Origin of the sequence: Streptomyces sp. NPDC088097 (assembly GCF_044741845.1) — a bacterium.
Lineage (GTDB): Bacteria > Actinomycetota > Actinomycetes > Streptomycetales > Streptomycetaceae > Streptomyces.
In genome coordinates this window covers 514,321-568,803 of the sequence record NZ_JBIUTJ010000001.1, presented here as the reverse complement: position 1 = coordinate 568,803, position 54,483 = coordinate 514,321, and the positions used below count along the sequence as shown (strand labels likewise).

The 54,483-nt window shown below is 71.5% G+C and carries 58 protein-coding genes (2 of these 58 cut by a window edge); 34 read left to right on the top strand and 24 right to left on the bottom strand.

All coding sequences use genetic code 11. The features are described 5' to 3' along the window. A protein-coding gene (locus ACIOD1_RS02550) for a macro domain-containing protein (RefSeq protein ID WP_365617933.1) crosses the window boundary here: on the top strand, positions 1-356 show its 3' portion. Its footprint begins 121 nt before the window's first position; 356 of the gene's 477 nt are visible here — the last part of the coding sequence; its start codon lies off the left edge, out of view; it ends in the stop codon at positions 354-356. 41 nt (positions 357-397) lie between these two features. After that, positions 398-973 carry a GNAT family N-acetyltransferase gene (locus ACIOD1_RS02545; RefSeq protein ID WP_401899726.1) on the top strand — a complete coding sequence of 192 codons (576 nt, stop codon included), beginning with the start codon at positions 398-400 and terminating at the stop codon, positions 971-973. Positions 974-1,013: 40 nt separating this feature from the next. On the opposite strand, the gene ACIOD1_RS02540 is transcribed toward ACIOD1_RS02545, so the two are convergent. Continuing rightward, entirely contained in the window at positions 1,014-1,367 is a 354-nt protein-coding gene (locus ACIOD1_RS02540) for a DUF6083 domain-containing protein (RefSeq protein WP_401899724.1), read from the bottom strand. Positions 1,368-1,587: 220 nt separating this feature from the next. On the opposite strand from ACIOD1_RS02540, the gene ACIOD1_RS02535 reads away from it, so the two are divergent. The 4 genes from ACIOD1_RS02535 to ACIOD1_RS02520 all read left to right on the top strand — a co-directional run bounded on the left by ACIOD1_RS02535 (position 1,588) and on the right by ACIOD1_RS02520 (position 4,720). Further along, positions 1,588-1,989, top strand: coding sequence for a hypothetical protein (locus ACIOD1_RS02535; protein ID WP_365617927.1), 402 nt, complete (start codon positions 1,588-1,590; stop codon positions 1,987-1,989). Between the two features lie 89 nt (positions 1,990-2,078). Then, positions 2,079-2,645 carry a TetR/AcrR family transcriptional regulator gene (locus tag ACIOD1_RS02530; protein ID WP_365617926.1) on the top strand — a complete coding sequence of 189 codons (567 nt, stop codon included), beginning with the start codon at positions 2,079-2,081 and terminating at the stop codon, positions 2,643-2,645. A gap of 122 nt (positions 2,646-2,767) precedes the next feature. Continuing rightward, the gene (locus ACIOD1_RS02525) at positions 2,768-3,268 is read left to right on the top strand and encodes an SRPBCC family protein (protein ID WP_401899720.1); all 501 of its coding nucleotides are present in this window, start codon (positions 2,768-2,770) and stop codon (positions 3,266-3,268) included. Between the two features lie 72 nt (positions 3,269-3,340). Then, a complete protein-coding gene (locus tag ACIOD1_RS02520; protein ID WP_365617922.1) occupies positions 3,341-4,720 on the top strand; it encodes a carotenoid oxygenase family protein in 1,380 nt (459 codons plus the stop codon). 61 nt (positions 4,721-4,781) lie between these two features. On the opposite strand, the gene ACIOD1_RS02515 is transcribed toward ACIOD1_RS02520, so the two are convergent. The 5 genes from ACIOD1_RS02515 to ACIOD1_RS02495 form a co-directional block, all read right to left on the bottom strand. Then, positions 4,782-5,234, bottom strand: coding sequence for a nitroreductase/quinone reductase family protein (locus tag ACIOD1_RS02515; RefSeq protein ID WP_365617920.1), 453 nt, complete (start codon positions 5,232-5,234; stop codon positions 4,782-4,784). Positions 5,235-5,459: 225 nt separating this feature from the next. Beyond that, positions 5,460-5,645, bottom strand: a complete 186-nt coding sequence (locus ACIOD1_RS02510) for a hypothetical protein (RefSeq protein ID WP_365617918.1) — start codon at positions 5,643-5,645, stop codon at positions 5,460-5,462. A 101-nt stretch (positions 5,646-5,746) separates the two neighbouring features. After that, positions 5,747-6,763, bottom strand: coding sequence for a YdcF family protein (locus ACIOD1_RS02505; protein WP_401899717.1), 1,017 nt, complete (start codon positions 6,761-6,763; stop codon positions 5,747-5,749). Positions 6,764-6,780: 17 nt separating this feature from the next. Further along, complete coding sequence (locus tag ACIOD1_RS02500; protein ID WP_401899714.1) at positions 6,781-8,361, bottom strand: amidohydrolase family protein; 1,581 nt, start codon at positions 8,359-8,361, stop codon at positions 6,781-6,783. A 10-nt stretch (positions 8,362-8,371) separates the two neighbouring features. Further along, the gene (locus ACIOD1_RS02495; protein ID WP_365617912.1) at positions 8,372-9,652 is read right to left on the bottom strand and encodes an alanine racemase; all 1,281 of its coding nucleotides are present in this window, start codon (positions 9,650-9,652) and stop codon (positions 8,372-8,374) included. A gap of 133 nt (positions 9,653-9,785) precedes the next feature. Here ACIOD1_RS02495 and ACIOD1_RS02490 point away from each other — a divergent pair, with 133 nt between their 5' ends. Next, positions 9,786-10,586 (top strand): IclR family transcriptional regulator, encoded by an 801-nt coding sequence (locus tag ACIOD1_RS02490; RefSeq protein ID WP_365617910.1) that lies wholly within the window; start codon positions 9,786-9,788, stop codon positions 10,584-10,586. Positions 10,587-10,594: 8 nt separating this feature from the next. Further along, the gene (locus ACIOD1_RS02485; RefSeq protein WP_365618062.1) at positions 10,595-11,008 is read left to right on the top strand and encodes a RidA family protein; all 414 of its coding nucleotides are present in this window, start codon (positions 10,595-10,597) and stop codon (positions 11,006-11,008) included. Between the two features lie 102 nt (positions 11,009-11,110). Here ACIOD1_RS02485 and ACIOD1_RS02480 read toward each other — a convergent pair whose 3' ends face one another. Together ACIOD1_RS02480 and ACIOD1_RS02475 are read right to left on the bottom strand one after the other, a co-directional pair. Continuing rightward, complete coding sequence (locus ACIOD1_RS02480; RefSeq protein WP_401899710.1) at positions 11,111-12,445, bottom strand: M14 family metallopeptidase; 1,335 nt, start codon at positions 12,443-12,445, stop codon at positions 11,111-11,113. A 125-nt stretch (positions 12,446-12,570) separates the two neighbouring features. Continuing rightward, positions 12,571-14,265: a carbohydrate binding domain-containing protein gene (locus ACIOD1_RS02475; RefSeq protein ID WP_365617906.1), complete on the bottom strand. Its 1,695-nt coding sequence runs from the start codon at positions 14,263-14,265 to the stop codon at positions 12,571-12,573. 473 nt (positions 14,266-14,738) lie between these two features. Here ACIOD1_RS02475 and ACIOD1_RS02470 point away from each other — a divergent pair, with 473 nt between their 5' ends. The 13 genes from ACIOD1_RS02470 (at position 14,739) to ACIOD1_RS02410 (ending at position 24,628) form a co-directional block, all read left to right on the top strand. Beyond that, on the top strand, positions 14,739-15,680 hold the full coding sequence (locus ACIOD1_RS02470; RefSeq protein WP_365617904.1) for a hypothetical protein: 942 nt from the start codon (positions 14,739-14,741) through the stop codon (positions 15,678-15,680). Between the two features lie 43 nt (positions 15,681-15,723). Then, positions 15,724-16,425 (top strand): Flp pilus assembly protein CpaB, encoded by a 702-nt coding sequence (cpaB, locus tag ACIOD1_RS02465; protein ID WP_401899708.1) that lies wholly within the window; start codon positions 15,724-15,726, stop codon positions 16,423-16,425. Positions 16,426-16,432: 7 nt separating this feature from the next. Continuing rightward, complete coding sequence (locus ACIOD1_RS02460) at positions 16,433-17,725, top strand: CpaE family protein (RefSeq protein WP_401899705.1); 1,293 nt, start codon at positions 16,433-16,435, stop codon at positions 17,723-17,725. A 3-nt stretch (positions 17,726-17,728) separates the two neighbouring features. After that, positions 17,729-18,109, top strand: a complete 381-nt coding sequence (locus ACIOD1_RS02455; protein ID WP_365617899.1) for a TadE/TadG family type IV pilus assembly protein — start codon at positions 17,729-17,731, stop codon at positions 18,107-18,109. Positions 18,110-18,113: 4 nt separating this feature from the next. Next, entirely contained in the window at positions 18,114-18,482 is a 369-nt protein-coding gene (locus ACIOD1_RS02450; protein WP_365617897.1) for a TadE family protein, read from the top strand. Continuing rightward, complete coding sequence (locus ACIOD1_RS02445; protein ID WP_365617896.1) at positions 18,479-19,861, top strand: CpaF family protein; 1,383 nt, start codon at positions 18,479-18,481, stop codon at positions 19,859-19,861. The genes ACIOD1_RS02450 and ACIOD1_RS02445 overlap by 4 nt, the downstream gene beginning before the upstream one ends. Beyond that, a complete protein-coding gene (locus tag ACIOD1_RS02440; RefSeq protein ID WP_365617894.1) occupies positions 19,858-20,796 on the top strand; it encodes a type II secretion system F family protein in 939 nt (312 codons plus the stop codon). Before ACIOD1_RS02445 ends, ACIOD1_RS02440 begins: the two co-directional genes overlap by 4 nt. 25 nt (positions 20,797-20,821) lie before the next feature. Next, the gene (locus ACIOD1_RS02435; protein WP_401900442.1) at positions 20,822-21,712 is read left to right on the top strand and encodes a DUF5936 domain-containing protein; all 891 of its coding nucleotides are present in this window, start codon (positions 20,822-20,824) and stop codon (positions 21,710-21,712) included. 6 nt (positions 21,713-21,718) lie between these two features. Beyond that, complete coding sequence (locus ACIOD1_RS02430; RefSeq protein ID WP_401899701.1) at positions 21,719-22,402, top strand: response regulator; 684 nt, start codon at positions 21,719-21,721, stop codon at positions 22,400-22,402. A 110-nt stretch (positions 22,403-22,512) separates the two neighbouring features. Further along, positions 22,513-22,713 (top strand): hypothetical protein, encoded by a 201-nt coding sequence (locus ACIOD1_RS02425; RefSeq protein WP_401899699.1) that lies wholly within the window; start codon positions 22,513-22,515, stop codon positions 22,711-22,713. After that, the gene (locus tag ACIOD1_RS02420) at positions 22,710-23,366 is read left to right on the top strand and encodes a pilus assembly protein TadG-related protein (RefSeq protein WP_401899697.1); all 657 of its coding nucleotides are present in this window, start codon (positions 22,710-22,712) and stop codon (positions 23,364-23,366) included. Before ACIOD1_RS02425 ends, ACIOD1_RS02420 begins: the two co-directional genes overlap by 4 nt. Before the next feature lie 31 nt (positions 23,367-23,397). Next, positions 23,398-23,985 (top strand): hypothetical protein, encoded by a 588-nt coding sequence (locus ACIOD1_RS02415; RefSeq protein WP_401899695.1) that lies wholly within the window; start codon positions 23,398-23,400, stop codon positions 23,983-23,985. Between the two features lie 4 nt (positions 23,986-23,989). Continuing rightward, a complete protein-coding gene (locus ACIOD1_RS02410; RefSeq protein ID WP_401899693.1) occupies positions 23,990-24,628 on the top strand; it encodes an OmpA family protein in 639 nt (212 codons plus the stop codon). Positions 24,629-24,676: 48 nt separating this feature from the next. Here ACIOD1_RS02410 and ACIOD1_RS02405 read toward each other — a convergent pair whose 3' ends face one another. Next, positions 24,677-25,210 carry a TetR/AcrR family transcriptional regulator gene (locus tag ACIOD1_RS02405; protein WP_401899691.1) on the bottom strand — a complete coding sequence of 178 codons (534 nt, stop codon included), beginning with the start codon at positions 25,208-25,210 and terminating at the stop codon, positions 24,677-24,679. A 109-nt stretch (positions 25,211-25,319) separates the two neighbouring features. Here ACIOD1_RS02405 and ACIOD1_RS02400 point away from each other — a divergent pair, with 109 nt between their 5' ends. Continuing rightward, on the top strand, positions 25,320-25,733 hold the full coding sequence (locus ACIOD1_RS02400; RefSeq protein ID WP_401899688.1) for a DUF1348 family protein: 414 nt from the start codon (positions 25,320-25,322) through the stop codon (positions 25,731-25,733). A 216-nt stretch (positions 25,734-25,949) separates the two neighbouring features. On the opposite strand, the gene ACIOD1_RS02395 is transcribed toward ACIOD1_RS02400, so the two are convergent. Next, the gene (locus ACIOD1_RS02395) at positions 25,950-26,540 is read right to left on the bottom strand and encodes a TetR/AcrR family transcriptional regulator (RefSeq protein ID WP_401899685.1); all 591 of its coding nucleotides are present in this window, start codon (positions 26,538-26,540) and stop codon (positions 25,950-25,952) included. A 132-nt stretch (positions 26,541-26,672) separates the two neighbouring features. Here ACIOD1_RS02395 and ACIOD1_RS02390 point away from each other — a divergent pair, with 132 nt between their 5' ends. Continuing rightward, a complete protein-coding gene (locus ACIOD1_RS02390; RefSeq protein WP_365617877.1) occupies positions 26,673-28,271 on the top strand; it encodes an MDR family MFS transporter in 1,599 nt (532 codons plus the stop codon). A gap of 124 nt (positions 28,272-28,395) precedes the next feature. On the opposite strand, the gene ACIOD1_RS02385 is transcribed toward ACIOD1_RS02390, so the two are convergent. Beyond that, a complete protein-coding gene (locus ACIOD1_RS02385; RefSeq protein WP_401899682.1) occupies positions 28,396-29,412 on the bottom strand; it encodes an Ig-like domain-containing protein in 1,017 nt (338 codons plus the stop codon). 221 nt (positions 29,413-29,633) lie between these two features. Here ACIOD1_RS02385 and ACIOD1_RS02380 point away from each other — a divergent pair, with 221 nt between their 5' ends. Then, on the top strand, positions 29,634-30,452 hold the full coding sequence (locus ACIOD1_RS02380; protein WP_401899680.1) for a polysaccharide deacetylase family protein: 819 nt from the start codon (positions 29,634-29,636) through the stop codon (positions 30,450-30,452). Positions 30,453-30,646: 194 nt separating this feature from the next. Then, positions 30,647-30,973 carry a nuclear transport factor 2 family protein gene (locus ACIOD1_RS02375; RefSeq protein WP_365617872.1) on the top strand — a complete coding sequence of 109 codons (327 nt, stop codon included), beginning with the start codon at positions 30,647-30,649 and terminating at the stop codon, positions 30,971-30,973. 71 nt (positions 30,974-31,044) lie between these two features. On the opposite strand, the gene ACIOD1_RS02370 is transcribed toward ACIOD1_RS02375, so the two are convergent. Then, positions 31,045-32,178, bottom strand: a complete 1,134-nt coding sequence (locus ACIOD1_RS02370; protein ID WP_401899678.1) for a serine hydrolase domain-containing protein — start codon at positions 32,176-32,178, stop codon at positions 31,045-31,047. Between the two features lie 214 nt (positions 32,179-32,392). On the opposite strand from ACIOD1_RS02370, the gene ACIOD1_RS02365 reads away from it, so the two are divergent. Beyond that, positions 32,393-33,037 (top strand): hypothetical protein, encoded by a 645-nt coding sequence (locus ACIOD1_RS02365; protein ID WP_365617869.1) that lies wholly within the window; start codon positions 32,393-32,395, stop codon positions 33,035-33,037. Between the two features lie 250 nt (positions 33,038-33,287). Here ACIOD1_RS02365 and ACIOD1_RS02360 read toward each other — a convergent pair whose 3' ends face one another. The 3 genes from ACIOD1_RS02360 to ACIOD1_RS02350 all read right to left on the bottom strand — a co-directional run bounded on the left by ACIOD1_RS02360 (position 33,288) and on the right by ACIOD1_RS02350 (position 36,171). Further along, the gene (locus tag ACIOD1_RS02360) at positions 33,288-34,562 is read right to left on the bottom strand and encodes an extracellular solute-binding protein (RefSeq protein WP_365618058.1); all 1,275 of its coding nucleotides are present in this window, start codon (positions 34,560-34,562) and stop codon (positions 33,288-33,290) included. A gap of 355 nt (positions 34,563-34,917) precedes the next feature. Beyond that, positions 34,918-35,571, bottom strand: coding sequence for an SMI1/KNR4 family protein (locus ACIOD1_RS02355; protein WP_365617868.1), 654 nt, complete (start codon positions 35,569-35,571; stop codon positions 34,918-34,920). Between the two features lie 117 nt (positions 35,572-35,688). Further along, on the bottom strand, positions 35,689-36,171 hold the full coding sequence (locus tag ACIOD1_RS02350; RefSeq protein WP_365617867.1) for a DUF192 domain-containing protein: 483 nt from the start codon (positions 36,169-36,171) through the stop codon (positions 35,689-35,691). A gap of 67 nt (positions 36,172-36,238) precedes the next feature. Between ACIOD1_RS02350 and ACIOD1_RS02345 the strand changes: the two genes are divergently transcribed. After that, positions 36,239-36,964 carry a prepilin peptidase gene (locus ACIOD1_RS02345; RefSeq protein WP_401899676.1) on the top strand — a complete coding sequence of 242 codons (726 nt, stop codon included), beginning with the start codon at positions 36,239-36,241 and terminating at the stop codon, positions 36,962-36,964. Positions 36,965-37,105: 141 nt separating this feature from the next. Here ACIOD1_RS02345 and mgrA read toward each other — a convergent pair whose 3' ends face one another. Further along, positions 37,106-38,143, bottom strand: coding sequence for an L-glyceraldehyde 3-phosphate reductase (gene mgrA / locus ACIOD1_RS02340; protein ID WP_365617863.1), 1,038 nt, complete (start codon positions 38,141-38,143; stop codon positions 37,106-37,108). A gap of 127 nt (positions 38,144-38,270) precedes the next feature. Here mgrA and ACIOD1_RS02335 point away from each other — a divergent pair, with 127 nt between their 5' ends. From ACIOD1_RS02335 to ACIOD1_RS02315, 5 genes are all read left to right on the top strand, one after another. Beyond that, complete coding sequence (locus ACIOD1_RS02335; RefSeq protein WP_365617861.1) at positions 38,271-39,032, top strand: isoprenyl transferase; 762 nt, start codon at positions 38,271-38,273, stop codon at positions 39,030-39,032. Between the two features lie 326 nt (positions 39,033-39,358). Continuing rightward, positions 39,359-40,675: a PhoH family protein gene (locus ACIOD1_RS02330; RefSeq protein WP_365617859.1), complete on the top strand. Its 1,317-nt coding sequence runs from the start codon at positions 39,359-39,361 to the stop codon at positions 40,673-40,675. Positions 40,676-41,107: 432 nt separating this feature from the next. Then, complete coding sequence (locus tag ACIOD1_RS02325; RefSeq protein WP_365617857.1) at positions 41,108-41,830, top strand: transglycosylase SLT domain-containing protein; 723 nt, start codon at positions 41,108-41,110, stop codon at positions 41,828-41,830. 142 nt (positions 41,831-41,972) lie between these two features. Then, positions 41,973-43,385 (top strand): AI-2E family transporter, encoded by a 1,413-nt coding sequence (locus ACIOD1_RS02320; protein ID WP_401899673.1) that lies wholly within the window; start codon positions 41,973-41,975, stop codon positions 43,383-43,385. After that, positions 43,369-44,052 carry a hypothetical protein gene (locus tag ACIOD1_RS02315; RefSeq protein WP_365617853.1) on the top strand — a complete coding sequence of 228 codons (684 nt, stop codon included), beginning with the start codon at positions 43,369-43,371 and terminating at the stop codon, positions 44,050-44,052. The genes ACIOD1_RS02320 and ACIOD1_RS02315 overlap by 17 nt, the downstream gene beginning before the upstream one ends. Positions 44,053-44,126: 74 nt before the next feature. On the opposite strand, the gene ACIOD1_RS02310 is transcribed toward ACIOD1_RS02315, so the two are convergent. Beyond that, a complete protein-coding gene (locus ACIOD1_RS02310; protein ID WP_365617851.1) occupies positions 44,127-44,663 on the bottom strand; it encodes an alkyl hydroperoxide reductase in 537 nt (178 codons plus the stop codon). Between the two features lie 3 nt (positions 44,664-44,666). Next, the gene (locus ACIOD1_RS02305; RefSeq protein WP_365617849.1) at positions 44,667-45,221 is read right to left on the bottom strand and encodes a peroxiredoxin; all 555 of its coding nucleotides are present in this window, start codon (positions 45,219-45,221) and stop codon (positions 44,667-44,669) included. Between the two features lie 146 nt (positions 45,222-45,367). Between ACIOD1_RS02305 and ACIOD1_RS02300 the strand changes: the two genes are divergently transcribed. Beyond that, positions 45,368-46,315: a hydrogen peroxide-inducible genes activator gene (locus ACIOD1_RS02300; protein ID WP_365617847.1), complete on the top strand. Its 948-nt coding sequence runs from the start codon at positions 45,368-45,370 to the stop codon at positions 46,313-46,315. A 55-nt stretch (positions 46,316-46,370) separates the two neighbouring features. On the opposite strand, the gene ACIOD1_RS02295 is transcribed toward ACIOD1_RS02300, so the two are convergent. From ACIOD1_RS02295 to ACIOD1_RS02275, 5 genes are all read right to left on the bottom strand, one after another. After that, on the bottom strand, positions 46,371-48,728 hold the full coding sequence (locus ACIOD1_RS02295; protein ID WP_365617846.1) for an FtsX-like permease family protein: 2,358 nt from the start codon (positions 48,726-48,728) through the stop codon (positions 46,371-46,373). After that, complete coding sequence (locus ACIOD1_RS02290; protein ID WP_365617844.1) at positions 48,725-49,411, bottom strand: ABC transporter ATP-binding protein; 687 nt, start codon at positions 49,409-49,411, stop codon at positions 48,725-48,727. Before ACIOD1_RS02290 ends, ACIOD1_RS02295 begins: the two co-directional genes overlap by 4 nt. After that, positions 49,408-49,932: a PadR family transcriptional regulator gene (locus tag ACIOD1_RS02285; RefSeq protein WP_365617842.1), complete on the bottom strand. Its 525-nt coding sequence runs from the start codon at positions 49,930-49,932 to the stop codon at positions 49,408-49,410. The genes ACIOD1_RS02290 and ACIOD1_RS02285 overlap by 4 nt, the downstream gene beginning before the upstream one ends. Before the next feature lie 173 nt (positions 49,933-50,105). Continuing rightward, positions 50,106-50,363, bottom strand: coding sequence for a hypothetical protein (locus ACIOD1_RS02280; RefSeq protein WP_365617840.1), 258 nt, complete (start codon positions 50,361-50,363; stop codon positions 50,106-50,108). Then, entirely contained in the window at positions 50,360-51,271 is a 912-nt protein-coding gene (locus tag ACIOD1_RS02275) for an SPFH domain-containing protein (protein WP_401899667.1), read from the bottom strand. Before ACIOD1_RS02275 ends, ACIOD1_RS02280 begins: the two co-directional genes overlap by 4 nt. A 243-nt stretch (positions 51,272-51,514) precedes the next feature. Between ACIOD1_RS02275 and ACIOD1_RS02270 the strand changes: the two genes are divergently transcribed. Continuing rightward, a complete protein-coding gene (locus ACIOD1_RS02270) occupies positions 51,515-53,773 on the top strand; it encodes a transglycosylase domain-containing protein (protein ID WP_365617836.1) in 2,259 nt (752 codons plus the stop codon). Positions 53,774-53,885: 112 nt separating this feature from the next. Here ACIOD1_RS02270 and ACIOD1_RS02265 read toward each other — a convergent pair whose 3' ends face one another. After that, positions 53,886-54,483, bottom strand: partial view of a SpoIIE family protein phosphatase gene (locus ACIOD1_RS02265; protein ID WP_401899664.1) — the 3' portion only. Its footprint extends 1,643 nt past the window's final position; only the last 598 of its 2,241 coding nucleotides appear in the window; its start codon lies beyond the right edge, outside the window; the stop codon is at positions 53,886-53,888.

Here is a 54,483-nt window from a genome sequence, read left to right as displayed (position 1 = left end):
CGCGGCGGTGGCCCGAGCCCGAGGCGGCGTTCCGGGCCTGGCACCGGGGGCGCAGTGGGAACGACTTCGGGCTCGGGGCCGTCCAAGTGGTGCGGGTCAAACCCGACGTGTGGGTGGCCAACATGGTCGGTCAGCGCGGGATCCGCACCGGCAGCGGTGGTCCGCCGATCCGGTACGACGCCGTCGAGCGGTGCCTGGACGCCCTCGCCGTCCACGCCCTCGAACTGGGCGCGGGGGTTCACATGCCCCGCATCGGGTGCGGGCTCGCCGGGGGGAAGTGGTCGCGCATCGAGCCGCTGATCACCACGGCCCTGTGTGCGCGGGACGTGGACGTGACCGTCTACGACCACGACTGAGCCTCCGGGGGAGGCGCGGGCCCCCGTGGCAGCATCGCCCCATGCGCTACCGATACGCGAACGAGGCAGACGTCCCCGCCCTGGCCGCGCTGTTCGCCGCCAACCACCGTGACGCCCTGACCGAGGAGCAGCGCGCCGCCCACGGATTCGTCCAGGGCGGCTTCGGTGAGGCCGCGCTGCGGGACATGGCCCGCGCCGGGGAACTGCTGGTGGCCGACGCCGACGGCGACGCCGGGCCGGGGCGGGTCGCCGGGCTGCTCGCGTTGTCGGTGGCGCGGGACATGGGCGACCCGCCGCCCCCGGTGCTGGGCCTGCTCCGGGCGCAGGACGTGCTGCTGTGGCGGGGCCGCCCGCTGGGCGGGGCGCCGTGGCTGCTGTACGGGCCCGTGGTGGTGGACGGGGCGTTCCGCGGCCACGGTGTCGCCCGGGGCCTGTTCGCGCGGGCTGTCGAGGAGGCGGCCGGCCGGGCGGAGCTGCTGGTGGCGTTCATCGAGGACGGCAACCTGCCCTCCTGGCGGGTGCACGTCGAGGCCTTCGGCATGCTCCCGCTGGGCACGTACGAGGTTGCCGGACGCACCTACACCGCCGTGGCGGCCGAGGTGCCCGCCGGCGCGTAGCCGGCGGGGGCCTGTCCCCGAGCCGGTCCGCGGCCGAGGTTCAGGCGTCGGCGCCCCCCGCGCACACGTAGAAGTGGCTGATCCGGCAGGTGTCCGTCGGGGAGGCCGAGCCGAGGTTGACGGCGGTGCCGTCCGGGGCGATGCGCCACCGCTGCCCCGCCGGGACGGTGTGGACGGCGCCGGGCTCCATCAGGATCCACTTGCCGCGGACCGTCCGGTGCCAGTGGGCTGCCTCGCCGCAGCTCCGACAGGCGGCGGTCGGGCCGGGCTGTTCCGGGACCGCGGGTCGGCGCTGTCGGCCCATCGTGGTGACCAGGGCGTCCGCCAGGACCTTCGCGAGCAGGAACGGGCCGCCGTCCTGGCCGCCGTCCCGCTCCTGGGTGTTTGTACTCAACTGTCCCCCCTCGTCGCCTTGTTGGTAGCCGACATTGAGGGGGCTGGTCCACTCGCGGGAGGGGAAATGACCCGAACGAGTGGTGATCGGGGGACGCGCCGCACCCTGTGATCCCGCCGTATCGATTCGCCGCCACGCTCCCTCCTAGGGTCGGCCGCGCACCACCATCGTGATCGTCCCGGCCCCGCCTCGGCTCGCCTCCGGAAGGGATCCACCCCCCATGAAGCTCCGCAACACCCTGGCCGCCACGCTCGGCGCCCTGACCCTGGTCCTCTCGATGTCCGGCTCGGCCCAGGCCGCCCAAGGCGACTTCTCGTACAAGTACGTGGACGGCTACGGCCAGGAGCGGCGGGTCGTCCTGCACGACCCGCACAGCGGCAAGTGCGTCAACCTGCACGCCATCGGAGACGACGACGTCCCGCCCGGTTACGCCCCCCACAACCAGACCGACGCCAACGCGACGGTCTACCTCGGCGCGAACTGCGAGGGTCCCGAGTTCCGCCTGAAGGCCCACGGGCGGCAGGCGAGCGACCGGCTCGAACTGCGGTCGGTGCGCTTCGACGTCAAGGACGCGAAGGACGTGAAGGACGCGAAGGACTCCAGGGGCGACAGGGCGGTCTGACCGGCCGCCTGGTCGCAGCCGCTCACCGCTCGCCTCTCTTGTCCCCCGCAGGGGTTGACGGAGAAAAGTGTGAGTGGTTGAGTACTCACATGCAATCGGAACGGCAACGCCGACTCTCCACGGCGGACGAACGTCGCGACACGGTGCTGAGCACCGCGATCGGGGCGTTCGCCGCGCGGGGGTACTTCGGCACCACCACCACGGAGGTCGCCAAGGCCGCCGGGATCTCGCAGGCCTACGTCTACCGGCTCTTCGCCGACAAGGAAGCCCTGTTCGTCGCCGTGGTCGAACGGTGCTTCGTCCAGGTGCGGGCCAGTCTGGAAGTCGGGGCCGCCCAGGCGGTCGGCAGCTCCCCGGAGGCCGTGCTCTCCGCGATGGGGGACGCGTACGCCCGCCTGATCAGCGACAACGACCTCCTGCTGGTGCAGCTGCACGCCCAGGCGGCCGCCGTCTCCGAGCCTGCCGTCCGCGAGGCGGTGCGCAACGGGTACGCCCGCACGGTCGAATACGTCCGGGGGGCCTCGGGGGGTGACGACCGCCAGGTGCAGGAGTTCTTCGCGGTCGGGATGCTCTGCCACCTGCTGGTCTCCATGGACGCGGAGGCGGTCGACGCCCCCTGGACGCGCACCCTCACGGCGGGCATCCGCCACTACTGACGTCGGGCCCGAGGGGGCGGCGGCTCACCGGAAGGTGAGCTGCCGTTTCTTCGGACCAAAGAGTGAGTGGTTAACCACTCAGGTGCATCGCAGTCGTTCTCACGAACCGAAGGAGCCCCACCATGGACGCCAACGCCAACGCCAACGCCAACATCAACGCCGGCACAGACCCCACCACCCCCACCGTTCCCGTCGACGAGAGCGCCCCCGTCGTGGTCCGTCTCTCCACCACGATCGCCGCCCCGCTCGACCGGATCTGGCGGCTGCACACCGACATCGACGGCTGGGCCGACTGGAACCCGGACGTCACCCGCGCCGCGCTCGACGGTCCGCTCGCCCCCGGTGTCGCCTTCCACTGGCTGACGCACGGCCTCGACATCACCTCCACCGTGCTCCAGATCGTGCCCGGCGCCCGGATCGTCTGGGGCGGGCCCGCGCAGGGCATCGAGGGGGTCCACGTGTGGACCTTCGTCGAGGAGGCCGACGACACCGTGACCGTCCGCACCGAGGAGTCCTGGGCCGGTGCTCCGGTCGAGGCGGCGCCCGAGGAGCTGGGCGGGCTGCTGCGGCAGTCCCTGGAAGGCTGGCTCGGCCGGCTCAAGGAGCGTGCCGAGCGCGGCTAGCCGTCCCGCCCACCCCCGGGCGCCCACCCCTCAACGCCCCCCGACGCCCCCCCACGAGACGAGGACCTCGCGATGACCACCACCGTCAAGCCGCCCTACCTCACCGGCCACTACACCCCCGTCGCCGACGAGATCACCGCCACGGAGCTGGTCGTCGAGGGGTCCCTGCCCCCGGAGCTGACCGGCCGCCTCATCCGCAACAGCCACAACCCGAAGCCCGGCATCACCCCCACCCACTGGTTCAAGGGCAGCGGCATGGTCCACGGGATCCGGCTCCGCGAGGGGCGGGCCGAGTGGTACCGCAACCGGTGGGTGCACACACCCGCCCTCGACGGCGCCCCCTACATGACCGAGCGGGGCCCGGACCTCACCGCGAGCACCGCCGGCACCCACGTCATCGAGCACGCCGGACGACTTCTCGCGCTCAGCGAGGCCGCCCTGCCCTTCGAGCTGACGGCCGATCTGGACACCGTGGGGCCGTACGACTTCGGCGGCCGGCTCACCTCCGCGATGACCGCGCACCCCAAGGAGGACCCGGTCACCGGCGAGCTGCACTTCTTCGCCTCCTCCCCCTACCCGCCCTACCTGATCCACCACGTCGCCTCCCCGGACGGCAAGGTCCTGGACAGCCGGGAGGTGCCCGGGGCGACGGCCGCCCTCAAGCACGACTTCGCGCTCACCGCGCACCACGTGGTCTTCCTGGAGGGCTCCGTCACCTTCGACCCCGCCGAGCACTCCGGGATCCCCTACGGCTGGAGCGACGCACAGCCCTCGCGCATCGGCGTGATGCCGCGCGGCGCCGGCGGCGGTGCCCGGGTGCGATGGTTCGAGATCGGCCAGGGCTACGCGATGCACCTGGCCAACGCCTACGAGGACCCGTACGGGCGGATCGTCGTCGAGGGCCCGGCCGTCGGGCGGGAGGGCTGGCGGCGGTCCTGGAACTGGTGGGTCGGCGCCCCGGATCGCGGCGCCGAGCCCAACTCCGGCTCCCGGGCGCACCGCTGGACCGTCGACCTGACGGCGGGCACCGTCAAGGAGGAGCGGACGGACGATCTGACCGTGGAGTTCCCCACCATCAACGACGCCTTCACCGGCCGCGAGCACCGCTACCAGTACGCGCTGTCCTTCCCCGACGACCTCGGCATCGGTCAGCACGCCCTCGTCAAGTACGACCGCCGCACCGGCGCCCGGCAGTCGCGGCCCTTCGGCAACGGGCAGCTCCCGAGCGAGGCGGTGTTCGTGCCCGCCGCCCACACGGGCGCCGACGAGGCGGGGGAGGACGCCGGGTACCTGCTGACCGTCGTCGGAGACCTGAACGCCGACGCCTCCCGGCTGCTCGTCCTCGACGCCTCCGACCCGACCCTGTCGCCGGTCGCCACCGTCCACCTGCCCCGCCGGGTGCCCGCGATGATCCACGGCTCCTGGATCGCGGACGCCGACCTCGCCTCCTGAGGCCCGGCGGCGCCCAGTCCCGGCCGCTCGGCGCTCAACGCTCGGCGCTCAATGCCGGCGCTCAGCGCTCAACGATCACCAGCGGGATCTCCCGCGGCCACGCCACCGCCTGGTGGTCGTCGAAGAGCGGCCACAGCGCCGTCATCGCCTCCCAGTACGTCTCCCGCTCCGCCCGGTCCGCCGTCCGGGCGAGGCCCCCGCACACCTCCGTGCCCACCTGGAGCCTCACCTCCGGGTGGGCACGGAGGTTCTCGTACCAGCCGGGGTGGTGCGGGCCGCCGCCGGCGGCCGCGACCAGGAGCAGCCGGTCGGCGTCCCGGCCGTAGATCAGCGGGGTGCGCACGGTGTGGCCGCGGGCCCGGTCCAGCGTGGTCAGCAGGAGGGTCGGGACCCCGTGCCACAGGTGGCCGTCGGCGCCCCCGCTGGAGACGTACGTACGGACGTGGTCGAGCCGGGGCCCGGGGGGCGGGTCCGCGGGGCGGGCCCAGTCGACGGTGACGGCGACGCTGTTCATCTGACCTCCGTGTGGCGGCCCCCGGGCGGCTAACGAGCCCGACTCGATTCCGGATGCGGCACACCCGCGGCACATCCGCACCCGCACCCACATCCGCACCGGCCCCCGCACCGGCCTCCGCACCCGCGCCCCCGTACGGGAACGGGTCCCGCACGGGGAACGGGTCGCGGCCCGGGGCGGGTGCCCCGGGCCGCGACCCGCAGCAGCGTCATCATCGGCCGAGGGCTACGGCAGGTAGCGCTCGATGACCTGCGGGCCCTCCTTCTCGATCATCAGGCGCGCCTTCTCGACCCGCTCCGGAGTCGGGTCGTGTCCGGTCGCCATCACGAGGTCCTCGGGGTCGTAGGGCCGTTCCCCACCGGTGAAGAGCCGGTCCGACCTGGTGGGCTGCTGATCCGATTCACTGTCCATCGCGTACCCCTTCCACTGCCCCCTGGCCCCCATCCTGCGGCGGCCGGCCCATGAACGCACCTCCACGCTCCCCGCGGGGCACGGGCCGCGGACCGCGGGCCTCAGACGATCATCGCGGTCGCCGACGCCAGCGCGCCGAGGGCGACGAGCGCTCCGCAGATTCCCAGGTTCACGGTCCGGTGCTCCCAGAACACCGCGACGAACTCGCGCAGGGTCGCGGTCGGCAGGAAGTACCGGGCCGTGGGGGAGCCCACGACCTGCCCGTTGACCCCGGCCTTGCGGGCCATCATCGCGGCGCGGAACGCGTGGAAGTTGTTGGTGACCACGACGCAGCGGTAGCCGGGGTCGTCGGCCTCCATGATCTCCCGGCTGAACAGCATGTTCTCCTCGGTCGTGCGGGAGCGGTCCTCCAGCCGGACGTACGCGGGCGCCACGCCCTCACCGATCAGCCAGTCCGCCATCGCGCGGGCCTCGGAGACCTTTTCGTCCGAGCCCTTGCCGCCCGAGACGAGCAGCACCGGCGGCGGGCCGCCCCGGGCGATCTGGGCCTCGTGGATCTGCCGCCCCTTGCGCAGCCGGGATGCCAGCAGGGGCGGCACCCGGTCCCCGCCGATCAGGCCCGAGCCGAGCATGACCACGTGGTCGACCTCGCCGCGCACCTTGATCCGGCCGTAGAGGAAGGCGTAGCCGAGGAAGGAGAGGAAGACGAAGGTGACGTAGGCGGCCACCAGGGCGAGGGTGGCGACGGCCCCGGTGAGGAGAACGGAGTCGGTGCGGCCCACGACGAACAGCAGCGCGATCATCGCGAAGACGCCGAGACCCGCGAGCAGCGACAGCAGGTTGGGCAGCCGGGTGCCCTCCTTGCGGACCATCGTCACGCCGTTGGCGACGAGGAAGGCGCCGCCGCCGACCAGGCCGAGGGTGGGGGCCGAGAGGACCAGCAGCAGGGCGACGGGGGCCAACCAGCCCGGCAGCATCGCGAGGTGGAGGAGCACGGCGAAGGAGAACGTGACGCCGGTCAGCCCGAGCAGCACCGCGTTGCTGAAGCGGCGACGGTCCCTGCGGGCGCTTATGCAGAAGGCGAGGAACAGGAGTGCGGCGGGGGCGAAGGCGACCATGGCGCCCATCGTAAGTGTCAGCCGCGAACAGCCGTGCGGCGTACCGAACGCCCCGCGAGGGCCTGGGTCCTGCGCCCGTCCCGCATGACGAATCGCCCGTCGACCAGCACGTGCGGGATTCCGGTGGGCAGGGCGCGGGGGCGCTCGAAGGTGGAGCCGGCGGCCACCGCCGTCGGGTCGAAGAGCACCAGGTCGGCCCGGTGGCCGACCCGGACCAGACCCCGGTCGGGCAGGCGCAGCCGGGCGGCCGGGCGCCCGGACAGGTGGGCCACGCACTCCTCCAGGGAGAGCACGCCCAGCTCGCGGACGTAGTGGCCGAGGTAGTGCGGGAAGGTGCCCCAGGCGCGCGGGTGCGGTTTGGCCCCGTGCAGGATGCCGTCCGAGCCGCCGGTGTGGATCCGGTGGCGCATGATCGTCCGTACGTTGTCCTCGTGGCCGACGTGCTGGAGGACCGTCGGCCCGAGCCGGTCCCCGAGGAGGAGCCGGCGGGCGGTGTCCCAGCCGTCGAGGCGGGTGCCCACGTGGGACCCGTAGGCGGGGTCGGTGGTGCCGGACACCTCGACGGTCGACCAGTCCACCGGGACGCCGTGGCAGCCGTCGGCCCCCTCCACCTCCAGGGCGTGGCGGATCCGCTCGGCGGTGGCGTCGTCGCGCAGCCGGGCCAGGACCGCCTCCGGGCCGCCCTCGTTCGCCCAGCTCGGGAGCAGGGCGACCAGGGTGGTGCAGCCGGGGGTGTACGGGTAGCTGTCCAGGGTGACGTCGGCCCCGTCGGCCAGCGCCGCGTCGAGGAGGTCGAGGAGTTCCCCGGCCCGGCCCTCGTTCTCGCCGAAGTTCATGGTGGCGTGGGCCAGGTGCAGGGCGCAGCCCGCCTCCCGGGTGAGGGCGAGCATCTCGGCGTAGGCGGCGAGCGCCCCGCGGCCGTAGCTGCGGTGGTGGGGGCAGTAGTAGCCGCCGTGGCGGGCCACGACCCGGCACAGTTCGGCGAGTTCGGAGCCGGAGGCGTACATGCCGGGCGTGTAGGTGAGGCCGGAGGACATGCCGACGGCGCCCTGGCGCAGGCCCTCGGCGACCAGCTCGCGCATCCGGTCCAGCTCGGCGTCGGTCGCGGGCCGGTCGTCCCAGCCGAGGGCGTACGCGCGGACCGTGCCCTGGGGGACGAGGTAGGCGGCGTTGACCGCGATGCCCTGCCCGCCGTGGGCGGTGTCGAGCCGGTCCAGGTAGCCGCCGACGGTGGTCCAGTCGAAGTCGACGTCGTCGCCCGGACCGTTCCAGCCGGCGATGGCGGCCCGGACCCCGGTCAGGGTCCGTTCGTCGGCGGGCGCGTAGGACAGGCCGTCCTGGCCCAGGACTTCGAGGGTGACGCCCTGGGCGGCCTTCGCCGCGTGGTCGGGGTCGCGCAGCAGGGCGAGATCGCTGTGGGCGTGCATGTCCACGAAGCCGGGGGCCAGGGCCAGGCCGTCCCCGTCGAGGGTGGTGCGGCCCCCGCCGGGGAGCCGGCCGATCTCGGCGATCCGGCCCTCGTGGACGCCGACGTCGGCGGTGTACGAGGGCCCGCCCGTGCCGTCGACCACGCGGGCGCCCCGGATGACGAGGTCCATGGCGGGCGGCCTAGAAGAAGGTGCGGACGTAGTCGGTGACGGTTCCGTCGGCCGCCACGACCGGGATCAGCGGCCACTTCTCGAAGATGGTGCAGGGGTGCGACATGCCGAGCGCCACCCAGTCGCCGACCTGGACGTCCTCGGCGGAGTCCGTCTCCAGCCAGGCGTGCTGGTCGGACAGCTTCACCACGCGCACCCCGTCGGCCGCCCGTTCCTCGCCGGTCAGGGCGTCGCGGATCAGCTCGGCCTCGGGGAGCCCGAGGTCGTAGGCGACGTCGCGCTTGCCGGCGTTGACGAAGGCCTGGGTGGCCGAGGGGCGGGAGACGACCTGGGTCCAGAGCCGGAAGGCGGGGCGCAGTCCGCCCTCCTCGGGGATCCGGTTGAAGGGGGTCAGGCGGCCGTACCAACCGTGGTCGTGGGAGACGTATGCGCCCGAGCGCAGCAGTTTCAGGACCGGCCGGGACAGCTCGGGGACCTCGGCGAAGACGTCCGCGACGGCGTCGAACCAGGCGGATCCGCCCGCGCTGACGACGATCTCGGCCAGGTCGGGGGCGAAGCGCCCGGCCTTGTCGAACTCGACGGCGAGGGAGGTCAGCCGGCGCAGGTAGGCGTGCACGGAGTCCGGGTCGGCGCCGGGGACCTCGGCCTCGTAGCCGGCGATGCCGACCAGGCGCAGGGTGTCGGTGGCGGCGACGGCGTCGGCGACGGCCCGGCAGTCGTCGTCGGTGCGGGCCCCGGTGCGGGCGCCCTCGCCGGCGCCGAGTTCCACGACCACGTCGAGGACGGCGCCCTGCCCTTGGAGGGCCCGGTCCATGAGGTGGACGCCGCGCACGGAGTCCACGTAGCAGACGAAGCGGAACTCCGGGTCGGCGGTGAGTTCGGCGGCGACCCAGCGCAGGGCGGCGGGGTCGACCAGCTCGTTGGCGAGGAAGATCCGCGAGATGCCGAAGGCGCGGTAGACGCGGGCCTGGTGGGGGACGGCGGCGGTGATGCCCCAGGCGCCGTGCTCCAGTTGGCGGCGGAACAGCTGCGGGGACATGCAGGTCTTGCCGTGGGGCGCGAAGGCGAGGGCGTGCCGGCTCGCGTAGGCGCCGAGGGCGGTGAGGTTGTGCTCCAGCGCTTCCGCGTCGAGGGTGAGGACCGGGGTGGTGAACCCGCCCGTGTAGAGGTCGCGGGCCTGGGCGGCGAGCGCGCCGACGGTGAGGCCCGCGGCTTCGGCGTCCGGGGGCAGTCCCTTGAACCGGTGGTCGACCGGTTCGTCGGCGAGGGCCTGGACGGGGTCGCTGGGCATGGACGGGCCTCCCGGGTCGACAGCGTTGCGTGTCCCGCAACGTGCGTTGCGCGTTGTGCTGCATGCTGTCTAACATCCCGGGTGACGGTGGGTCAACGTCCCCAGGGGCGGACGGACGGCGAGTGGAGGCGGCGTGAGCCAGTCGGTGGAGCGGGCCCTGAGCATCCTGCCCGCGCTCGCGAAGGGCCCGGCCGGTCTCGGCGAGGTCGCCGAGGTGCTCGGCGTCCACAAGAGCACGGCCCTGCGGCTGCTGCGCACCCTGCACGGGCGGGGGTTCGTCTACCGCCAGCCCGACGGCCGCTACCGGCTCGGCGCGACCCTGTTCGCCCTGGCCGCCGAGGCGATCGAGAACCTGGACGTGCGCGCCGTCGCCCACCCGCACCTGGTCGAGCTGAACCGGGTCACCGGACACACCGTGCACCTCGCCCTCCACCAGGACGACGAGGTGGTCTACGTGGACAAGGTCGACAGCCGCTACCCGGTGCGCATGTACTCCCGCATCGGCAAGCCCGTCCCGCTGACCGTCGCCGCCGTGGCCAAGCTCCTCCTCGCCGACCTCCCCGAGGCCGACCGGCGGGCCCTGGCCGAGCGCATCGACTACCCCCGCTACACCGCCCGCTCCACCCCGGACGCGGCCGCGTTCCTGCGCGAGCTGGACCTCGTACGGGAACAGGGCTGGGCGGCCGACCTGGGCGGCCACGAGGAGTCGATCAACTGCGTGGGCGCGCCCGTGCGGGGCCCCGACGGGCGGGTGGTGGCGGCGATGTCCGTCTCCGCGCCCGGTGTGGTGGTCGACGCGGGCGCGCTGCTGGACCTGCTGCCCCTGGTGCGCCGTACCGCCGAGGCCGTCGGCCGGGAGTACTCAGGCGCCCCGCCGGAAGACGTGCCGGAAGACGTGTCGAGATCCCCACAGGAAGAAGAGGACCCCTCGTGACCGAGAACGTGACCGAGAAGACCGCCATCACCCCCGCCACGCACACGACCCCGCCCGCGAAGTTCTCGCACGGCGTGCGCAAGGGCAACATCCTCCAGGTCGCCGGCCAGGTCGGCTTCCTCCCGCACGTGGAGGGACAGCCGCCGACCCCCGCCGGTCCCACCCTGCGCGAGCAGACCCTCCAGACGCTGGAGAACGTCCGCTCGGTGCTGGAGGCGGGCGACGCCTCCTGGGACGACGTGATGATGATCCGCGTCTACCTGACGGACACGGACCACTTCGCCGAGATGAACGGCATCTACAACACCTACTTCGAGGAGCAGGGCCTCAAGGAGGCCCCGGCCGCCCGCACCACGGTCTACGTGGGCCTCCCGGCCGGTCTCCTGATCGAGATCGACGCCCTGGCGGTCCTGTCCTCCTGACCCTCCGGGGCGAGGTGGGGGCTGGAAGACGGGCGCCCCCCCGGCGGTGGGGCGCCCCTCCTCACTCCGTGCGGAGCACGCGCGCTGCCGGCTCCGTGCGGATCACGCGCAGTACTGGGCTTCCTTGCCGATCGAGCGGTACATGCAGTCCGCGTTCTCCAGGAGTTGGAGCACCGCGTCCTTGTTGCGCGCCGTCTCGCGGTCGATGACCTCGTCGGGCGGGTAGAAGCCGCTGGATCCCGAGTCGGTCGGGTACATCTCGAAGGTGTAGGCGAAGATCTTCTGGTTGCCCCACAGCCAGTCGTCGATCGTGCCGTCCGTGATGTAGAGGTCGCTCGACTGCTCGGCCGTGTAGCCGTTGGAGGCCGCCATGCTCGTGCCGATCTTCTTGTAGGCGGCGAGGTCGTCGGCGGTCAGGCCCGGCGCGGTGTCGTTGTAGGTCCAGCCGAAGGGCCACATCACGAGTTCGCTGTACGTGTGGAAGTCGATGGCGGCCTTGATCTGCTGCTTGCCCCCCACCACGCGGCTGCGCACGAAGTCGGAGACGACCTTGACCTCGGGCGCGGAGGCCGCGGCGGGGCCGCGGTAGGTCTCGGAGCTCTTGCTGCTGCTGGAACCGCCGCAGCAGCCCCACTTGTAGTCCCAGTTGCGGTTCAGGTCGGTGCCCACGTACGAGGAGCCGCTGTTGGGCTGCCGGTTCTTGCGCCAGGACCGGTAGGAGCCGGCGGCGATGTCGTACTCGCCGCCGTCGGGGTTGAGGTCCGGGATGATCCAGATCTCGCGGCCGTTGACCATGTTGGTGACCCGGGAATCGCTGCCGTACTTGGAGCCGAACTCCTTGAGCAGGTAGAGGGACATCTCCACCGTGAGGTGCTCGCGGGCGTGCTGGTGCGCCGTGAACAGCACCTCGGGTTCGGCCTCGTCCGTGGCCACGTTGTCGCTGATCTTGATGGCGTAGAGGTCGCGGCCCTCGTACGACTTCCCGATGACCCGCTTGCTCATGATCCCGGGGTACTGGGCGATCCGCTGGTCGATCTCCGCGCTCTCCTCGGCGTAGTTGTGGTAGTTCGAGTCCTTCGAGGGGAAGTCCATCGGGTTCACCGCGACCCCCCGCTCGGAGCGGTCCGGCGGGCCGGGCAGTGCCGTCAGCCGGTAGCCGAGCGCGCGCAGGCTCTTCGCCTGCGCCGGGTCGGCGCTGACCACCACCGAGCGGGCGTCCACCTCGTCGATGGAGACACCGGTGCGCAGCAGCGCGGTGCGCTCCGCCGCGGTGGAGGGGCCCTGGACCTCGTACTGGGTGATCGCCTCGTCCTGGGTGGCGGTGGACGGGGTGGGCGGTGGGGCTGCCGTCGCGCTCATGCCGTAGGCGGGTGCGCCGAGCGCGAGCGCCAGCAGGGCCGCCGTGACGGCGGCCCTCCGGCGGTTGTGGAGCCGCATGCGTTCTCCTGGGTGGGGAGTGTGGGGGTAGCCGTGCGGACGCGCACAGCGTGCTCTCATGGCATGTCCGGGTCAAGAACCCCTCGGGTTCACCGGGTCGAACCAGCCACCCCCACACGTACCGCCTACGGCAGGCTGTGGACCTTCGGACCCACCGTGTTGGACCAGGTGCCACCCGCCTTGGCGTCCCAGTTCGTCGACCAGGTCATCGCGCCGCGCAGGCCCGGGTAGGTCTTCGACGGCTTGAAGGAACCGCAGCTCGTGCCCTTGGTCAGGCAGTCCAGGGCGTTGTTCACGATCGCCGGCGAGACGTAGCCGCTGCCCGCGCCACTGGTCGAGGCCGGGACGCCGATGCCCACCTGCGAGGCGTCGAGGCCGCCCTCCAGCTGGATGCAGGCCAGGGCGGTCAGGAAGTCCACCGAGCCCTGCGAGTAGACCTTGCCGTCGCAGCCGTTCATCGCGCCGCTGTTGTAGTACTGCATGTTGACGACGGTGAGGATGTCCTTGACCGCCAACGCCGTCTTGAAGTAGCCGCCCTGGGTGGACTGCATGTCGATGGTCTGCGGGGCCATGGTCAGGACCAGCGAGGGGCCCGCCTTCGCCGCCAGGGACCGCAGCGCCTGCGTCATGTAGGTCGGGTTGAGGCCGTTCTCCAGGTCGATGTCGATCCCGGTGAAGCCGTACTCCTGCATCAGCGCGTACGCCGAGTTCGCCAGGTTGTTCGCGGAGGTGGAGTCGTTGACCGAGATGGTCCCCTTCTCGCCGCCGATGGAGAGGATGACGGACTTGCCGGCCGCCTTCTTCGCCGCGACGTCCGCCTTGAACTGGGCCACGGTGTAGCCGCCCAGGCCCGCCGAGTCCAGGTTGAAGGTGATGCCGCCGGGCGTGGTCGTGGCGTCGGCGAAGGAGACGGCGATGATGTCGTACTGCGAGGAGACGTCGGAGATCTTCTGGACGGTCGCGCCGTTGTTGAAGTTCTGCCAGTAGCCGGTCAGGGCGTGCTTGGGCACGGCCGGGTTCGGGTTCTGGCCGCCGCCGGCGGTGGTGGTGCCGGTGACCGGGGCCGACTTGGGGCCCTCGCCCGCCGCGTTGTACGCGCTCACCTGGAAGGAGTACGAGGTGGAGGGCGTCAGCCCGGTGATCTGGGCGCCGGGCGCGGACACCGTCTGGACCCGGACCCCGCCCTGGTAGACGTGGTAGCCCGTGGCCCCGCTGACCGCGTTCCACGAAAGGCCGAGCCCGCTGGAGCTCTGGCCGGAAACGGAGGTCCCGGCGGGCGCCCCGGGGACCGTCGGGCCGGGGTCGGTGCCGCCGCCCCCGTCCGGGCCGAAGACGCTGAACTCGTCGACGAGGTAGGCGGGCTGGCCGTACCAGCCGTGCGTCCAGACGGTGACCTGGGTGGTGTTGGGGCCGGTGGTGAAGGTGGTCGACAGCTTCTGCCAGCCGCCGCCCGAGCCGGGGGTCCAGGTGGAGACGTCCTGGGTGCCGGTGCCGGTCGCGCCGAGGTAGACGTAGCTGCCCTGGACCTGGGTGCTGAGGGTGTACGTGGAATTCGGCTTGACCGTGACGGTCTGGCCGCACTGCGCGTTGTCCGAGCCCGCCGGGGTGGCCTTCAGGGCGCCCGCGCCGGCGAACACCGGGGAGGAGACGCCGGCGCCGGACCCGGCGGAACAGGACCAGTTGGAGAGGCCGGACTCGAAGCCGCCATTGCGGACGACGTTGATGTCCGCGGCCTGGGCGGTGCCCGCCGCCAGGGCGGTCAGTCCGCCGGCGGTCAGGGTGGCGGCGCCGAGCAGGGCGAGGGAACGTATGCGGTTCACGTGGGCTCCGTGGGGGGAGGGGAAGGGTGAACGGGCGGTGGGGCGTGGGGATCCCGAGGGGGAGGCGTCTCGGGGGTCTCGACGTGACTCGGGGATCTCGGGAGGATCTCGGGGCGCGGCGGATCGCGACGGGGCGCGTCGGATCGCGACGGGGCGGGCGGGGCGTGTCGGGCTCTCGTCGGGGTGCAACTTCCGGTGCGGCCAAGTTGGTCCAGACCAATCCCCGTGTCAAGGGTCTTTGCGATGTGGCTTGAAATGAGCGCACGGACGATCCCTGTTGTCCGGGTTTTTCGCCACCTGTGACACGTGCTTCCGGCACGGGAATCAGCAAGGCCCTGCCCTGCCAGGGGCGACGCGGATATGGTGCTGGAGCAAGGGGGAGGCACGTCGATCGTTTGCGGTCGCGCAGCACACGCACCTGTGTGGCGACCAGGAGAACGGGTACGGCGTACGGGGTGAACAGGGGGATGCGCATGCCGACCGCCATCGCTGTCACCAGCGCCGATCTGGTGCTGCCGTCCCCGGACCGGCACACTCCGTCGGCCGTCTTACTGCGCCCGCCCGGTGAGGCCGACCTCGACGCCGCGCTCGCCGAGACCGCCGACCTGCTGGAGCGCCACGGCCACCTCGTGGTCGTCGTACCGCCCTGGCTGCCCCGGTCCACCGCCCGCCGGCTGCACACCGTACGGGCCATCCTGGAGACCGACCGGATCGCGCTCCTCGACGTCGACCTCCCGCCGCTGGCCACCGCCGTGCTGGTCCGTCAGCTGCGCCAGCTCAGCGTCTGCGACTTCAGCCCCGGGGTGATCGCCTCGGCAGCCCGGCTGCTCTCCCACTACGTCTACGCGGGCGCCCTGCTCGGTACGGTCGCAAAGTTGGACCGGGTCCCGGTCGGGCTCAAGGCGCACGCGCGCTCCTGGTCGCCGGGAGCGCAGTTCGCCGTCCTCGCACACCCGACGCCGCACCTGGCGAAGCTGGGGAGCGGCAGGGCGGCGAAGGGGGGCGGCGGTGGGGGCGCGGGCGCCGGAACGGGCGAGGTGCCGGCCGGGCCCGGGTTCGCCACGCACCTCACCTTCGCCCGCGGGCAGCTCGCCTCCGACTGGGTGACCACCGACCTGGCGCCCGCCTGGCAGGTGCAGGGGGTCATGGAGAACCCGCTGCCCGCCGACTCGGCCGGCTGGTGGGCCACCCCGAAGCTGGTCGAGTTCGCCGCCGCCATCCCGGACGTCTCCGTCCTCTATCAACTCGTCGCCTCCGTACGCCGCGAGGAGTGCCGCTGGTGCGGCTTCGAGCTGATCGGTGACCGCTGCGGCTTCTGCGCGGCGCCGCTGGCCGCACCGCCGCCCGAGGCTCCGGCCCGCGCGGGCGCCGCCGTCGGCGGCCACGCAGGCGCCCACGCACGTCCCAGACCATGATCACCCCCCGGCCCGAACGAAGAACGGCGAGGTAGTACGGCCCATGAACTCACGCCAGCGCCGCGGCGTCATCCTGCTCCTGCTGTCGGTCCTGTGCGCCCTCGCGGCCTTCGTCGGGGTCCTGGTGGTGATCGGCGACGTCAACTCCAAGGTCGGCTCGGAGGTCGTCGCGTACCGCGTGAAGGGGGACATCGCCCCCTACAGTCCGCTCGCACCGGCCCAGTTCGAGCAGGTCAAGGTCCCCAAGCGGTGGCTCTCGGAGACCGCCGTGAGCGATCTCGGCACCCTCCAGGGCAAGATCGCGCTGACCACCCTCAAGCGCGGCTCCCTGTTGCAGAGCGACATGTTCGTCGACAAGCCCCAACTCCAGGCGGGCGAGCAGGAGATCGCGATCATGATCGACGCCGCCACCGGGGTGGCGGGCAAGATCACCTCGGGTGCGAAGGTCAACATCATCGCCACCTTCAAGGGTGCCAAGGAGACCGACCCGTCCCGCTCCGTGATCATCGTCTCCAACGCCCGCGTCCTCGGTGTCGGCAAGCTGACCTCCCTGGACAAGGACACCAACAAGCAGGGCCCCGCCGAAGTCGTCCCGATCACCTTCGCCCTGAACACCAAGGACACCCAGCGCGTCGCCTACGCCGAGTCCTTCGCCGAGCACGTCCGCCTCGCCCTGGTGGCCCCCGGCACCGACTCCGCACCCAGCCCTGGCGACCGCACGTACACCCTCGACGGGGACAAGTGAGGCACCGATGGTCACCCGAATCCTCCCCGCGGCCGGTGACGCGGACGCCGCGCGCGCCTTCGTGGCGCTGCTCAGCCAGCTCCCCGACGCCGAGCCGGCCGGTCCCGTGCCCGACTCCACCACGCTGCTCAACACCCTGGGCCGGCTCGCCGCCGAGTCCCTCGACGAGCTGCCCGAGGTGGTCCTGGTCCACGAGCGGATCGGCCCCGTCCCCGCCCTGGAGCTGATCCGCGAAGTCGCCCTGCGCTTCCCGGCGGTGGGCGTCGTCCTGGTCACCTCCGACGCGAGCCCCGGCCTGTTCGCCGCCGCCATGGACGCCGGCGCCCGCGGCCTGATCACCCTGCCGCTCGGCTACGAGGACCTCGCCGCCCGCGTCCAGGCCGCCGCCCAGTGGTCCGTGGGCGTACGCCGCCACCTGGGCCGGTCCCCGGACGCGCCGACCGGGCCGGGCGGCCGGGTCGTCACCGTCACCGGGGCCAAGGGCGGGGTCGGCACCACCTTCACCGCCGTGCAGTTCGCGCTCGCCGCCGCCGCGGCGGGACGACGTACCGCCCTGGTCGACCTCGACCTCCAGGCCGGCGACGTCGGCTCCTACCTCGACGTGCAGTTCCGCCGCTCCGTGGCCGACCTCGCCGGCATCCAGGACATCTCGCCCCGGGTCCTCCAGGACGCCGTCTACGAGGACCGCACCGGCTTGGCGCTGCTGCTGGCCCCGGCGGAGGGGGAGCGGGGCGAGGAGGTCGACGAACGGGCCGCCCGGCACGTCATCGCCGCCCTGCGCGCCCGCTACGAGCTGGTCGTCATCGACTGCGGGAGCCAGGTGACGGGCGCGAACGCCGCCGCCGTGGAGAGCGCGGACCTCGCCGTCCTCGTCACCACCCCGGACGTGGTCGCCGTACGGGCCGCCAAGCGGCTGGTGCGCATGTGGGAGCGACTCCAGGTGCGCAAGGCCGAGGACACCACGATGGTGGTCAACCGCTGGAGCAGGCACACCGAGATCCAACCCGCCCTGATCCAGAAGATCACCAAGACCCGGCCCACCCGCACCCCCGTCCCCGCCGCCTTCAAGGAACTCCAGGCCGTCGTGGACGCCGGGCGGGTCCAGGACCTCGACAACCGCTCCACGGTCAAGCAGGCCCTGTGGGCCCTGGCCGGGGAACTCGGCCTGCTCGACGCCCCCGGGGCGGCGGTGGCGGGGGCCGCCCCCGCGGCCGCCGCGGCGCAGGCCGGCGGGGGCTCCGCCCTCGCGGTCCGGGCGGCCGGCCCGGTGGCCCGCCTGCGACGCGGCCGGGAGGGCTGAGCGATGGGGTCGGGACGCGCGTCCGTACGCCGGGCCACGGGCCGGGACCGGGGCCAGGTGGCCGTCGAGTTCGTCGGCATGGTCCCGCTGATCCTGCTGCTCGTGGCGGCGGTGTGGGAGTGCGTCCTGATCGGCTACGCCTTCTCGCTGGTCGGCAACGCGGCCGACGAGGCGGCCCGGGCGGGCGCGGTGAAGGGCGGCGCGGCCTGCCAGGCGGCGGCCGGCGAACACATCGGCGGCGCCTGGGGCATGAGCGTGGAATGCAACGACGCGGGCGACGTCTACAAGGCGAAGGTCACGGTGCGGATCCCGGTGTTCTTCCCCGGGCTGAACTTCGGCGGGATCGACGGCACGGCCGGCGCGGCGATGGAGCGGGAGGGCTGACGGCATGCGGCGACGAGCGCACTCCGACCGGGGCCAAGTGGCCCTGGAGTACATCGGCTTCATCCCCATCCTGCTGTTCGTCGCGCTCTGCGGGATCCAGCTCGGCTGGGTGGCGTACGTCCACGAACAGGCCGACAGCGCCGCGCGCACGGCGGCCAGGGTCGAGGCCCGCAAGGGCTCGGGCGGGGTCGCCGCCGGCCAGGCGGCGGTCCGGGGCGGACTCACCGCCGACGTCACCGTGAGCAAAAGCGACGACGCCGTCACCGCGACGGTCTCCATCGACATCAACTCGATCATCCCGGGCCTGAACCCCGGCCCGGCCAGGGCCACCGCCGTCATGCCGAACGACGACCCGAACGGAGCCCGTCCATGAGCCTGCGCTCCCGGGTCAACACCCCCGAAGACCGCCAGGGCCCCCGCGAGGACGGCCGCCTGGTCTCCTCTTACCGGGCCAAGCTCCTGGAGGAGATCGACCTCGCCGAGATGTCCGCGCTCGCGCCCGCCGAGCGCCGGGCGCGCCTGGAGCGCGTACTCGGGCACATCATCAGCCGCGAGGGTCCGGTGCTGTCCACGGCCGAGCGCGCGCAGCTGATCCGCCGCGTCGTCGACGAGGCCCTCGGGCTCGGTGTGCTCGAACCGCTCCTCGAAGACGCGTCCATCTCCGAGATCATGGTCAACGGACCCGACCAGATATTCGTCGAGCGCTCCGGCCGGGTCGAGCAACTGCCCCTGCGCTTCGCCTCGCACGAGCAACTGATGCAGACCATCGAGCGCATCGTCTCCACCGTCAACCGGCGCGTGGACGAGGCCAACCCGATGGTCGACGCCCGGCTGCCCAGCGGCGAGCGGGTCAACGTCATCATCCCGCCGCTCTCCCTCACCGGCGCGACGTTGACCATCCGCCGTTTCCCCCGCGCCTTCACCCTGCACGAGATGATCGCCCTCGGCTCCCTCGACGAGCAGATGCTCCTGCTGCTGTCCGGGCTGGTCCAGGCGAAGTTGAACGTGATCGTCTCCGGCGCCACCGGCACCGGCAAGACCACCCTCCTCAACGCCCTCTCCGGGTTGATCCCGGAGGGCGAGCGCATCATCACCATCGAGGACTCCGCCGAACTGCAGCTCCAGCAGGCGCACGTGATCCGCCTCGAATCCCGGCCCGCCAACGTGGAGGGCAAGGGCCAGATCACCATCCGCGACCTCGTACGCAACTCCCTGCGCATGCGCCCCGACCGCATCATCGTCGGCGAGGTCCGTGGCGGCGAGACCCTCGACATGCTCCAGGCGATGTCCACCGGCCACGACGGCTCCCTGGCCACCGTCCACGCCAACAGCTCCGCCGACGCCCTGACCCGCCTACAGACCCTCGCCTCCATGTCGGAGGTGGAGATCCCCTTCGAGGCGCTCCAGGACCAGATCAACAGCGCCGTCAACGTCATCGTCCAGCTCACCCGCTTCGGCGACGGCTCGCGCCGCATCACGGAGATCTCCATCCTCGAATCCCACGGCCGCGAGCCCTTCCGGATCACCACCGTCTGCCGCTTCGTCGCCCAGCCCATGGGCGCCGATGGCCGCGTCCAGGGCTACTTCGCGTACGGGCCGCTGCCGCGCCGGATGGCGGACCGCCTCTACATGACCGGCCAGCCGATCCCGCAGGCCTTCGGGGTGGCCCAGCCCGACGTCCTCCTCGACCCGCTGCCCCCGATGTCTCCGATGCCCCCGACGTCCTCGATGCCCCCCCGGACCGTCCTGTGACCGACCTCGTCCTGTTCACCCTCGGCGCCACCCTGCTGGCCGGCCTGCTCGTGGTCCTCGGCGTGCACGCGTACTCCGCGGGTCGGGCCCAGCGCGCCGCGCTCATCGAACGCCTCTCGGCCAGCGGCGAGCCCCCGCCCCCGGGCCGCCGGCGCCGCTTCCCCGGAGTCGACCGGCGCCTGCGCGGGACGAGGCTCGGCCGCCGGATCGGGATCAAGCTGGCCACCACCGGCCTGGACCTCACCCCGGGCGAGTTCTTCGTCTACATGCTGCTGGCCATCGCCGGGACATGGCTCGTGTGCGCCTCCCTGCTGGCGCCCTTCTTCGGGCCGCTCGCCGGGCTCATCGGCGTCTGGGCCGCCAACGGCTTCCTGAACTGGCAGCGCGCCCGGCGCACGGAGCGGTTCATCAACCAGCTCCCCGAGCTCTCGCGCATCCTCGCCAACGCCACCCAGGCCGGCCTGGCCCTGCGGACCGCCATCGCCATCGCGGCGGAGGAACTGGAGGCCCCGGCGGGCGAGGAACTGTCCCGGGTCGCGGACCGGCTCGCGGTCGGCCACTCCATCGAGGAGGCCCTCGGGGAGATCGTCGACCGGCTCCCCTCCCGCGAACTGGTCGTCCTCGTCTCCACCCTGGTCCTGTCCGCGCGCGCCGGCGGAGCCATCGTGGGGAGCCTGCGGAACCTGACCGTGACCCTGGAACAGCGCAAGGAGACGCGCAGGGAGATCCGTACGCAGCTCTCGCAGGTCACGGTGACCGCCTACCTGGTGCCCGCCATCGGCCTGGCCTCGCTGCTGCTGGTCAACGCCATGATGCCGGGCGCCCTGGACCGGATGACGGGCGCCTTCCTCGGGCAGGTCGCGGTGATCGTGTCGCTCGGGCTGTTCGCGCTGGGCTTCGTGCTGATCCGCCGACTGTCGAAGATCGACGTGTGAGGGGGACGACCACATGACCGCCTACCTGCCCCTCCTCCTGGCCTTGGCCTGCGCCCTGTCCGTCTTCGGCGCCCTCCACGGGATCCGCCTCTACCGCGCCGACGTCAAGCTCCCCTCCGACCTCGCCCTGGCCCTGGAGGTCGGCGCCACCCGCACCACCGCCGTCGGCTCGGCCGTCGACCGCCTCGGCATCCGCTGGGCGCCCCTCGTGCTGCGGCTGATGGGCCCCCGGCGGGTGGACCGCAAGCGCCGCCAGATCGACATGGCGGGCAACCCGGCCGGCCTCACCATCGACCGCTACGCCGCCCGGCGCGCGGTGTACGGCTTCCTGGGCGGGCTCGGGGCCCTCGCGATGCTCCTGAACGGGCAGTTGGTCTTCGCCCTCCTCATGGTGGCCTTCGGCCTCTTCTGGATCGAGTTCGGTCTCTGGTCGGCGATCCGGATGCGCCGGGACCACATCGAACGGATCCTCCCGGACTTCCTCGACGTCCTCGCGGTGGTCGTCAGCGCCGGACTCGGCTTCCGCCAGGCCCTCGACCGGGTCGCGGACAAGTACGCGGGCCCCTGGTCCGACGAGATCCGGATCACCCTCCAGCAGATGGACATGGGCGTCAGCCGCCGCCAGGCCTTCGACGAACTGCGCAGGCGCAACGACTCCGAGCAGGTCGCCCAATTCGTCACCGCGCTCCAGCAGGGCGAGGAACTGGGCTCGCCGATCGTGGACACCCTGATCGCCATCGCCGAGGACATGCGCCGCACCGACGCGCAGAGCGCCCGCCGCCGGGCCGCCCGCGCCGTCCCGAAGGCCACCTTCGCCGTCACCATGTTCATGCTCCCGGGGACCCTGATCCTGCTCGTGTGCGGTTTCGTCTACGGGGCGAACGTGGACTTCGGCGCCCTGTTCGGGGGCGGGTGAGCCACCATGCCGATCCGCGTCCTGATCGCCGACGACAACCCGGTCGTCCGGGCCGGCCTCGTCGCCCTGCTGGCCGCCACCGACGACCTCCGGGTGGTGGCGCAGGCCCGCGACGGCCGCGAAGCCCTCCGACTGACCCGCCTCCACGCCCCGGACGTGATCCTGCTCGACGTCCGCATGCCGGGGGTCGACGGCATCTCGGCGCTGCCGCACCTGGTGACCCTGGCGCCGGTCCTGATGCTGACGTACAGCCGCGAAGCCGGCACCGTCCGCGAGACGCTGCTCCTGGGCGCGGGCGGGTACCTGGTCCACGGCGAGTTCACGGCGGACGACCTGACCCGCGCGGTCCGCGACGTCCGCGCGGGCCGCGCCCAGTTCACGGCGTCGGCGGCGACGGCCCTCCTCGAAGAACTCCGAGCCTCTTCGCAACCGCAACGAAGTATGGCATCCTCAACGGAGCGCATGCACAACTCCGTTACTCATGGGCTGAGTTCGCGGGAGGTGGAGATCATGGATCTGATCGCGTCCGGAATGAACAACCAACAGATCGCCGCCGCCTGCTTCATCAGCGAGAAGACGGTCAAGAACCACATCAACCGCATCTTCGCGAAGCTCCACACCCCCACCCGCAGCGAGGCCATAGCCCGCTGGCTGGGAACCGCCCGTCCGGGAGTGAGTGGACATGGGTAGACGCACGACGCAGTGGGTCCGTATTTGGGCCCCGGGACCCTTGGTTATCACCGGTGACTCCCCGTACCGTCCGCCCATCAACAGTGGCACCGGCCCGGGAGGGGACCCCCATGTCGCACAACACCCTGGCAAGGATGCGCAACCGGTACGCGGGAAAGGGCACGAAGGATCGAGGACAGACGGCGTTCGAATATCTCGGGATCATTCTGGTGGTCGTGGTGATCATCGGAGCGATGGTCGGCACGGGTATCGGCACCGCGATTGTCGACCGCATCACGACGGCGATTGCAAACCTCACGGCTGGTTCGTGATTCGGAGGCTGCCGCGTGACAGCGGGCAGGCGTTTCCCCTGTATGTGGTAGCGGTGGTTGCCATGCTGTTTGCCGCGCTTGCCTTCTTCGCTTTTGGTCAGGCAGCCGCAGTGCGCAGCGATTCCCAGGGTGCGGCGGACGCGGCTGCCCTGGCTGCCGCCCAGGATGCGCGGGACCACCTGGATCCTGCGCTGGACCTAGCTTTGCTCAAGCCCGAGGGCTGGGAAGACCTCATCGAAGGGGGCGCCTTCGATGAGGCGCGGGCATGCTCAGCCGCTGAGGACTTCGCGGGGCGCAACAATTCGACTGCCACATGTACGTCCCGGGCGCTGAGGTTCACCGTGGACGTGATCACCGACGGGACGGTTGGTGATTCGGTGATTCCCGGGACAGACAGCGTGCATGCGAAGGCGAAAGCCATTGCAGAGATCGTCCCTCGCTGTGAACTCGTCTCGGCTCCATCCGTTCCCTCCAGTCCGGAACCGGCACCCACTACTCCTGTCCCCGCGACTCCTGCTCCCACCGCGTCGGTGCTACCGGGCGCAGTGGTCATCAAGTGCCGGGGTGGAGCGATCGTGAAGTTTGACCCTACTCATCCGGACCCCTGGAAAGTGCTGGCGCGAAGCCTCTTTGATGTGCGATTGGCCGGCTGACAGTTGAATGAGAGACGAGGAAACTGCTTCGATGAGCATTCGGCGTGAGGTATCAGCGCGCGGAGGAGCGGCTGTCGCAACATCGGCCTTTTTGCTCTTCACCTTGGCCGGGTGTGGCGGGGGCGATCAGCCCAAGGGTGCTCAAGGGAGTTCGACGCCGAAGGCAGCCCCTTCCGTTTCAGCCAAGTCACCGTCGGCCGACAGCAGCAAGGCTGTGGAGCCCGAGCAGGTCATCGCCACGGTCAAGGGGCAAGCAGGAATTGCCCTGGACATCACCTCTGCCTCCAGGGACGCCGGGGGATTCGTGACTGTCAGCGGCCAGATCAAGAACTCCGGTGACAAGCCGTTCGCGAATACCTCGGCTTGGCGTGGCAACGAACTCAAGTCCAGCGGCGTCTCGGTTGCGGGTGTCACGTTGGTCGACAAGGCGGGAAAGAAGCGGTATTACGTGCTTCGTGACACGGATGGACGGTGCCTTTGCACCACGGGTGTCGCCATCATCGACGCCGGTCAATCGGTTCCCTTCTTCGCGCAGTTCCCGGCGCCTCCTGCGACCACCGCCGATGTCGAGTTCAACTTCCCGACGTTTGCTTCAACCACGCTGAAGATCTCTGGGTGACGCCATGACGAAACGCCACCGCACCGCCGCCTCGACAGCCGTCGTCGCGCTCGTCATCGCCGGGGCACACTTCATCGGCGCGGCAGGCGCCCATGCCGACGAAGTGAAGCCGTCCGTGCCGCCCGGGACGGAGCCGTCCGCTGCCGCGCCCGTCGCCATCGACTCCAACGCGCCCGGGCTGAAGATCCCGCAGGGCGGGACCCTCGCGCCCGTCAAGGTGCTCGACATCGCCGAGGTCGTCGAGGACCTCGGGGGTGAGCAGCGGCGGCAGGAGACGAACCAGACGGTCATGATGGCCCTCCAGTCCGAGGTGCTGTTCCCCGAGAACAGCGCCGTCTTCAACGCGCAGGCCGCCGCCCGCATCCAGGCCATCGCGCAGGAGATCAACACGCAGAAGGCCACCCGCATCCGCGTCTTCGGCTTCACCGACGACCAGGGCAGCTACGAGCACGGCAAGGAGCTCTCCAAGCAGCGCGCCGACGCCGTTCAGGCGGAACTCGCCAAGACCGTCACCGCTCCCGGGGTCACCTTCGACGTGCGCGGCTACAGCGAGGACTACCCGATCGCCGACAACGGCACCGAGGAAGGCCGCAAGAAGAACCGCCGCGTGGAGATCACCTTCCCGCGCGGTTCCGCCGGCTAGGCCCCGCCGCCCCGCCCGATCCGGGACCCGACCGGACCGGGGCGGCGCCTACGGGTGGCGGGTCGGTAGGAGGGCTGCCAGTTCCGCTGCCCTGTGGGCCGGTTCGGGGCCGGGGGTGAGGGTTGCCACCGCCGTCGCGCCCTCCACCAGGATCAGCAGGTGGTCGGCGGCCGTGGGGGAGTCCGTCAAGCCGCCCAGGAGTGTGCGCAGCTCCGCCTTGTGGCGGCGTACGACGTCCAGCACGCCCTCCGGTCCGGCGCCGAGTTCCCCGTGGGCGTTGAGGAAGGCGCAGCCCCGGAAGTCCGGCTCCGAGAACCAGGCCGCCAGCCAGTCGAAGATGGCCGCCACCGGGTCCGGGGCCTCGTCCACCGCCGCCCGCAGGCTCGCCGTCCAGCGTCGGTCGCGCCGGTCCAGGTAGGCCGCGACCAGGGCCTCCTTCGCGGGGAAGAGCCGGTACAGCCGCTTGAGCGGCACCCCCGACTCCGTCCGGACGCGGTCCATGCCGACCGCCTGGATCCCCTCGGCGTAGAAGAGTGCCTCCGCCGCGTCCAGGAGTCGGGTCCGGGCCTCTTCGTCGTCCATGGGGGCAGCGTAGTCGAGTTGCCCTTGCGTGGAGAACGTGCGTTCTCTAGGGTCGATCGAGTGGGTAGAACGATCGTTCTCCCCGTTTGGCCGACCCTCGGGAGCCCCCGTGTCCGCACCCCGCCCGCCCCTGCCTCCCTTCACCGAGGAGTCCGCCCGCGCCAAGGTTCGGGCCGCCGAGGACGCCTGGAACAGCCGGGATCCCGAGCGCGTCGCCCTCGCCTACACCGAGGACTCGGTCTGGCGCAATCGCGACCGCTTCCTGACCGGCCGCGACGAGATCCGGGCGTTCCTGGCCGACAAGTGGGAGCGCGAACTCGACTACCGCCTCCACAAGGAACTCTGGTCCCACACCGGCAACCGCGTCTCCGTCCGCTTCGAGTACGAGTGGCACGACGCGGCGGGTCAGTGGTGGCGCAGTCACGGTAACGAGCAGTGGGAGTTCGCCGCGGACGGGCTGATGAGCCGCCGCGAGGCGAGCATCAACGACGTGCCCATCACCGCCGCCGACCGCCGCCTCTGACGGAGGCCCCCGCGAGTGGTCAACCCGGCTGAGCGCGGGCGCGCCCTCGCTCTGGCAGCCGGTCGGCAGGGCGCCCGCCCCCGGGCCTCGCGACCGTCGGCCATGACCTAACGTAGCGTGGAATCGGCTACGGAGAGTAGTGGAATCCGGGCGAATCCGCTCCAACGAGTGACCCGCCGGGAACCCGTCAGGGGCCTGCGGGCGACCCGTGAGCGGTTACGTCGTCGGGTGGGCCCGCGTGATGAGGTCCGTGGCGACCTCCAGCGCCGCCTGGCGCGTCTCCTCCGGGTCGCCCTCCACGTGCTGGAGGAACATCATCCCCGCGTGCAGGGTGAACAGGGCGCTCACGCAGCGCACTTGGTCCACGAGGGGGCCGTCCTCCGTGCGCAGCAGTTCCACGAGGGTGAAGAGCCGCTTCTTGACGGTCTCGCCGATGCTCAGCTCCCGCATCGTCGCCTGGTTCTCCTGCATGAAGCGGTACAGCTGCGCGCCCGCCGCCATCGACTCGCTGTAGCGGCGCAGCACCTCGCGCTTCGTCTCCAGGGTGTGGGGCTGCTGCTGGGCCCACTCGATCAGCTCGTCGATCGGACGCGTCACGTCCTCGAAGACGCTGATGATGATGTCTTCCTTGGTCTTGAAGTGGTAGTAGAGCGCGGCCTTCGTGACGTCGAGCCGCTCCGCGATCTCCCGCAGCGAGGTCTTCTCGTACCCCTGCTCGGCGAACAGTTCCAGGGCGACGTCCTGAATGCGCTGGCGCGTGTTTCCCCGCCTCGGCTGCTGAGCGCTACCGCTGGAGCTGCTGGACATGGCTCTCCCCACACGAACTTACTTGACGCCCGGCTAGTGACCGGACTACCTTCCCCAGTGTAGTGAACTAGCCGGGCGGCAAGTAAGGCACCCGGCAGGAGAAGACGCGGTACCGGTGCCAGGGGAGTGGACATGAGCGAGACAGTCAAGCAGGCGGACACCTCGGAGGAGGTGAAGCCCCGCAGCGTCCGCGTCGTACTCATGGCCCTCATGATCGCGATGCTGCTGGCCATGCTCGACAACATGATCATCGGCACGGCGATGCCGACGATCGTCGGTGAACTCGGCGGCCTGGAGCACCTGTCCTGGGTGGTCACCGCCTACACCCTGGCCACCGCCGCCTCGACCCCGATCTGGGGCAAGCTCGGCGACATGTACGGCCGCAAGGGTGTCTTCCTCACCTCGATCGTCATCTTCCTGATCGGCTCCGCGCTCAGCGGCATGGCCCAGGACATGGGTCAGCTCATCGGCTTCCGTGCCATCCAGGGTCTGGGCGCCGGCGGTCTGATGGTCGGCGTCATGGCGATCATCGGCGACCTGATCCCGCCCCGCGAGCGCGGCAAGTACCAGGGCATGATGGCCGGCGTGATGGCCCTCGCCATGATCGGCGGCCCGCTGGTCGGCGGCACCATCACCGACCACATGGGCTGGCGCTGGTCCTTCTACATCAACCTCCCGCTCGGCGCCGTGGCCCTGGCCATGGTCACCGCGGTGCTGCACCTGCCCAAGAAGACCGGGCCCAAGCCGAAGATCGACTACCTCGGCGCCGCACTGCTGACCGTCGCCATCACCTCGACCGTCCTCCTCACCACCTGGGGCGGCACCGAGTACGCCTGGGGCTCCCCCGAGATCATCGGCCTGATCGTGGTCGGCGTGCTGTCCATCGCCGGTTTCCTCTACACGGAGACCAAGGTTGCCGAGCCGGTCATGCCGCTGCACATCTTCCGCAGCCGCAACTTCACCCTCATGTCGGTGATCGGCTTCCTCGTCGGGTTCGCGATGTTCGGCGGCGTGCTCTACCTGCCGCTCTTCCAGCAGGCGGTCCAGGGCGCCTCGGCCACCAACTCCGGCCTGCTGCTCCTGCCGATGCTGCTCTCGATGATGGTCGTCTCGCTCATCGCGGGCCGCATCACCACCAGCAGCGGCAAGTACAAGGTGTTCCCGATCGTCGGCGGCGCGCTGATGGTCGTCGGGCTCTTCCTCCTCGCGACCATGGACACCGGCACCACCCGCCTGATGTCGGGCGTGTACATGGCCGTCCTCGGTGCCGGACTCGGCTTCCTGATGCAGATCACGATGCTGGTCGCGCAGAACAGCGTCGAGATGAAGGACATGGGCGTCGCCTCCTCCTCCGCCACGCTCTTCCGTACCCTCGGCGGTTCCTTCGGCGTGGCGCTGATGGGCTCCCTCTTCACCACGCAGCTCACCGACACCATGACCGACCGCCTCGGCGCGCAGGCCGGCCAGGCCGCCGGCACGGCGCAGCTCGACGCGGCGGGCCTGGCGAAGCTGCCCGAGGTCGTCCGCGACGCCTACCAGCACGCGGTGGCCGCCGGTACGCACTCCGCGTTCCTGCTCGGTGCGGGTGTGGCCGTCGTGGGCTTCGTGCTCGCCTGGTTCGTCAAGGAGGTCCCGCTGCGGGGCGCCGGTCCGGCCAAGGCCGGCAGCGGTGAGGGCGAGGGCGGCGACGCCAAGGCCACCGCCGCTCCGCAGGACTCGTTCGCGCACTGACGGACGCGCAGACGCACCGCCGACGGCGGGTCCGGCCCGGGAGGAATCCCCGGCCCGGCCCGCCGTTCGCGCGTCCGGACGCGGTCGGGCATGCCCGTACGCGGTGGTGCGCCCCCGCCGGCCCTCAGTGCAGGGCCGACTTCAGCCGCCACCGCGCCCAGTCGAGGTTCCAGTCGCCGAACCCGTTGCCCGCCTCCACCGTCGCTCCGGCGCCCTTCACCTCGAACACGTCCCCGACCCGAGCCTGGCCGTAGAACCACCTCGCGTCCGCCGTCGTCAGCCCGATGCAGCCGTGGCTGCGGTTGGCGCTGCCGATGTAGCCCTCGGCCCACTCCGCCTGGTGGGCGTACGTGCCCGAGGTGGTCAGCCGCATCGCCCGCTGGACCGGCAGGTCGTACGCGTTCCCCAGCCCCACCGACTGGGAGCGCATCCGGATCGTGCCCTCCTTGGACATCAGCGTCATCCGCCCGCTCCAGGTCGGGTACTTCGCCGGATCGCCGGCCGTGATCGGGACCTCCTTCACCACCCGCCCGTCCCGCTCCAACGACAGCGTGTGGGCGGGGACGTCCACGGTGGCCACCTGCCGCGCGCCGATGGTGAAGGTGGTGCGACGCGAAGCGGCCACGGCGCGGTCCGGCTCCGTCACCACCCCGGCCAACGCCGCGTCGAGGGTCACCTTCGTCCCGGGCCTCCAGTACTCCTTCGGGCGCCAGTCCACGCGCTCGTGACCGTTGGACGGGTCGGTGAGCCAGCCCCACGCGCCCTCGGTGCCGTTGTCCGTCGTCACCGTCAACCGGCGCTCCACCTCCGCCTTGTTCGTCACCGGATGGTCGAAGACCAGGGATACCGGCTGACCGACGCCCACCGTCGACCCGGTCGCGGGCAGCACCTCCAGCGTCTCCTCGTGCGAGGGGGTGGGCGGGGGAGGAGGGGTGGGGGAGGGCGACGTGCCGCTCCCGTGGGCGCTCGCCGGCGGGCCGGAGGCGGCCGCGTGCGCGGTGTCGCCCCCGCCGCAACCGGTCGTCGCCGCGGCGACGAGCGTGACGAGTGCGACGAGGGTGACGGGCCTGAGGCGTGGGACGGGCCCGTCGAGTCGGACGGGCCTGGCGAGAGCGCCGGTCGTGGTGAGTCGCTTGCGCATGGGGAACGGGACCTCCTGCCGGGTACGGGGCCCTGAGCCCCGCGACGCAGAGGAGGAGGGAGTGACGCACCGGGTGAGTTCCGACTTGTGTGGCATCAGGGACTATTGAGGCCCAAAGTCCTTATTACCTGCAATTTATGGGGCATTCGGGCGGAACCCCTCGCAGTCCGAAGGCGTCCTGACCCACAGAACCCTCGCAAGTCAGGATGGGGAGTGGACAGATGACGCGCACGCAGAAGGACCTCCTGCGGACCAGGTTGGCCGTGGCGGCCTCGGCGGCGGCCGTCGCCGCGACCGTCTGGGGAGTGACGAGCCTGCTCGATCCGCACGAACCCGCCTCCCCGGCGCACGAGAACGTGGCCCGCCGGACCGGTGACGAGCCCCCGGCCCCGGACGGTGCCGGCGCCCCGGGAGCCCCCTCCGGGATACCCGAGGGCATCGCGCACGCCTCCGAGGGTGGCGCGAACGCCGTCAACATCACCATCGACGACGGCCCCGACCCCCGCTGGACCCCGAAGATCCTCGACGTACTGGCCGAGCACGACGTGAAGGCGGTCTTCTGCATGATCGGCCCGCAGGCCAAGGCCCACCCGGACCTGGTCAAGGAGGTGGTCGCGGCCGGGCATCGGCTCTGCGACCACACCATGGACCACGACACGGGCATGGCGAAGAAGCCCGTGGCCTACCAGCAGGCGCAGATCCTCGACGCGCGGCGGCTGATCGAGGAGGCCGCCGGAGCCGGCGCGAAGGTCGACTACTACCGCGCGCCCGGTGGGGCCTTCACCCCCGAGAGCCGCCGGATCGCGGCCGCCGCCGGAATGCGGCCGCTCGGTTGGAACGTGGACACCAAGGACTTCGGCAGGCCCGGGACCGCCGCCATCGTCGACGCCGTCAAGAAGCAGCTGGGCAACGGCCCCACCATCCTGTTCCACGACGGCGGTGGCGACCGCACCCAGACCGTAGCCGCCCTCGACCAGGTGCTCGACTGGCTCCACGAGCAGGGCCGCCCGACCGGATTCCCCGTGCGCACCGCGCCCTGACCCGGACCCGTCCCGTACGCAGCCCGCACCCGCACCCGCACCCGCACCCGCACCCGCACCCGCACCCACCCCGCGCCCTGACACGCCGTCCGGTGGCGAACGGGTGAGGATCGCCGTCCGCGCCCCTCCCGCGGTGTTCCCTGGTCGCGTCGTGACCAGCCGCGTACCCACGCGCGCAACCCCGAGGAGGCCCCGTGATCGATCCGGCCCAGCTCGCCGACCCCGCCGTCCGCGCCTTCGTCGACGCCGTCAACACCGGGGACCGGGAGGCCTTCGCGGCGCTCCTCGCCCCCGGCGCGACCATGTCCGACGACGGTTCCGACCGCGACCTCGCCCAGTGGGCCGACCGGGAGATCTTCTCGGCCGGCGGTCACATGGCGATCGACTCGCAGACCGCCGACGGCCGTTCCCTCGTCGTGGACTACCGCAACGAGACCTGGGGCGCGATGCGCACCGCCTGGCGCTTCGAGGTCACCCCCGACGGCCGCCGCGTCAGCCGCTTCGAGACCGGCCAGGCCTGACCCGTACGCCCGCCCCCCGTACGCCCGCCCCCGTCGACCCCGCCGGCCCCGTCCACCCCGCCCGTCGGGCCCTACAGCCCCCGCGCCACCGCCAGGACCGCCGCCGCCAGGGGGCCGTTCTCCGGGGCCGCGGCGCCCGGGAAGGCGAAGCGGCGGCGCGTGTACCCGTACGCGATCCCCGTGGCCGGGTCCGCGAAGCCCAGGCCGCCCGCCGCCCCGCAGTGGCCGAAGGCCTCCGGGCCCACCGCGTGCTGCCGCTCGAAGCCGAGGCCGAAGTGGTCTGTCTCCGAGGTGACCCGGTCCGTGCCCGGGGTGTGCGGCCGCGCCACTTCGGCCGCCGTGTCGGGCTTGAGGAGCGCCGGTCGGCCGGCCAGCCCGCTGATGGCCGCCGCGTACAGCCCCGCCACCCCCCGGGCCGTACCGGTGCCGCCCGCCGAGGCGCCGCCCAGCTCGCGCACGCGCGGGTGGTTGGCGTAGGCGATCAGGTCCATCGGGGGCTCGCGGTGCATGTTGAAGGCGGTCCTCATGGCCTCCGGCATGGGGCCGCCCGCCGCGAAGGCCGCCGCCTGGGCGGGTGTCAGGACCATCTCCAGGGTCGGCTTCCAGCGGTCCTCCAGCCGGGCCGGCAGGCCCATGTACAGGTCCAGCCCGTACGGGGCCCGCACGCGCTCCTCGTAGACCTCCTGGAGGGAGCGGCCGGTCACCCGCCGGACCACCTCGCCGACCAACGCGCCTATCACGAAGGCGTGGTAGCCGTACGCGGTCCCCGGCTCCCAGTGCGGTCGTGCGTCCGCCAGCCGCGTCGCGACGAGGGCGTCGTCGGCTATCTCGTCGTAGGACAGGCCCTCCGGGGTGTTGAGCAGTCCGGAGCCGTGCGCGACCAGCTGCCGCACCGTCAGCCGCTCCTTGCCGTGGCCGGTGAACTCCGGCCAGTACGCCGACACCGGCCGCTCCAGGTCCAGCAGCCCGTCCTGCGCCAGCAGGGCCACGACCAGGTGGGTGGCACCCTTGGTGATCGAGTAGACCGGGCCGAGGGTGTCGCCCTCGGTGTCCTCGCCGCCCCACAGGTCGACGACCAGCCGGCCGTGGTGGCGGACGGCCAACTGGGCCTCCGGCGCGAGCGGCTCGGCCGCAAGGAAGGCCGCGAACTCCTCGCGGACCGGCTCCCAGCCCGCCGCCACCGTGCCCTGAACCGTCGTGTACATGTCAGTCTCCATCGTTCTCTTCCCCGTTCGCGTGCACGTCGCGCGCCCTCGGCGCGGACGTTCCCGGTCTCGTCGATCACCCAACCAGGGTCCGGCGGGGACCATTCCGTCGCGAGCGGGCACTTTGTCACCTCGGCGCGCGGGGCGGCTCCCGTACGGGTGAACGCGCGCACGGCGTCGTTCCGGCCCGCCGTGGGGTCCCGTTGGACCGGGCATGAACCGCACCCGCACCCGCACCACCGCCCGCACCGCCGCGCTCACCCTGGCCGCCGTCGTCGCGGCCCTCGCCCCGAGCCTCGGCCAGAGCGCCGGCGCCGCCGCACCGGCCGCGCCCTACCTCCAAGACCCGGCCGGAGCGGAGGGGGCGATGAAGAAGATGTGGACCAAGGACGACATGCACAAGGTGGAGGCCCAGTTCCGCTTCTATCCGGGGGTCCAGTACAAGACGGTCACCCGCCCCGGCCCCGACGGCGCTCCGGAGTGGAAGCGGCAGGTGGGCGACCCGAAGACGCTGGCCTGGCTGCCCTCGTACGAGTTCGCCTGGACGGTCTCGGACTCGACGCTCGTGAAGAAGGCCCTGACCACGAAGGACGGCAAGCACCCGTTCGTCGTGCACGCGGTGCTGCGTGACGCCAAGCGGGCCAAGGCGGGGGAAGTGCGCCAGGAACTGACCGGGCAGCCGGCGACGGGACGTCACAAGGTCGCGGGCGGCAAGCGGATCGCGTGTGACACCGGGGAGTACACGGTGGAGTGGTCGGTCACCCGCACGGGATACGGGACGCTGACGGGCACGCTGCGCTGGGACTCCGACTGCGGGCAGTACCGGACGGCGTTCGCCGAGGACCACGGCCCGAAGTAACCGCGGGCGAGGCCGTCGCGGGCGAGGCCGTCGCGAGGGAGAGCGTACGAGGGGAGAGCGTACGAGGGAGGGCGCGCGACGGAGCAAGCCCGCCAAAGGAAAAGGGGAAGCAGAAGGCCTGCCGCCCCGCGCACCTTGTGGGTGCTCGGCGGGCGACCTGGCCGCGGCCTCGGATCGAGTGCCGTCACAGCCATTCTGCCGCACGGGATGGGCGCGGCGACGAGACGAAAGTCCCGGATTCGAGGGTCTTTCAGTGCTGGTTCTTCTCGGCTTCGGTGGCCTTCTTGGAGAGGTCCTCCAGGATGCCCTTCGCGTTGCCGCCCGGCTCCACCGCGCGACCGATGTTGCGCTTGATGGTGTCGCTGACCGTCACCCACGACGGGTTGTTCACCGGGTAGAGCTGGGCGCCGCGCAGGGCGGTCAGGAACTGGTTGTCGGTGTCGTCGAGCCCGCCCCCCTGGGAGCGCGTGGCCGAGACCGTCGAGGGCAGCAGGTGGTAGCGCCCCGCGAAGTCCGACAGGTTCTTGTCGTTGTAGACGTAGTCGAGGAACAGGCCGATCTGCTTGCCGTTCCCGTTCTGCTTGAACGCCATCATCCAGTCGGCGACGCCGACGGTGGGCGTGGATTCGCCCTGGTTGAGGTTGTCCGACACCGGCATGGGGACGGCCTTGACGTTGATGCCCTTGGCGCGCGCCTCGTGGTAGAGCGAGGGGTAGCCGTTGACCATCCCGACCTCGCCGCGCATGAAGGCGGCGAAGGCGTCGGCCCGGTTGAGCTTGGAGGGCGCGATCGGGCCGACCAGACCGGGGACGACGAGCTGGTCCCGGATCCAGTTGAAGGTCTGGAGGTTCTGGTCGGAGGACAGGCTGTAGTTGCCGGCGCTGTCGACGTAGCCGCCGCCGTTGCTCAGCTCCCAGATCATCGCCTCGGCGTGCGCCTCCTCCGGGCCCAGCGGCAGTGCGTAGGGGAACTTCACGCCCTTGTCCTTGAGGGCCTTGGCGTCGGCCTTCAGGTCCGTCCAGGTCTTGGGCGCCTGCTTGATCCCGGCCTGGTTGAACAGGGCCTCGTTGTAGAAGAGGAGGCGGCTGCTCGCCACGAAAGGCAGGCCGTAGAGGGTGTTGCCGACCGAACCGGCCTCGGCGAGGGGCTGGAGGAAATTCGCCTCGCCGCTCACGGAGAGCAGCTCCTCCGCGGAATAGAGCTTGCCCTGGGCCGCGAAGTCCGAGTACGAGCCCATGAGGGCCATGTCCGGCGCCTTGTCGGCCGCGACCATACGGGTCACCTCGCGGTCGATGTCGGCCCACGGGAGCAGCTTCACCTCGACCTTGATGTCGGGGTGGGCGGTGCTGAACTCGCGTGTCACCTTGTCCCAGTAGGACTTGGAGCTGTTGCCGGAGTTGTCGCCGTATTCGGCGGCGACCAGCTTCAGCGTATCGCCGCTCCCGCTGCCGCCGTCGGAACTCCCACAGCCGGACAACGGCGCCAACAGACCGAGCACGACCGCCGTGGCGGACGTGCCGAACATTCTTCGTCGCACGGGTGGATACCCCTGATTTTCGTTTGGATCCTGTTGTTACTTATGAGTTGCTCCGGGCTGAGGTGTCCCACCATGGCCCTATGGCCGGAATTCTCTCCTGCCGGGTGGGCGGTTGATTCCATTGGGGCGGCAGTTGTGGGCAATGCTCCAACTGCGGCTATTCCCCATGGTGTTTTCCGATATGTGATCAACAATTCGGACGCGCGTAGACATGCCGAAAAGCCCGTTTCCGGCAGGAATACGGGTCGCGGGCGGGAGCGGGGGGAGGGGATGGCGAAAACAGCCGTACGGTCGGCTGAGCGGTCGGGGCCTGTCGGTCGGTGCCGGTCGGTCGGCCGGTCGCCTAGTCGGTCGGCTGGTCGGTCGGCTGGTCGGTCGGCTCGTCGGCGAAGTCGCCGGCGTACGGGTCGGGCTCGCCCGTCTCCGGGTTGCGCCCCTCCTGCCAGCGGCGCTGGGCCTTGCGCCAGTGCACGAAGCTGAGGTGGCCGCCGTCCCAGAAGGTGATGCCGACCGGGCTCACGTCGAACTCGTCGGAGCACAGGCGGAGCAAGAACTCGGCCATGCCGTACGGGTACACCGCGAAGGAGTCGGCGGTGTGCCGCCCCGCGACCAGGACCGGCCAGCGCTCGGGGTCCGGGTCGGTGGCGAGCCAGCACAGGATGTCGGAGCCGCCGGTGACACCCCAGGCGATGATCGACTCGGGGTCCACGTCGAAGGCGGCCCGGCCGCCCTCGGCCTCCCAGGCCTGCCGGGCGTTCGCGGTCTCCTCGGCCATCTCGGCCGGGGCCCACTGGAGCCCCGGCTTGGGCAGCGGCAGCAGGATGCCGGCCTCGCCGTTGATGGAGCCCGCCCCGAACCGGCCCATGAAGGCCACGTAGTCGGACGGGAACCGGGTACCCCAGACGGCCTCGACGGCCTGCCAGTCGATGTCCTCGTCGGCGCCGTGCGTCGCCGGCATGATCTGCTCAAGCGCCTTGACGCGCGCGTTCTCACTCATGCCGCTCCCCTGACACCCCAGCCCAACCGCCCCAACCTACCGCCCACCGCCCCGATGACCTAGGCCGCGGCCGCAAAGTCCCGCCGGCCGGGCACCACGTCCTTCGGGCGCCCGCCGCTACTTCGCGGCCACGCCCCCGGTCGCGGCCGGTCCGTACCGTTCCACCGTCACCCGGGTGCCCGCGCGCAGGCCCCAGCGGGCCATCGCCCCGGCCTCCGCCTCCAGGACGTGGCGCGAGCGCGGGCGGGGGAGCCCGAGGCGGCCCGGAGCCATGGTGACCACGGACAGCACCCGCAGCCGCCGGTCCAGGTACGCCACGTCGATCGCGAACCGCATCCGGAAGGTGTGCACGCTCGCCGCCGGGGTCAACAGCAGCGCGCCCTCGATGCCGTCGCGCCCCAGCAGTCCGCGCGTACGGGCCCGGTAGGAGGCCGCGACCTCCAACGCGACCTCCGACGCACCCGTCGTCGCGCCCTCCGACGATGCCTCCCACGGCACCCCCGACGACGCCTCCGCCGCCGCCCCCCGCGCGGCCTCCCGCGACGCCCCGTCCGCGGTGATCCGCAGGACGCCCCGCCCGTCGTGCCAGTCAGCAGCCATGGCCGACACCCTCGCAGACCGGCGGACGCCCTTCCAGAGCGGGCGCCGCCGGCCCTACCTTCGCCGGATGGGCACCCCGCTGATCCTCCTCGCCGCCGCGTACGGCGCCGCCGCCGGGCTGGTGCTGCCGCGCGCCGCGTACCGGCTGTCCGTCCCGTCCGGGGAGCCCCGGCCGCGGGACTGCCCCGCCGGGCATCCGGTCGTCGGGTGGCTCGGCCCCGCCCGCTGCGCCGGCTGCGCCGGACCGCCCTACGGCTCCCGGGGCGCGGGACCCGCCGCGGTCGCCGCCGCCGCCTGCGCCGCCCTGGCGGCGGCCCCGGGGGCGCGCCCCGAGGCGGCGGTGTTCGTCGCGCTCGTCCCCGTGCTCGTCCTGCTGGCCCTCGTCGACCTCGCCGTGCACCGGCTGCCCGACGTCCTCACCCTGCCGCTGGCCCTCGCCACCGCCGCCCTCCTGGGCGGCGCGGCCCTGCTGCCGGGCGCGGCGGGCTCCTGGCGGCTCGCGCTCCAGGGCGGGGCCGCGCTCGGGGCCGCGTACCTGGTGCTCTTCCTGATCAACCCCGCCGGAATGGGGCTCGGCGACGTCAAGCTGGCGCTCGCCCTGGGGGTCGCTCTTGGGTGGTACGGGTGGGGGGTATGGATGGCGGGGGCCTTCCTCGGCCTCGCCTACGGGGCCCTTTACGGCCTTGGCCTGGTGGTTCGGGGTCGCGCGAGCGGTGGCACGGGCTTCGCGTTCGGCCCCTTCATGGCCGCCGGAGCCCTCTCCGGAGTGCTGTTGGGCGGATTCGGAGCGTAGTCGTTTCGCGCCGATGCACCCATCCGCCTTTACGAAGGGTTATGGTGGAACCCCCCCCTCGGGCCGGTCCGTATCCCCCCCACGGACCGGCCCGTTTTTTCTTTCGGGGCCGCGCGCTCAGGCGCCCACCATCACCGCAGGTCAGCCCCGCTGGGCCCAGATGTTGGTGCCCGGGGTGGACACGGCGAAGGAGTCGATCTCCTTCAACTCCCCCTCGGAGAGGGGCGCCCCGGCCAGCGCGGCGATGTTCTCCTCCAGCTGCTTCACGCTCGACGCGCCGATCAGCGCCGAGGTCATCCGGTCGTCCCGGAGCACCCACGTCAGCGCCAGCTGCGCGAGCGACTGCCCGCGCCGCGCGGCGATCTCGTTCAGCCCCGTCAGGCGGCGCAGCACGTCGTCCGAGAGCAGGTCGGGGTTGAGGGACTTGCCCTGGGTGGCCCGCGAGCCCTCCGGGATGCCCTGGAGGTACTTCCCGGTCAGCAGGCCCTGGGCGAGCGGGGCGAAGGAGATGCAGCCCATGCCGGCCTCCTGGAGGGTGTCCAGCAGCGCGTCCTCCTCCGTCCAGCGGTTGATCATGGAGTAGGAGGGCTGGTGGATCAGCGGCCGCACGCCCATGCCGGTCAGGATCCGGGCGGCCTCGGCGGTCTGCGCGGCCGTGTACGAGGACACGCCGACGTAGAGCGCCTTGCCCTGCTGCACCGCGGACGCCAGCGCGCCCATGGTCTCCTCCAGCGGGGTCTCCGGGTCGAAGCGGTGCGAATAGAAGACGTCGACGTAGTCCACGCCCATCCGCTCCAGCGAGGCGTCCAGCGAGCCCAGGAGGTACTTGCGGCTGCCCCACTCGCCGTACGGGCCGGCGTGCATCAGGTAGCCCGCCTTGGTGGAGAGCACCAGCTCCTCGCGGTGGGAGGCGAAGTCCCGCGCGAAGATCTTGCCGAAGTTCAGCTCGGCCGAGCCGGGCGGCGGGCCGTAGTTGTTGGCCAGGTCGAAGTGGGTCACGCCGAGGTCGAAGGCACGGCGCAGGATCGCCCGCTGGGACTCCAGGGACCGGTCGTCACCGAAGTTGTGCCAGAGGCCCAGCGAGATCGCGGGGAGCTTGAGGCCACTGCGGCCGGTGCGGCGGTACTCCATGGAGTCGTAGCGCGAGGGGTCTGCCCGATAGGGATTGGTATCAGTCACGATGTCCTCCCTATCACGGACTTGTGACCGACCGAGTTGGGTACCCGATCCCACCGCGCAGTAATGTGGCCGCCTCGGGGGAGACCACATTCCGCACGGGGGCACGGCACGGAGGGGCTGCAAGATCGTGAAGCTGCGCGACCTGGTGTACAGGCTCTACGCACACCGGGTGGAAGGCCGCATCGACCATGACGCGGCGCCCAAGCACATCGGCGTCATCCTGGACGGCAACAGGCGATGGGCCAAGGCGTCCGGAGGGACGACCGAGCAGGGCCATCAGGCCGGGGCCGACAAGATCTCCGAGATGCTCGGCTGGTGCACCGAGACGGACGTCGAGGTCGTCACCCTGTGGATGCTCTCCACCGACAACCTGGACCGGCCGGAGGTCGAGCTCCGCCCACTGCTCAACATCATCGAGAACACCGTCCGGGGCCTGGCCGCCGACGGCCGCTGGCGCGTCCACCACGTCGGCAACCTGGACATCCTGCCCGCGCGGACCCAGTCCGTCCTGAAGGAAGCCGAGCAGGGCACCCAGGACATCGACGGGATACTGGTCAACGTCGCCGTCGGCTACGGGGGCCGCCAGGAGATCGCCGACGCGGTCCGCTCGCTGCTCCTGGAGCACGCCGAGAAGGGCACCTCCTTCGAGGAGCTGGCCGAGGTCCTGGACATCGACCACATCGCGGAGCACCTCTACACGCGGGGCCAGCCCGACCCGGACCTGGTCATCCGCACCAGCGGCGAGCAGCGGCTGTCCGGTTTCATGCTGTGGCAGAGCGCCCATTCGGAGTACTACTTCTGCGAGGTCTTCTGGCCGGCCTTCCGCAAGGTCGACTTCCTCCGGGCCCTGCGCGACTACGCCGCCCGTCACCGGCGCTACGGCAACTGACGGATCCCTTCCGCCCCCCGCGCACCCCCTCTGCCCCCCTTCGTCCCCGGCGCAAGGCCTTCACCAGGGGTTCACCGAGCGTCCGTCATATGCCATGGCATGGCGGCGCTCGTTCGAGGGCATAACCCCTGCAGGTCGACGTCCGATCCACGGGTGTCGAATCTCAGCGGACGGCACAGGGCCGTCCGCCCGGGAGGCCCTTTGCACCAGGACGCGCGTGCGGTTCGCACGGTCGGATTGGAGGGCCGGAAAGCGGCCCTGGCATGGGTGCCGTTGACCGGTCCGGTCTTCATGGCCCGACCTCTTCCGAGGGGGTACGTCCTTCCGTGGTGACCAGCACTAAGAGCCGCCTGCCCGACAGGCGGACCTACGTCCTCGACACCAGCGTCCTGCTGGCAGACCCCAACGCGATCTCCCGCTTCGACGAGCACGAGGTCGTGCTCCCGATCGTGGTGATCACCGAGCTGGAGGCAAAGAGGCACCATCCCGAACTCGGCTACTTCGCGCGCCAGGCCCTGCGCCTGCTCGACGACTTCCGGGTGCGGTACGGACGTCTCGACGCACCCATCCCGCTGGGCGATCTGGGCGGCACCCTGCGCGTCGAGCTCAACCACTCCGACCAGAGCGTCCTTCCCACCGGCTTCCGACTGGGGGACAACGATTCGCGGATCCTCGCGGTCGCTCGCAATCTGCAGGCCGAGGGATACGACGTCACGGTCGTCTCGAAGGACCTTCCGCTGCGCATCAAGGCCTCCTCCGTGGGGTTGATGGCGGAGGAGTACCGCGCGGAGCTCGCGATCACCGATGCCGGCTGGACCGGCATGAGCGAGCTGGCGCTCTCCGGGGAGCAGGTGGACCTCCTCTACTCCGAGGATCGGCTCTACGTGCCGGAGGCGGCGGAACTGCCCGTGCACACCGGGCTGGTCATCCAGTCCGAGCGGGGCAAGGCCCTGGGCCGGGTCACCGCCGACGGGAACGTGCGGCTCGTCAAGGGCGATCGGGAGGCGTTCGGTCTGCACGGACGCAGCGCCGAACAGCGCATCGCGCTGGACCTGCTGCTCGATCCGGAGATCGGGATCATCTCCATGGGCGGCCGGGCGGGCACCGGAAAGTCCGCGCTGGCCCTGTGCGCGGGGCTGGAGGCCGTACTGGAGCGCCGGCAGCACCAGAAGGTGATGGTCTTCCGACCGCTGTACGCGGTGGGCGGCCAGGACCTCGGCTACCTGCCCGGTGACGCCTCCGAGAAGATGAGCCCTTGGGCGCAGGCGGTCTTCGACACCCTCTCGGCGGTCGCCGGGCGCGAGGTCATCGAGGAGGTGCTGAACCGCGGGATGCTGGAGGTCCTGCCGCTCACGCACATCCGCGGTCGCTCGCTGCACGACGCCTTCGTGATCGTGGACGAGGCCCAGTCCCTGGAGCGCAACGTCCTGTTGACCGTTCTGTCCCGGATCGGGGCCAATTCGCGGGTGGTGCTCACCCACGACGTGGCCCAGCGGGACAACCTGCGGGTCGGCCGGTACGACGGAGTCGTCGCCGTGGTCGAGAAGCTGAAGGGGCATCCGCTCTTCGCCCACGTCACGCTGTCCCGCTCCGAGCGGTCCCCGATCGCGGCGTTGGTCACCGAAATGCTCGAAACGCTCTAACCCCTCCATGCCTCCCAGGGGGCATCAAGGGGCCAAACCGCCCATAGTGGGAAGTCGAGTTGGCGCCGCCCGGCAAAGGTCCAGGAGCCTAGCCGGGCGGCGTCGTGCTGCACAGCCCTTCGGGAGAACCGATCGCGATGTTCCAGGTGTGACCTTTCCCACGCAACGGAGAATTGCCCTGCGGCGTCGAGGTCCGGCAGAGTCTGTTTTTCGTCAGGCCCCGCATACGGCACACCTGTATCTCCTGTTGCGCTAGCGCAGCACCACAACTCCACAGCCGATGACCGTATGCCGCCCGGTTTCACGCGGCAGCCCCCGCAAGGGAGTTGCCCACGGGCCCGCGCTTCCTGTGACCGCACCACCACGGAGGCCAGTGTCGAGGGCAATCTCGCGCCCGCGCGGTCACTGCGGACGCTGCTGGAAGGACACCGTGTGAGCCGGATCTCGGTTCGGGGGTTCGCAGTGGCTTCGGCCACCGCGGTCACCACCGTCGGAGCAGTTGTCGGAGTCGCCGCAGGCGACGCCGCCTCCTCGAACGATCTCGAAACCACCGCCTCCGGTGCGACTCTGCTCACCGAAATCCCGGTCGGCGACCAGGCCCAGGTCCAGAGCGCGTCCCTGACGCAGCAGGCCGACGCCATCGCCCACGCCGCCGACGTCGACGCCAAGCGTTCGGCCGAGGAGGCGGCGCGCGTCCAGGCCGCCGAGGACGCCAAGTCCAAGAAGGCCGACGCCGAGAAGGCGGAGAAGGTCAAGAAGGACGAGGCCGACGCCAAGCTCAAGGAAGAGCGCGACCAGAAGGAGGAGGTCGCCAGTCGATCCGCCTCCCGCGACGCCGGCGACTTCCCGATCCAGGGCTCCTACACGGTCTCCCAGGTCAAGGCCATGGCCCAGCAGCTCGTGCCCTCGGGTCAGTTCCAGTGCTTCTCCAACATCATCAACGAGGAGTCGACCTGGAACTACAAGGCCGTCAACTCCTCCTCGGGGGCCTACGGTCTGGTCCAGGCGCTCCCCGGTTCGAAGATGGCCTCGGCCGGCTCTGACTGGCGCACCAACCCGGCCACGCAGATCAAGTGGGGCCTGGGCTACATGAACGAGCGCTACGGCAGCGCGTGCAGTGCCTGGAGCTTCCACCAGGCCAACGGCTGGTACTAGGACGACGGCGCTCGCGCGCCGGTCCGATCCGCCTGGAGGAGCCCCGCACCGTTCTACGGTGCGGGGCTCCTCGCGTGTACGGTCGGGCGAGGCGATGGGCAGGCGAGGCGCCGCGGAGCGGCGGGCGGGGGAAGGGAACGACATGGCGAAGAGGGCAGGCTGGCTCGGCCGGCTCGGCAACAGGCTGACCCGGATGGAGGCGCGCCTCGACGAACGGCGGGCCGAGGTCGCGGCCGAGACCGATGCCGATGCCGATGTCGAGGACGGCGGCGAAACGCCGCCGCGAGGCCGTGGGGTCACGGCCGTCAGCACTCCCTCCGCACCCGCCGCCGTCGAAGGGGCCCTCGCCCTGCGGGAGGACGAGCGACCGCAGACGTACGAGCACGCGCGCCCGGGGCCGCGACGACCGGACCCGGTCACCGTGATCCCGTGGGGGGTGCGGGTGGCCGCCGAGGCGAGCTGGCGGCTGCTGATGCTCGCCGGCATGGTCTGGGTGCTGATGAAGGTGATCAGCGAGGTCCGTCTCGTCGTCCTCGCCTTCGCCGCCGCCCTGTTGGTGACCGCGCTGCTCCAGCCCTTCGTGGTGCGGCTGCGCCGTCTCGGGCTGCCCCGGGGACTGGCCACGGCCGTCACGGCGATCCTCGGCTTCGTCGTCATCGGGCTGGTCGGCTGGTTCGTGGTCTGGCAGGTCATGGAGAACCTCGACGACCTCTCCAACCGGCTGCGCGAGGGCATCAACGAGCTGAAGACCTGGGCACTGGACAGTCCGTTCCACGTGACCGAGAAGCAGATCAACGACATCGCGAAGAACCTCAGCGAGACCATCGGCACCAACACGGAGGAGATCACCTCCGCCGGGCTCCAGGGTGTGACCGTGCTGGTCGAGGTGCTGACCGGCATGCTCCTGGCGATGTTCTCGACGCTGTTCCTGCTCTACGACGGCAAGAAGATCTGGAACTGGGTCCTCGGGCTGGTCCCCGCCGCCGCCCGGCAGGGCGTCGCGGGCGCCGGTCCGCGCGCCTGGCGCACCCTGACCGCGTACGTCCGCGGGACGGTGCTCGTCGCGCTCATCGACGCCGTCTTCATCGGACTGGGGCTGTACTTCCTCGACGTGACGATGGCCGTGCCGCTGGCCGTGTTCATCTTCCTCTTCGCCTTCATCCCGCTCGTCGGCGCCGTGGTCTCCGGGGCGCTCGCCGTGGTGGTGGCGCTGGTGACGCAGGGGCCGTTCGTCGCGCTGATGGCGGTCGTCGTGGTGCTCGCGGTCCAGCAGATCGAGGGGCACGTGCTCCAGCCGTTCATCCTGGGCCGTGCCGTACGGGTCCACCCGCTCGCGGTGGTGCTGTCGGTGGCCGCCGGCGGGATGATCGCGGGCATCGGCGGGGCGGTGGTCGCGGTGCCGCTGGTCGCCGTCACCAACGCGGTCGTCGGCTACCTGCGGGCGTACTCGCGCGAACAGCACCCGGTCGGGCCCGTCGGCAGCGGTCCGTCCCCGCACGGGGCCACCGCCCTGGGCGCCGGGCTCGCGGAGGCCGGGGATGATAGGCCCGCCTGAACTGGAGGGCGAGTGGTCGGGGGCCGAACCGGCCGAGCCGCTCGCCGAGCCGGAGGCCCCGGCGGGTTCCGGCCGTAGGCCCTGGAGATGGGCCGTGAGCGGGGCCCTGGCGGCCTCCGCCGTGTGGGCCGGGGTCCTGCTCGCGCAGGATCGTTTCACCGCCGCAGGGCCCCCGTTGGCGTACCGGTACGTCGAAGACCTGTGCGTGCAGGCGCCGTTGAAGGCGGTCGGCACCATCGGGGGCGGCTTCGGCACGGGCACCTTCGAGCACGGGCAGAACCCCGCGCTGAAGTGGTCCTCCTGCGAGCACTTCGTCTCGCACGACGCGCGGCGGACGTTCGCCTACGGAGCCCGGGTGCTGGTCGAGCTGCACGGGAGGACCGATCCCGAACCGGAGTTCGGCGAGCGGCCCGAGCCGTACGGGATGTTCTCCGAGGAAGGGCTGCCGGTCGACCCGCAGCTGGTCCCCGGGCTGGGGGAGCGCGCCGTGTTCACCGGCTTCGCGCAGGCGCCCCGGATCACGGTGCTCGACGGCGGGGCGGTCTTCACCCTCGACGTCCAGTGGTTCCGGGGCATCGAGGAGGAGCGACCCGAGATCGACGAGGACGCGGTCAGGTCGGCGATGATCGAGGACGTCCGCGCGCTGATGGCCCGCCTGCGCGAGTGAACGCGAAGGGCCCCCGCGGCGGCCGGAGCGGCTGCGGGGGCCCTGGGCGACGGGACGTGGGCCCGCAGGGTCGACTACTCGGAGGCCAGGGCCGCTTCGGCGTCGACGGTGACGGCGACGGCCTGGATCACCGAGGCGATCTTGAAGGCCTCCTGGATCGTCTCGCGGTCGACGCCGGCCTTGCGCAGGACCTGCTCGTGCGAGTCCAGGCACTGGCCGCAGCCGTTGATCGCGGAGACCGCGAGCGACCACAGCTCGAAGTCGATCTTCTCCACGCCCGGGTTGCCGATGACGTTCATCCGCAGGCCCGCGCGCAGCGTGCCGTACTCCGGGTCGGAGAGCAGGTGGCGCGTCCGGTAGAAGACGTTGTTCATCGCCATGATCGCGGCGGCGGACTTGGCGGCGGTGTACGCCTCCGGGGAGAGCGCCGCCTTCGCCTCCGGCTCCAGCTCACGCAGGACGCGCGGGGAGCGGGCGGCGATCGCGCAGGCCAGCACCGTGCCCCAGAGCTGCTGCTGCGGGAGGTCGCTGTTGCCGATGACCGAACCGAGGTTCAGCTTCAGGTCCTTGGCGAAGTCCGGTACGGCGGACTTGAGGGAGTCGAGGGACACGGGTCACTCACCGGCCAGCAGCGAGCCGGCGTCGAGGGTGCCCTCACCCTTGTTCCAGTTGCAGGGGCACAGCTCGTCGGTCTGCAGGGCGTCGAGGACCCGCAGGACCTCCTTGGGGTTGCGGCCCACGGAACCGGCGGTCACCATCGTGAACTGGATCTCGTTGTTCTGGTCCACGATGAAGACGGCGCGCTGCGCGAAGCCGTCCTCGCCCTGCACGCCACAGGCCTGCATCAGCTCGTGCTTGGAGTCGGCCAGCATCGGGAAGGGCAGGTCACGCAGGTCGGCGTGGTCCTTGCGCCAGGCGTGGTGGACGAACTCGGAGTCGCCGGAGACGCCGAGGATCTGGGCGTCGCGGTCCAGGAACTCCTCGTTCAGCTTGCCGAAGGCGGCGATCTCGGTCGGGCAGACGAAGGTGAAGTCCTTCGGCCAGAAGAAGACCACGCGCCACTTGCCCTCGTAGGTCTTGTGGTCGATCTGGGCGAACTCGCTACCGGCTTCGAGCGAGACGCAGGCGGTCAGGTCGTAGCTGGGGAACTTGTCACCGACAGTGAGCACGGACTCTCCTTGCGGAATCGAAAGCGGCGCCCTTGTGGGGCATTTGCGCGCTTTCCGAGGGGGTTGGACGGATCTCACATGCTGGCACACCTGGATTGATTAAAGAAATAGCTACTCTTGTTCCAAGCGATCGGAGATACCTATCAGTGGCCGTCAGTAATAGGGGAACCAGGCAGCCGACCCTGGCGCAGCTGCGCGCCTTCGCCGCCGTCGCCGAGCACCTCCACTTCCGCGACGCGGCCGCCGCGATCGGCATGAGCCAGCCCGCGCTCTCGGGAGCCGTCTCCGCCCTGGAGGAGGCCCTCGGGGTGCGGCTGCTGGAACGCACCACCCGCAAGGTGTTGCTCTCCCCGGCGGGGGAGCGGATCGCCGCCCGGACGAGGACGGTCCTGGAGGCGGTCGGGGGGCTGCTGGAGGAGGCCGAGGCGGTACGGGCCCCCTTCACCGGAGTGCTCCGGCTCGGGGTGATCCCGACCGTGGCCCCGTACCTGCTGCCGACCGTGCTCGGGCTCTTCCAGCGGCGCTACCCCCGCATGGACCTCCAGGTGCACGAGGAGCAGACGGCCTCGCTGCTGGACGGACTCACCGGCGGCCGGCTCGACCTGCTGCTGCTCGCGGTGCCGCTGGGCGTCCCCGGGGTCACCGAACTGCCCCTCTTCGACGAGGACTTCGTCCTCCTGGCCCCCCGGGAGCACCCGCTCGCCGGGCGCAGGGACATCCCGCGCGAGGAACTGCGCGGGCTCCAGCTGCTCTTGCTGGACGAGGGGCACTGCCTGCGCGACCAGGCCCTGGACATCTGCCGGGAGGCGGGCCGCACGGCCGGGGCCGACGTCACCACCACCGCCGCCGGACTCTCCACCCTGGTCCAACTCGTCGCCGGGGGGCTCGGGGTGACCCTGCTGCCGCGCACCGCGCTGCGGCTGGAGACCGCCCGCAACGAGTACCTCGCGACGGGGTACTTCGCCGAGCCGGCCCCCTCCCGGCGGATCGCCCTCGCGGTGCGCACGGGCACGGCCCGCGAGGAGGAGTTCGGGGCCATCGCCGCCGCCCTGCGCGAAGCCGTGCGCCCGCTGCCCGTCTGGCCCACCGACTGACAGGGGGCGTGACGGGAGCGGGCGTACGGCTCGTGCGGGGCGGGAGCTGCGGGTGCTACTCCGTACGCAGGCCGTCCGGGCGCATCAGGCGCAGCAGGGGCGGCAGGCTGAGCAGGGTCACCAGGGCGACCACGCCCGCGCCGACGCCGGTCATCGCCAGCACCGAGGACCAGTCGATCCGGACGGGCTGGTTCGCCATCCGCAACAGCACCGTGCCCAGGGCCACCCCGATGCCGGTGGCGAGGAGCAGACCCACGCCGATGGGCAGGGCCGTCTGCCACAGCACCGACATGCTCAGGGTCGAACGCTTCGTGCCGAAGGCGACCAGGGCCGACAGCAGCTTGCGGCGCTCGCGCAGCTGCTCCAACTGGGAGACCAACAGGCTGCCGCCGATCAGGATCATGACCCCGGCGGCGCCGAAGAACAGCCCGGTGCGGATGGTGGAGAAGCCGCTGTCGCGTCCGGTGGACTTCAGGGTCATCGCGGTCGCGAGCGGGTCGGCCCTGAACGCCGCGGTGCGAGCGCGGTCCAGGCCGTCCGGGCGGCTCTCGTCGACCTGGACGTAGATCTGCGCGCTCTGCGACCACCCGAGGCCCTTGGGGACGAGCGACGGGGTCAGCAGCAGTCCCTCGCGGAGGTTGCCCGTGGGGTCCGCGCGGGGGGTCGCGGTACGCGCCCCGGCGGGGAAGGTGAAGGCGACCGGGGCTTCGGCGGGGGCCCCGCCGAAGCCGTCGTAGCCCTGCACGTTGCCCCCGTAGAGGCGCTCGCCGGGCCGGGCCGTGCCGGCCGGATCGGGGGCGCCGCCGGGGGAGTTCAGGGCGAAGGCGTCGCCGTCCTCGCAGCGGTCGAGCCGGGCGAGTTCGCCGAGCGCCTCGCAGGTGCCGACGGTGACGTTGATCGTGTCGCCGTCGGTCTTGGCCTTGCGGGCGGCGGAGAAGCCGGTGATCGCGACGGCTCGGGTGATCCCCGGGGCCGCGGCGACCTGCCGGGCGACGGTGTCGGTGGTCCCCTCGTGGCCGCTGGGCACCAGGATCGAGATGGTGGCGCGCCCCGGGTCCTGGCCGGTCTCCGCGGTGTAGCTGCCCTCGGCGCCGGAGAAGGTCATCTGGAGGGCGATGGCCCCGGCGACCGCCACCGCGATGCCGTTGGCCAGGCGGGCGGCGCCGCCGCTGTCGACCTGGAGCCGGCGCACGGCCAGCTGCCAGGAGACCGGGCCGCCCGCGCTGACGCCGACCAGGCGCTCCAACAGCCAGGGCAGCAGAGCGGTGATGCCGACCAGCAGCAGCACCACGCCGGCGCTGACCTGCCATTGGTTGAAGTTGCCGTGGTCGTTGCCGCGGCCCGTCAGCGGGACCAGCAGGGCCAGTCCGGCCAGCGGCATCAGCAGCCGCCACCAGATGCGCCGCTTGCGGGGCTTGGCCGTGCGGACCACCCCCAGCGGCTCGATGACGACACCGCGCAGCGCGAACAGGGTCACGCCCACGGCGGCCGCGGGCACCGCGCAGGCCACCAGCAGCGCCAGCCACAGGGTGGGAGCCAGGTCGGAGGGGAAGACGCTGCGTCCGCTGACGGTGAGCAGGCCCACGAGGCCGCGTCCGAGCAGGAAGAAGAGCACTCCGAGCGCCAGGCCGACCACGGCCCCGGCCATCGCCTCTCCGCCGGCGATCCGACGGACCATCCGGCTGTCGGCGCCGACCAGGCGCAGGGCGGCGAGCCGCCGGTCGCGCCGCTCGCCGCCGAAGCGGACGGCGGTGGCGATGAACACCGCGACCGGCAGGAGCAGGGCGACGAAGGTCAGGACGATCAGGAGCAGCAGCACCGGATCGAGCTTCTTGCTCACGATCTCCTGGTCGAAGGCCTGGACCCGCTGCGTGGCGAAGTCCTGCGGGCCGGCCCGGTGGAGGTCCGCCGACCCGGCGTAGAAGTACAGGTCGCCGGGGCCGGTCAGGCCCGCGTCACCGATGGTCTGGGTGGGCTGCCACCGCTCGAAGCGCTCCCGCAGCAGCGGGTTGTCGCCGGAGTCGAGGAGCTTGCGCAGGGCGGGGGAGACGGCCATCTGGCCGGGCTTTGGCAGCGCGGTGAGGCCGGGCGGCAGCGGCGCGCGGGGCCCTTCGGCGCGCACCAGCCGGCCGTCGATGTCCCGGTGGCGGTAGGTCATGTTCGCGTCGGCCATGAGCAGGGTGTCCGGTCCCGGCCCGAGGGCGGGGGACGCGGTCACCGGCTCGCGGGCCGTGCCGCGGTCGCTGCGGGCGGCCAGCGCGCCGGGGATGCTGGTGCTGATCAGCAGGAGCGCGACGCCGAGGCCGATGCCCACACCGGTGAGCGCGGTGCGCGTCCAGCCTTCGCGACCGCCGCCGAAGGCGAAGCGGAAGCCCATGGCCAGATCGCGGATCCACACCTTGGACGCGCTCATACGATCCGCTCCATGTCGCGGGACTTGCCGTCCCGTACGACGATCTCGCGGTCGGAGTAGGCGGCGACCCGGGTCTCGTGCGTGACGAGGACCACGGCGGCGTTCGCGGACCGGGCGGCCTCGGTGAGCAACTGCATGACCAGTTCGCCGTTGAGGGAGTCCAGGGCGCCGGTCGGCTCGTCGGCGAAGATCACCCGGGGCCGGGTCACCAGGGACCGGGCCACCGCGACCCGCTGGCCCTGGCCGCCGGAGACCTCGCCGGGGCGCTTGGCGGCGACGTCCTCCACCTGGAGCCGTTCCATCCACGCGAGGGCCTTCGCCTCGGCCTCCTTGCGCTTGACGCCGGTCAGGCGCAGCGGGAGGGCGACGTTCTCCACGCAGGTCAGCTCCGGTACGAGCTGCCCGAACTGGAAGACGAAGCCGAACTCGGAGCGGCGCAGGGCGCTGCGCTCGCCGTCGTTCATGGCGGACAGCTCACGGCCGTCGTAGGTGATGGTGCCGGAGTCGGGGGGGACGATCCCGGCGAGGCAGTGCAGGAGGGTCGACTTGCCGGAGCCGGAGGGGCCCATGACGGCGACGACCTCGCCGGGGTGGATGGAGAAGCCGGCTCCGTCGAGGGCCTTCGTGGGCCCGTAGGCCTTGGAGAGGTCGGTGGCGCAGAGCAGGGTGCCGGCGGGGGTCATCGGCGTACCTCCCGGGCGAGCTGGTCGAGGCGGGCGGCGGTGAGTTCGAGCCACCGCAGGTCGGCTTCGAGGTGGAAGAGGGCGTGGTCGCAGACGAGTTGGTCGGCGAGGTCTCCCTTGCGCTTGCGCTGGGTCAGGATGCGCATCAGTCGCAGGTGCTCGGCGCGCTGGGTGTCCAGCAGCTCGTCGGCGCTGCGGCCGGTGAGCAGGGCGAGGACCACCTTGGTGTAGAGCGTGGTCTGGAGGTAGGGCTCGGGCTTCTCGGGCTGGGCGAGCCAGGCGCCGACGTCGGTGATCCCGGCGTCGGTGATGGCGTACCGCTTGCGCTCGGGGCCGCCGCCGCTCTCTATCCCGTCGACCTCGACGAGGCCGTTCTTCAGGAGGCGGGACATGGTCGAGTAGACCTGCCCGTAGGCGAGGGGGCGGTCGTGGCCGAATTTCTCGTCGAAGGCGCGCTTCAGGTCGTACCCGTGGCGCGGGCCGGCCTCCAGGAGACCGAGCAGTGTGTGACCGATGGACATGCCGGCGACTATACATGCGGTGTATACGCACGGTGTATACGCCGAGGGAAGAGTGGGGATTCGGGACGTTCCCCAGGGTTCGACGGGACTTGAGACCCTGCGGGAGGCAAGCCGAAGGGCCCACCGGCGCGCGGTGCGCGCCGGTGGGCCCGGGTGTGGCGTAGGCGGATGGTTCAGGAATCGGGGGTGGAGCGGGGGCGACCGCGCGGCGGGATGGGGGCGGCGCCGCCCGGCAGGCGGCCCGTCTCCGACAGGGCCCGGCGCAGGAGGAACTCGATCTGCGCGTTGGCGCTGCGCAGTTCCTCGCCCGCCCAGCGCGCGAGGGCGTCGTAGACCTGGGGGTCCAGTCGCAGCAGGACCTGCTTGCGCGCCTGGCGTCCCGTCCGGGTCGCGGGCCGGTCCGTGTCCGGGTCCTCGCCGCCGGGGCTCACTGGTAGAGGGTGCCCGTGTTGATGACCGGCGTGGCCGCGCGGTCGCCGCAGAGCACCACCATCAGGTTCGAGACCATGGCGGCCTTGCGCTCCGGGTCCAGGTCCACGATGTCCTCCTCGGCCAGTCGGGTCAGGGCCAGTTCCACCATGCCCACGGCGCCCTCCACGATCTGCTTGCGCGCCGCGACGACGGCGCCCGCCTGCTGGCGCTGGAGCATCGCGGAGGCGATCTCCGGAGCGTACGCGAGGTGGGTGAAGCGGGACTCGATGATCTGCACTCCCGCCGCCTCGACCCGGGTCGACAGCTCCACCGCGAGCTTCTCGGTGATCTCCTCGGCGTTGCCGCGCAGGGAGAGGCCGCCCTCGTCGTGCGCGTCATAGGGGTACTCGATGGCGATGTGCCGCACGGCCGCCTCGGTCTGGGTCTCGACGAACTCCGTGAAGTCCTCGACCTCGAAGAGCGCTCGGGCCGTGTCGGAGACCCGCCACACCACGACCGCCGCCAGCTCGATCGGGTTGCCGTAGGCGTCGTTGACCTTCAGTACGGCCGTCTCGTGGTTGCGGACCCGGGTGGAGATCTTCTCGCGGGAGGTCAGCGGGTTGACCCAGCGCAGGCCGTCCGCGCGGATCGTGCCCCGGTAGCGGCCGAACAGCTGGACCACGCGGGCCTCGCCCGGTGCCACCGTGTTCAGCCCGGACATCGCGATGATCGCCAGGAGGGCCAGCAGGATCCCGCCCGCGATCAGCGCGGCCTTCGCCCCGGCGCCCGCCGTCACGGCGCCCGTGACGATCAGGCCCGCCCCGGCGAGCATCCCCGCGAGCCCGAGGAGCAGGGCCGCCCCGCCGCCGATGCTGTGCGCGGTGAACTCCCGTACTTCGGTCGCCCGTGTGTCCGCTGAAGTCGTCATGGATTGCCCCCGTTTGATCGGCCGCGCCCGGTCACGGTCGACCGGAGCACCTAGCAAAGTGATATCACTTTTCGCGGGGACCGCAACCCTTCGGCTCTAATGGGCGTCGGTTCCACTGGTGTGGGTGCTGATTCTCACGTCCGAATTGACCGGTATTGATCAGGCATAGCCAACCTTTGCCACAGCTCGCGGTGTTAGTTTTCTGAGCTGACGTCGGGGGGGTAATCGAGCGGAGCGGGAGCGATGGGCCGAGCAGAAGCGCGACGGGCGCAGCAGCAGCGCGGTGCGCGGAAAGCACCACGCGGGCGCGGCAAGGCGACCGGGAAGCGGAGTGGCATACGCCGCTTCCTTAACTGGAAGACCCTCCTCTGGACCGTCCTCGGAGGGCTCGTGCTCCTCGTGGTCGGCGCGTTCGCCCTCTACTTCTCGGTGGACGAGCCCTCCGACGCGAACGCGACGGCGACGCTCCAGAGCAACACCTTCCGGTACTCCGACGGCAGCGTCATGGCACGCACCGGCGAGATGAACCGCGAGAACGTGACGCTCGACAAGATCCCGAAGGACGTGCAGACCGCGTTCATCGCGATCGAGAACAAGTCCTTCTACAAGGACGGCGGCATCGACCTCATAGGTGTGGGCCGCGGCCTGTTCAACACCGCCCTCGGGCGGGGCACCGCCGGTGGCTCGACCATCACCCAGCAGTACGTGAAGAACTACTACCTGACGCAGGACCAGTCGCCGACCCGCAAGCTGCGGGAGCTGGTGATCTCGCTCAAGGTCGACCAGCGCATGAGCAAGGACGACATCCTCGCCGGGTACCTGAACACGAACTACTACGGCCGCAACTCCTACGGCATCCAGGCCGCCGCCCGCGCCTACTACGGCGTCGACTCGGACAAGCTCACCCTGGTGCAGGGCGCCTACCTGGCCGCCCTCATCCAGGCCCCCAGCCAGTACGACGTGGCGACCGCCGGCCCGAACGGCCTGCGCCTGGCCAAGATCCGCTTCAACGCCGTCCTCGACAACATGGTCGAGATGGGCGAGCTGGACAAGGCCAAGCGCGACACCCTGCAGTTCCAGGACCCCATCAAGCCCAAGCCCCAGCCGGGCATGGACGGACAGAAGAGCTACCTGGTCCAGGCCGCGATGGCCGAGCTGGCCAAGCAGAACATCAAGGAAGCCGACGTCAGCGCCGGCGGCTGGAACATCACGCTCAACATCGACAAGAAGAAGCAGGCCGCGCTGGAGAAGGCGGTCAACGACGAGCTGGAGTCCAAGCTCGACCGCAAGGACACCAAGGACCGCCCCCAGGACCAGAGCGTCCAGGCCGGCGCCACCTCGGTGGATGCCAAGACCGGCAACATCGTCGCGATGTACGGCGGCGTGGGCCCGACGGAGAAGTCCGCGAGCAACGCCCTGCGCACCGACTTCCAGCCCGGCTCGACCTTCAAGCCGGTCGTGCTCGCCACCGCCCTCGACAACGGTGCGAAGACCCAGGACGGTCGGCCGATCACGCCCAACGCCCTCTACGACGGCACGAGCAAGCGCCCCGTGGTCGGCAGCGACACCCCGTTCAACCCGCAGAACCAGGACAACGAGAACTACGGCGACCCGATGCTCACGGTCCAGGACGCCACCAACGCCTCCGTGAACTCCGTCTACGCCCAGATGATCGTCGACGCCAAGCCGGAGAAGGTGAAGGAGAAGGCCCTCGCCCTCGGGATGAAGGACCGGGCGGGCTGGCCGGCGGACAAGCCCGCCATGTCGCTCGGCACGATGAGCGCCAACACCGTGGAGATGGCCGGCGTGTACGCCTCGCTCGGCGCGCACGGCAAGAGGGTCACCCCGACCGTCATCAAGGCCGCCGAGCACGTGGACGGCTCCTACAAGGCCGTCAACCCGATCGGAGCACCGGCCATCAAGCGGGAGACCGCCGACACTGTCACCAAGGTGCTCACCGGCGTCGTCGCGAACGGCTCCGGCAAGGCGGTCAACAGCTCCGCCTACGAGGCGGCGGGCAAGACCGGTACCACCGAGTCCAACGTCGCCGCCTGGTTCACCGGCTACACCCCGGAGCTGGTCACCGTCGTCGCGATGTTCGGCGAGGACCCCAACACGCACAGCCAGGTCACCCTGACCGGTACCGCCGGTCTGGGACGCGCGGGCGGCTCCAGCTTCCCCGCGCAGATCTGGAAGGCCTACACCCTGGCCGCCCTCAAGGGCGTCAGCACCGGGGAGTTCGACCTGTCGGAGGCCGAGATGGGCACCCCGCCCGCCCCGACCCGCAGCCCGTCGATCACCCCGAGCCCGTCCGGCTCGTCGAGCCCGTCCACCACGCCGACCCCGACGACCTCGGCCACCCGGCCCACGGGCACCCCGGACCCGTCCGGCAGCTCCGGCCGCCCGACGAAGTCCCCGGACCCGACGAAGTCCCCGGACCCGACGAAGTCGCCCGGGCCGACCAAGTCCCCGCCGTTCATCCCGTTCCCGCCGCGCGACTGACCGCAGGGTCGAGCCGTTCGGACACGGGCCCGGACACAGGACCGCCCCGCAGCGTTCGCGCTGCGGGGCGGTCCTTCGTCGTACGGGAGGTCGTCGTACGGGCGGCCGGGGCTCAGCGGCGCTCCGGCGCCGGCACCGTCCCCGGCAGACCGAGCTCGAACCAGACGACCTTGCCGCTGCTGAGCCGGGTCGCCCCCCAACGCCGGGCCAGCCGGTTGACCAGGAACAGGCCGCGGCCCCCCTCGTCGGTGTCCCGGGCCCGGCGCTGGCGCGGCAGCTGCGGGGAGTCGTCCCCGACCTCGCAGCGCACCACGTCCGTACGGAGCAGGCGCAGGGTCACGGGTCGTTCGGCGTACCGGACGGCATTGGTGACCACCTCGCTGACCAGCAGCTCCAGGGAGTCGCTCAGCTCCTCCAGACCCCACCGGGTCAGCGCGCGCCGGGCGAACCGGCGGGCCCGGCCCGGAGCGGTCTCCTCGGGATCCAGGAACCAGTACGCGACGTCGCTGGGCGCGATGCCCTCGAAGCGGGCCGCCAGCAGGGCGATGTCGTCGTCCCGGTCCCCGGGGCCCAGCATGTCCAGGACGTCGTCGCAGAGGGCCTCCAGCGGCGGCGGGTGGTCCAGCCCCGTCAGCTGCGCGGTGGTGGCGAGCCGCTCGCGCAGCTGCTCGATGCCCGTCCACACGTCCCGCAGCCGGGACTCGACGAGG

What these genes read in the sequence shown, in the direction of transcription:
- ACIOD1_RS02445 (WP_365617896.1), top strand. Translation starts at nt 18,479, where the DNA reads ATGAGCCTGCGCTCCCGGGTCAACACCCCCGAAGACCGCCAGGGCCCC.
- ACIOD1_RS02405 (WP_401899691.1), bottom strand. Translation starts at nt 25,210, where the DNA reads ATGGACGACGAAGAGGCCCGGACCCGACTCCTGGACGCGGCGGAGGCA.
- ACIOD1_RS02530 (WP_365617926.1), top strand. Translation starts at nt 2,079, where the DNA reads ATGCAATCGGAACGGCAACGCCGACTCTCCACGGCGGACGAACGTCGC.
- ACIOD1_RS02370 (WP_401899678.1), bottom strand. Translation starts at nt 32,178, where the DNA reads ATGTACACGACGGTTCAGGGCACGGTGGCGGCGGGCTGGGAGCCGGTC.
- ACIOD1_RS02470 (WP_365617904.1), top strand. Translation starts at nt 14,739, where the DNA reads ATGCCGACCGCCATCGCTGTCACCAGCGCCGATCTGGTGCTGCCGTCC.
- ACIOD1_RS02355 (WP_365617868.1), bottom strand. Translation starts at nt 35,571, where the DNA reads ATGAGTGAGAACGCGCGCGTCAAGGCGCTTGAGCAGATCATGCCGGCG.
- ACIOD1_RS02505 (WP_401899717.1), bottom strand. Translation starts at nt 6,763, where the DNA reads ATGGTCGCCTTCGCCCCCGCCGCACTCCTGTTCCTCGCCTTCTGCATA.
- ACIOD1_RS02430 (WP_401899701.1), top strand. Translation starts at nt 21,719, where the DNA reads ATGCCGATCCGCGTCCTGATCGCCGACGACAACCCGGTCGTCCGGGCC.
- ACIOD1_RS02495 (WP_365617912.1), bottom strand. Translation starts at nt 9,652, where the DNA reads ATGCCCAGCGACCCCGTCCAGGCCCTCGCCGACGAACCGGTCGACCAC.
- ACIOD1_RS02515 (WP_365617920.1), bottom strand. Translation starts at nt 5,234, where the DNA reads ATGAACAGCGTCGCCGTCACCGTCGACTGGGCCCGCCCCGCGGACCCG.
- ACIOD1_RS02460 (WP_401899705.1), top strand. Translation starts at nt 16,433, where the DNA reads ATGGTCACCCGAATCCTCCCCGCGGCCGGTGACGCGGACGCCGCGCGC.
- ACIOD1_RS02480 (WP_401899710.1), bottom strand. Translation starts at nt 12,445, where the DNA reads ATGCGGCTCCACAACCGCCGGAGGGCCGCCGTCACGGCGGCCCTGCTG.
- ACIOD1_RS02380 (WP_401899680.1), top strand. Translation starts at nt 29,634, where the DNA reads ATGACGCGCACGCAGAAGGACCTCCTGCGGACCAGGTTGGCCGTGGCG.
- ACIOD1_RS02315 (WP_365617853.1), top strand. Translation starts at nt 43,369, where the DNA reads ATGATAGGCCCGCCTGAACTGGAGGGCGAGTGGTCGGGGGCCGAACCG.
- ACIOD1_RS02395 (WP_401899685.1), bottom strand. Translation starts at nt 26,540, where the DNA reads ATGTCCAGCAGCTCCAGCGGTAGCGCTCAGCAGCCGAGGCGGGGAAAC.
- ACIOD1_RS02320 (WP_401899673.1), top strand. Translation starts at nt 41,973, where the DNA reads ATGGCGAAGAGGGCAGGCTGGCTCGGCCGGCTCGGCAACAGGCTGACC.
- ACIOD1_RS02350 (WP_365617867.1), bottom strand. Translation starts at nt 36,171, where the DNA reads ATGGCTGCTGACTGGCACGACGGGCGGGGCGTCCTGCGGATCACCGCG.
- ACIOD1_RS02500 (WP_401899714.1), bottom strand. Translation starts at nt 8,361, where the DNA reads ATGGACCTCGTCATCCGGGGCGCCCGCGTGGTCGACGGCACGGGCGGG.
- ACIOD1_RS02415 (WP_401899695.1), top strand. Translation starts at nt 23,398, where the DNA reads ATGAGCATTCGGCGTGAGGTATCAGCGCGCGGAGGAGCGGCTGTCGCA.
- ACIOD1_RS02275 (WP_401899667.1), bottom strand. Translation starts at nt 51,271, where the DNA reads ATGACGACTTCAGCGGACACACGGGCGACCGAAGTACGGGAGTTCACC.
- ACIOD1_RS02525 (WP_401899720.1), top strand. Translation starts at nt 2,768, where the DNA reads ATGGACGCCAACGCCAACGCCAACGCCAACATCAACGCCGGCACAGAC.
- ACIOD1_RS02290 (WP_365617844.1), bottom strand. Translation starts at nt 49,411, where the DNA reads ATGACCCCCGCCGGCACCCTGCTCTGCGCCACCGACCTCTCCAAGGCC.
- ACIOD1_RS02365 (WP_365617869.1), top strand. Translation starts at nt 32,393, where the DNA reads ATGAACCGCACCCGCACCCGCACCACCGCCCGCACCGCCGCGCTCACC.
- ACIOD1_RS02360 (WP_365618058.1), bottom strand. Translation starts at nt 34,562, where the DNA reads ATGTTCGGCACGTCCGCCACGGCGGTCGTGCTCGGTCTGTTGGCGCCG.
- ACIOD1_RS02270 (WP_365617836.1), top strand. Translation starts at nt 51,515, where the DNA reads ATGGGCCGAGCAGAAGCGCGACGGGCGCAGCAGCAGCGCGGTGCGCGG.
- ACIOD1_RS02425 (WP_401899699.1), top strand. Translation starts at nt 22,513, where the DNA reads ATGTCGCACAACACCCTGGCAAGGATGCGCAACCGGTACGCGGGAAAG.
- ACIOD1_RS02535 (WP_365617927.1), top strand. Translation starts at nt 1,588, where the DNA reads ATGAAGCTCCGCAACACCCTGGCCGCCACGCTCGGCGCCCTGACCCTG.
- ACIOD1_RS02410 (WP_401899693.1), top strand. Translation starts at nt 23,990, where the DNA reads ATGACGAAACGCCACCGCACCGCCGCCTCGACAGCCGTCGTCGCGCTC.
- ACIOD1_RS02450 (WP_365617897.1), top strand. Translation starts at nt 18,114, where the DNA reads ATGCGGCGACGAGCGCACTCCGACCGGGGCCAAGTGGCCCTGGAGTAC.
- ACIOD1_RS02455 (WP_365617899.1), top strand. Translation starts at nt 17,729, where the DNA reads ATGGGGTCGGGACGCGCGTCCGTACGCCGGGCCACGGGCCGGGACCGG.
- ACIOD1_RS02545 (WP_401899726.1), top strand. Translation starts at nt 398, where the DNA reads ATGCGCTACCGATACGCGAACGAGGCAGACGTCCCCGCCCTGGCCGCG.
- ACIOD1_RS02345 (WP_401899676.1), top strand. Translation starts at nt 36,239, where the DNA reads ATGGGCACCCCGCTGATCCTCCTCGCCGCCGCGTACGGCGCCGCCGCC.
- ACIOD1_RS02295 (WP_365617846.1), bottom strand. Translation starts at nt 48,728, where the DNA reads ATGAGCGCGTCCAAGGTGTGGATCCGCGATCTGGCCATGGGCTTCCGC.
- ACIOD1_RS02510 (WP_365617918.1), bottom strand. Translation starts at nt 5,645, where the DNA reads ATGGACAGTGAATCGGATCAGCAGCCCACCAGGTCGGACCGGCTCTTC.
- ACIOD1_RS02390 (WP_365617877.1), top strand. Translation starts at nt 26,673, where the DNA reads ATGAGCGAGACAGTCAAGCAGGCGGACACCTCGGAGGAGGTGAAGCCC.
- cpaB (WP_401899708.1), top strand. Translation starts at nt 15,724, where the DNA reads ATGAACTCACGCCAGCGCCGCGGCGTCATCCTGCTCCTGCTGTCGGTC.
- ACIOD1_RS02385 (WP_401899682.1), bottom strand. Translation starts at nt 29,412, where the DNA reads ATGCGCAAGCGACTCACCACGACCGGCGCTCTCGCCAGGCCCGTCCGA.
- ACIOD1_RS02520 (WP_365617922.1), top strand. Translation starts at nt 3,341, where the DNA reads ATGACCACCACCGTCAAGCCGCCCTACCTCACCGGCCACTACACCCCC.
- ACIOD1_RS02285 (WP_365617842.1), bottom strand. Translation starts at nt 49,932, where the DNA reads ATGTCCATCGGTCACACACTGCTCGGTCTCCTGGAGGCCGGCCCGCGC.